Annotated in this window: 31 protein-coding genes; 15 read left to right on the forward strand and 16 right to left on the reverse strand. The window is 69.6% G+C overall.

Annotation, left to right across the window (positions count from 1 at the left end):
* Both HMPREF2883_RS05370 and HMPREF2883_RS05375 read left to right on the forward strand, forming a co-directional pair.
* Positions 1-1,155: cysteine desulfurase family protein (locus tag HMPREF2883_RS05370; protein ID WP_256277349.1), on the forward strand; the 1,155-nt coding region annotated here is incomplete at its 5' end.
* A 37-nt stretch (positions 1,156-1,192) separates the two neighbouring features.
* Positions 1,193-1,558: a DUF5655 domain-containing protein gene (locus HMPREF2883_RS05375; RefSeq protein WP_070659463.1), complete on the forward strand. Its 366-nt coding sequence runs from the start codon at positions 1,193-1,195 to the stop codon at positions 1,556-1,558.
* 195 nt (positions 1,559-1,753) lie between these two features.
* Here the strand turns inward: HMPREF2883_RS05375 and HMPREF2883_RS05380 are convergent, their stop codons facing one another.
* Positions 1,754-2,050, reverse strand: coding sequence for a hypothetical protein (locus tag HMPREF2883_RS05380; RefSeq protein ID WP_070659465.1), 297 nt, complete (start codon positions 2,048-2,050; stop codon positions 1,754-1,756).
* A 400-nt stretch (positions 2,051-2,450) separates the two neighbouring features.
* Here HMPREF2883_RS05380 and mnmA point away from each other — a divergent pair, with 400 nt between their 5' ends.
* Complete coding sequence (mnmA, locus tag HMPREF2883_RS05390) at positions 2,451-3,635, forward strand: tRNA 2-thiouridine(34) synthase MnmA (RefSeq protein WP_070659470.1); 1,185 nt, start codon at positions 2,451-2,453, stop codon at positions 3,633-3,635.
* Positions 3,636-3,735: 100 nt separating this feature from the next.
* On the opposite strand, the gene HMPREF2883_RS05395 is transcribed toward mnmA, so the two are convergent.
* The 6 genes from HMPREF2883_RS05395 to HMPREF2883_RS05420 form a co-directional block, all read right to left on the reverse strand.
* A complete protein-coding gene (locus HMPREF2883_RS05395) occupies positions 3,736-4,551 on the reverse strand; it encodes a hypothetical protein (RefSeq protein WP_070659472.1) in 816 nt (271 codons plus the stop codon).
* Positions 4,551-5,297 (reverse strand): ABC transporter ATP-binding protein, encoded by a 747-nt coding sequence (locus tag HMPREF2883_RS05400; protein WP_070659474.1) that lies wholly within the window; start codon positions 5,295-5,297, stop codon positions 4,551-4,553. The genes HMPREF2883_RS05395 and HMPREF2883_RS05400 overlap by 1 nt, the downstream gene beginning before the upstream one ends.
* Positions 5,294-5,689, reverse strand: a complete 396-nt coding sequence (locus HMPREF2883_RS05405; protein ID WP_070659477.1) for a GntR family transcriptional regulator — start codon at positions 5,687-5,689, stop codon at positions 5,294-5,296. Before HMPREF2883_RS05405 ends, HMPREF2883_RS05400 begins: the two co-directional genes overlap by 4 nt.
* Before the next feature lie 71 nt (positions 5,690-5,760).
* Positions 5,761-6,477 carry a DUF4132 domain-containing protein gene (locus HMPREF2883_RS05410; protein WP_070659479.1) on the reverse strand — a complete coding sequence of 239 codons (717 nt, stop codon included), beginning with the start codon at positions 6,475-6,477 and terminating at the stop codon, positions 5,761-5,763.
* A 104-nt stretch (positions 6,478-6,581) separates the two neighbouring features.
* A complete protein-coding gene (locus HMPREF2883_RS05415; protein WP_070659481.1) occupies positions 6,582-7,562 on the reverse strand; it encodes an electron transfer flavoprotein subunit alpha/FixB family protein in 981 nt (326 codons plus the stop codon).
* A gap of 97 nt (positions 7,563-7,659) precedes the next feature.
* On the reverse strand, positions 7,660-8,418 hold the full coding sequence (locus HMPREF2883_RS05420; protein ID WP_070659483.1) for an electron transfer flavoprotein subunit beta/FixA family protein: 759 nt from the start codon (positions 8,416-8,418) through the stop codon (positions 7,660-7,662).
* Between the two features lie 203 nt (positions 8,419-8,621).
* On the opposite strand from HMPREF2883_RS05420, the gene glgX reads away from it, so the two are divergent.
* From glgX to HMPREF2883_RS05460, 8 genes are all read left to right on the forward strand, one after another.
* Entirely contained in the window at positions 8,622-11,039 is a 2,418-nt protein-coding gene (gene glgX, locus HMPREF2883_RS05425) for a glycogen debranching protein GlgX (RefSeq protein WP_070659485.1), read from the forward strand.
* A 43-nt stretch (positions 11,040-11,082) separates the two neighbouring features.
* Positions 11,083-12,810 carry an alpha/beta hydrolase gene (locus HMPREF2883_RS05430; protein WP_070659487.1) on the forward strand — a complete coding sequence of 576 codons (1,728 nt, stop codon included), beginning with the start codon at positions 11,083-11,085 and terminating at the stop codon, positions 12,808-12,810.
* 63 nt (positions 12,811-12,873) lie between these two features.
* The gene (gene trpS, locus HMPREF2883_RS05435) at positions 12,874-13,986 is read left to right on the forward strand and encodes a tryptophan--tRNA ligase (protein ID WP_070659489.1); all 1,113 of its coding nucleotides are present in this window, start codon (positions 12,874-12,876) and stop codon (positions 13,984-13,986) included.
* Positions 13,987-14,117: 131 nt separating this feature from the next.
* Entirely contained in the window at positions 14,118-16,277 is a 2,160-nt protein-coding gene (locus HMPREF2883_RS05440) for an alpha-1,4-glucan--maltose-1-phosphate maltosyltransferase (protein WP_275531656.1), read from the forward strand.
* A gap of 26 nt (positions 16,278-16,303) precedes the next feature.
* On the forward strand, positions 16,304-18,226 hold the full coding sequence (treS, locus tag HMPREF2883_RS05445; RefSeq protein ID WP_070659577.1) for a maltose alpha-D-glucosyltransferase: 1,923 nt from the start codon (positions 16,304-16,306) through the stop codon (positions 18,224-18,226).
* On the forward strand, positions 18,226-19,833 hold the full coding sequence (locus HMPREF2883_RS05450) for a phosphotransferase (RefSeq protein ID WP_070659491.1): 1,608 nt from the start codon (positions 18,226-18,228) through the stop codon (positions 19,831-19,833). The genes treS and HMPREF2883_RS05450 overlap by 1 nt, the downstream gene beginning before the upstream one ends.
* 88 nt (positions 19,834-19,921) lie before the next feature.
* Positions 19,922-22,156, forward strand: coding sequence for a 1,4-alpha-glucan branching protein GlgB (gene glgB / locus HMPREF2883_RS05455; protein WP_070659493.1), 2,235 nt, complete (start codon positions 19,922-19,924; stop codon positions 22,154-22,156).
* 274 nt (positions 22,157-22,430) lie between these two features.
* On the forward strand, positions 22,431-24,797 hold the full coding sequence (locus HMPREF2883_RS05460; protein WP_070659495.1) for a glycogen/starch/alpha-glucan phosphorylase: 2,367 nt from the start codon (positions 22,431-22,433) through the stop codon (positions 24,795-24,797).
* Between the two features lie 103 nt (positions 24,798-24,900).
* On the opposite strand, the gene HMPREF2883_RS05465 is transcribed toward HMPREF2883_RS05460, so the two are convergent.
* The 4 genes from HMPREF2883_RS05465 to HMPREF2883_RS15070 all read right to left on the reverse strand — a co-directional run bounded on the left by HMPREF2883_RS05465 (position 24,901) and on the right by HMPREF2883_RS15070 (position 29,142).
* Positions 24,901-25,842 carry a tetratricopeptide repeat protein gene (locus HMPREF2883_RS05465; RefSeq protein WP_070659497.1) on the reverse strand — a complete coding sequence of 314 codons (942 nt, stop codon included), beginning with the start codon at positions 25,840-25,842 and terminating at the stop codon, positions 24,901-24,903.
* 167 nt (positions 25,843-26,009) lie between these two features.
* Positions 26,010-27,059 (reverse strand): DUF8094 domain-containing protein, encoded by a 1,050-nt coding sequence (locus HMPREF2883_RS05470; RefSeq protein WP_070659499.1) that lies wholly within the window; start codon positions 27,057-27,059, stop codon positions 26,010-26,012.
* Complete coding sequence (locus HMPREF2883_RS05475; protein WP_070659501.1) at positions 27,056-28,831, reverse strand: hypothetical protein; 1,776 nt, start codon at positions 28,829-28,831, stop codon at positions 27,056-27,058. The genes HMPREF2883_RS05470 and HMPREF2883_RS05475 overlap by 4 nt, the downstream gene beginning before the upstream one ends.
* 140 nt (positions 28,832-28,971) lie before the next feature.
* Positions 28,972-29,142 carry a hypothetical protein gene (locus HMPREF2883_RS15070; protein WP_176747151.1) on the reverse strand — a complete coding sequence of 57 codons (171 nt, stop codon included), beginning with the start codon at positions 29,140-29,142 and terminating at the stop codon, positions 28,972-28,974.
* A 151-nt stretch (positions 29,143-29,293) separates the two neighbouring features.
* Here HMPREF2883_RS15070 and HMPREF2883_RS05485 point away from each other — a divergent pair, with 151 nt between their 5' ends.
* Positions 29,294-30,922 (forward strand): DivIVA domain-containing protein, encoded by a 1,629-nt coding sequence (locus tag HMPREF2883_RS05485; protein WP_070659505.1) that lies wholly within the window; start codon positions 29,294-29,296, stop codon positions 30,920-30,922.
* A 9-nt stretch (positions 30,923-30,931) separates the two neighbouring features.
* On the forward strand, positions 30,932-31,423 hold the full coding sequence (locus tag HMPREF2883_RS05490; protein WP_070659507.1) for a hypothetical protein: 492 nt from the start codon (positions 30,932-30,934) through the stop codon (positions 31,421-31,423).
* Positions 31,424-31,466: 43 nt separating this feature from the next.
* On the opposite strand, the gene HMPREF2883_RS05495 is transcribed toward HMPREF2883_RS05490, so the two are convergent.
* The 5 genes from HMPREF2883_RS05495 to HMPREF2883_RS05515 all read right to left on the reverse strand — a co-directional run bounded on the left by HMPREF2883_RS05495 (position 31,467) and on the right by HMPREF2883_RS05515 (position 36,490).
* Positions 31,467-31,757, reverse strand: a complete 291-nt coding sequence (locus HMPREF2883_RS05495) for a hypothetical protein (protein ID WP_070659509.1) — start codon at positions 31,755-31,757, stop codon at positions 31,467-31,469.
* 104 nt (positions 31,758-31,861) lie between these two features.
* Positions 31,862-32,716, reverse strand: coding sequence for a carbohydrate ABC transporter permease (locus tag HMPREF2883_RS05500; RefSeq protein WP_070659511.1), 855 nt, complete (start codon positions 32,714-32,716; stop codon positions 31,862-31,864).
* A gap of 6 nt (positions 32,717-32,722) precedes the next feature.
* On the reverse strand, positions 32,723-33,652 hold the full coding sequence (locus HMPREF2883_RS05505) for a carbohydrate ABC transporter permease (RefSeq protein WP_070659513.1): 930 nt from the start codon (positions 33,650-33,652) through the stop codon (positions 32,723-32,725).
* 144 nt (positions 33,653-33,796) lie between these two features.
* Complete coding sequence (locus tag HMPREF2883_RS05510; protein WP_070659515.1) at positions 33,797-35,116, reverse strand: ABC transporter substrate-binding protein; 1,320 nt, start codon at positions 35,114-35,116, stop codon at positions 33,797-33,799.
* Between the two features lie 387 nt (positions 35,117-35,503).
* Positions 35,504-36,490 carry a malate dehydrogenase gene (locus tag HMPREF2883_RS05515; RefSeq protein WP_070659517.1) on the reverse strand — a complete coding sequence of 329 codons (987 nt, stop codon included), beginning with the start codon at positions 36,488-36,490 and terminating at the stop codon, positions 35,504-35,506.
* Between the two features lie 254 nt (positions 36,491-36,744).
* On the opposite strand from HMPREF2883_RS05515, the gene HMPREF2883_RS05520 reads away from it, so the two are divergent.
* Together HMPREF2883_RS05520 and HMPREF2883_RS05525 are read left to right on the forward strand one after the other, a co-directional pair.
* Positions 36,745-38,556: an ABC transporter ATP-binding protein/permease gene (locus tag HMPREF2883_RS05520; protein ID WP_070659519.1), complete on the forward strand. Its 1,812-nt coding sequence runs from the start codon at positions 36,745-36,747 to the stop codon at positions 38,554-38,556.
* Positions 38,553-40,406: an amino acid ABC transporter ATP-binding/permease protein gene (locus tag HMPREF2883_RS05525; RefSeq protein WP_070659522.1), complete on the forward strand. Its 1,854-nt coding sequence runs from the start codon at positions 38,553-38,555 to the stop codon at positions 40,404-40,406. The genes HMPREF2883_RS05520 and HMPREF2883_RS05525 overlap by 4 nt, the downstream gene beginning before the upstream one ends.
* Positions 40,407-40,481: the final 75 nt, after the last annotated feature.

A 40,481-nucleotide genomic window follows, 5' to 3' on the forward strand; every position in this document is an offset into this window, starting at 1 on the left:
AGTGGGCTCGGTGGCTGGGCGAATCCAAGCGCGCAGCACACCGCGGGCAGGCGAGTAGGGGCCCTGCTGGCGGAGGCGCGTGCCCGCCTGGCGGGCGCTCTGGGCGTGGATGCGCACGAGGTGCTGCTGACCTCCGGCGGTACGGAGGCCGATGCCCTGGTGGTCTCGGGCCGGGCACGAGCGCTGCCGGGCGGGCGTCTGGTGGTCTCGCCGATCGAGCACCCGGCGGTGCTGGACTCGGCGCGCACCGCTGCGGCCGAGCTGGGCGTGGGGCTGAGCCTGCTGGAGGTCGACGGCGCGGGGAGAGTCGAGCTCGACTCTCTGGCCCGGGCGGTGGCGCCGGCAGCCGATGCAGGCCACTCCCCCGCTTCCCTGGTCTCGGTCATGGCGGCGAACAATGAGACCGGAGTCGTCCAGGACATGGCGGTGCTGGTGGCGCGCGTGCGGGAGGCAAGCGGCGCCGGGCACCCCGAGGAAGCCGGCTACGTACCCGTCCACTCCGACGCCGTCGCGGCCCTGGGGAAGGTTCCCGTGGACTTCCACGGCTGGGGGCTGGACGCGATGAGCCTGACAGGGCACAAACTGGGGGCGCCGGTGGGAGTGGGAGCGCTGGTGCTTCGCCGCGACCTGGCGTTGACGCCGGCCACGGGCGGGGGCCGTCAGGAACGGGGGATCCGCTCGGGCACGCAGGACGTGGTGGCAGCCCGAGCGCTGGCTCTGGCGGTAGAGCTGGCGATCGCCGAACAGCAGGAGCAGGAGGCCCGACTGGCGGTGCTGCGGCGCCGGATTCTGGAGGGTGCCGGGGCGCTTCCGGGCGTTCACGCCACGTTGCCCGAGGACGCCGATCATGTGGCCTCCACGGCGCACCTGTGGTTCGAGGAGGCCGACGTCGAGGCACTGCTCATGGCCCTGGACCTGGCCGGGATCGATGCGTCCGCGGGGTCGGCCTGCCACGCCGGGGTCGCCCAGCCGAGTCACGTGCTCCTGGCGATGGGCTTCAAGGAAGGACCGGCCCGCTCCACGCTGCGCTGCTCCCTGGGCCGGGAGACGAGCCCCGACGACGTCGAGCGCCTGCTCACCGCCCTGCCCGCCGCCCTGGAGGGTGCCAGACGCACCTGGAAGGTGACGCACAAGGCGGCCGGGACACACTCGTAGCAGCATCCAGTCCAACACAGCAACCGAGGAGCACCGCATGCCAACCACCTCCAACAAGATGATCGGCGACTTCGGCGGCAAGCCGGCATCGGCCGCCATGTACGCGGCGATCGAGTCCTACACCCTCTCGCTCGGCTCTGTCACGAAGCACCTGACGGCCCAGGTGAGCTTCTCCGTCAACCGGAAGTTCCTGTGGGTCTGGGCCTATGAGAGGACGGGCGACGGCACCCTGTTCCTCAACGTGAGGCTCGACCGTCCCGTGGAGGAGCCGCGCGTCCATCGCGTCGACCAGGTCAGTGCCAACAGGTGGAACCACCACGTCGTCGTCAAGACGATGGAGACGGTGCAGAGCGACTGGCTCAAGGACCTCATTCGCGCCGGTTACGAGTTCGCCGCCCGGTGAGCACCCCTCAACGGCCACTCAACAGCATCGGACAGCCGGCCATCCGCTCTGGAGCTCGAGTTCCTGGTCATCGGGAACGTACTTGTTGATCGAGGACTGCGTTATCCCCCAAACGACTGGTGTCCGGCAGCAGTCGTGTGGGGGAAAAGTACGTCCTGGGCGGAGAACGCAGTTCCCGATCCAGCGCAGCCCCTCTCACACGCGGTCGACGAACTGGGCGGCGATCTCCCGAGGAACAGGGTCCCATTCTTGTACGTACCTGATGGCTCGCGCACTCCCGTCGCTTCTCCCGGAGTCGCGCAGGCGCCGCACCTCGTCACGATCCAGCGGGCTCTCGGAGAGCATACGATCGATCGACAGGCTGTAGGTCTGCCGGAAGAACATGCGTTCCTGCTCGCTCTTCGTCATCGGACGCTCTCGACTGTCTGCTATCCGCCAGATCACCAGCAGCATGGCGAAAATAACCAAGAAGGCCAACCACGCATCGGACATCTCAGCTCCTTTCGTGAACGATGAGGCATGAGCACACTGACACGGACTGCCACACCTTCGTCGAGTCGAGCCCGACGAACCGCATGACGCCGCTGGTCAGGCGCTGCTGGAACATGCCTAGGACTACCGTCACATGCTCACCCGCCACGCTGAGAATGCGCTTGCACTCCCCCGACGGAAAAGGAAGAACCCTGAGCATCAGCGCTCATCGCGAAGGGTCCGGGCGAAGCTGCCAGTGCCAGTGCCGCACTCGTCAGGTATGACCTCTCCTCCCTCAGCGCCGTCCATGCCGGGCGCCACGATGTCCCCTGGGCTCTCCCGGTTGCCTGGCCGCCACCGACCTGCGGTAGCCTGCCACGACCGTAGCAACGGCTACCCGTCTACCCGAAGGAGACCCCCCGTGCGCGTCCTGGCCGCCCTGTCCGGTGGAGTCGACTCCGCCGTGGCCGCGGCGCGCGCCGTCGACGCCGGCCATGAGGTTGTGGGCGTCCACATGGCCCTGACCCGCAACCGGGCCCAGACCCGTACGGGCTCGCGCGGCTGCTGCTCCATCGAGGACTCCGCCGACGCCCGCTGGGCCGCCCAGATCCTGGGCATCCCCTTCTACGTGTGGGATCTGTCGGAGGAGTTCGAGGAGCGCGTCGTGGCCGACTTCCTCGACGAGTACCGCGCCGGGCGCACCCCCAACCCCTGTGTGCGCTGCAACGAGCGCGTCAAGTTCGACGCCCTCCTCGAGCGGGCCCTGGCCCTGGGGTTCGACGCCGTCGCCACCGGCCACTACGCGCGCCTGAGCGGCGGCGCCTCCTCCGGCCGCCCCGGCGACACCGAGGGCCTCACGCTGCGCCGCGCCGTCGACGCCGCCAAGGACCAGTCCTATGTTCTGGCCGTCTCCGGGCGCGAGGGCCTAGCCCGGGCTCTCTTCCCGCTGGGCGACGCCCCTTCCAAGGCGCAGGTGCGCGCCGAGGCCGAGGCCCGCGGCCTGCCGGTGGCCTCCAAGCCGGACTCCTACGACATCTGCTTCGTGGCCGACGGCGATACGCGTGGTTTCCTGACCCGCTCGCTCGGCGCCAGCCAGGGCGCCATGGTCTCCCCCGACGGCGAGGTCCTGGGCACCCATCAGGGCTACTTCGGCTTCACCGTCGGCCAGCGCAAGGGCCTGGGCCTGTCCCGCCCGGCCGAGGACGGCCGCCCCCGCTACGTCATCGAGACGCGCCCAGCCACCAACGAGGTCGTCGTCGGACCTGAGGAGCTGCTCAGCCGCACCGCGGTCGACGGCGACGGGCTCGTTCTGCTCGCCGATCCCGAACCGCTCGCCACCTGCCCAGCAGCCGGCGGCACCGATCCTGACGGCTCCCCCGCCGTCGGCTGGCCGGAGGCCGGCGTTCAGGTGCGCGCCCACGGCCGCCCGGTCCCGGCGAAGGTCCGCGTCGATGCGGCGCGCGGGCTCCTGCACGCCGAGCTGGCCACGCCCCTGCGTGGCGTGGCCGCAGGTCAGAGCCTGGTCGTCTACGGCGACGACGGCGACCAGGTCCTGGCCCAGGCGACCGTCGCCTCCACACAGTCCTCCAGCCACGCCGTCATCTGACGCCCCCTTCCGGCCTCGGCGCCGTCGACGCGGCAACGCCCGGGCCACGGCAGGCTCGCCGCGCCCCGGGCGTCCTGGCGCCGGGCTCAGTCAGGGGCGTTCAGCGCAGGCAGGTGTGCCGTTCAATGGCTCGCACCGCCCACCAGACCAGGATCGCAGCCAGGATGGGCGCCATGACGACGGTGCCGATTCCCACCAGTTGCGGCTCCTGGTCCGCGCGGACGGCCTCGATGAACTGCGGGAGCATCATGCGTGTGACGATCCGCCCGCTGGTCACATCGAGCGACAGCGGCAGCAGCATCGTGAAGACCAGGGCCATGAACTGGTTGACCATGTACAGGATGACCAGGCCGACCGCGGGCGCCCCGAAACCGAACCGGTTCCAGCGCCCCTGCGCCCCGATGCTCATCACCGCGGCGACCTCGATGATCGTCGTGACGACACCCTCCACCATGGTCAGCCCGTAGAAGAAGAGCATGCCGGTCCCCACCATGCTGATCATCTGACGCACCGGTTCGAAAAAATCTCCCAGCGTCATACCGAGCAGGTGCGCGTAGGCAGCGAACCAGCCGATCATCAGGAGCGTCGCCACCACGGCCGACGCCAGCACCGCAATGACGGCGTACAGCGTCTTGGCGGCGAATATGACGCGTCCCCTCACCGGCAGGCTCATGGTGAGGTAGCCGCGAGCACCGTACATGGAGGCCCAGTACTCGATACCGACCTGGACACTCACGACGGCGGGCATGGCCACGAGCGCCACGAAGGAGCACACCAACAGTATTGAGGAGAGCACGGGAAGCCTGAGCAGGCTCATGAGTATGGCGCCGACCGCGACCGCACCGATGATCACCACGACTCCGGCATTGCGCCGAGCCTGGGTGCGAGCCTCCTCCATGAGTAGCACGGTGAACATCAGCGGTACTCCTTCCTGAACAGGGCGTCCAGGCTCATACCGCAGTCCTGGCGCAGGTCGTCGGCGTCGCCCGCCAGCAGCAGGTGGCCGTCCTTGAGGAAGACGACGGAGTCGACGATGGGCTCGACGTCGGCAATGAGGTGGGTGGAGATGAGCATGAGCGCCTCGGGATCGAAGTCGCGCAGGACGCCGCTGAGGATGACGTCGCGGGCGGCTGGGTCGACACCGGAGATCGGCTCGTCAAGGAGGTAGACGCGGGCCCGGCGCGACATGGCCAGGCTGACGCGCAGCTTCTCCCCCATGCCCTTGCTCATCTCCTTCAGGGTGCGGTCGGCGGGCAGGCTGAAGAAGCGCACCAGCTCGGCGGCCTTGTCGGCGTCGAAGTCGGCGAACAGACGCCGGTGCTGGGAGATGGCCGCCGGGACGGTCAGCCCGGGGGCCAGGAAGCTCGCGTCGGGCAGGAAGGAGACGAGTGCCTTGGACTCGGGTCCCGGATCGTGCCCGGCGATCCGGACTCTGCCGTCGTAGTCGGCCAGGACCCCGGCGAGGATCTTGAGCAGGGTGGTCTTGCCCGAGCCGTTGGAGCCCATGAGGCCGATGATCCGCCCGGGCGGCAGCTCGAGGCTCAGCCCGTCCAGCGCATGCTGGTCCCGGTAGGTCTTGGTGAGGTTCTCGACGACGACCAGCGGGTCGGCGCCGTCGAGGGCGGGAATGGTTGTGGGTCTGTTGGGGGTGTGTGCGCTCATGACGCATCTCCTGTGGTCTGGTGGCCCTGGCGATCAGGAGCCCACCAGCGCTCGGTCAGGAGCGCCGCGGTCTGGTCCAGGTCCATGCCGATGGCGGTGAGGGTGTCGATGTAGGAGTCCGTGGCCCCGGAGGCCAGGCTTCGGCGCACGGAGTCGATTGCGCTCGCCCTTGTGGTGACGAAGCGTCCGGCGGTGCGTTCGGCCGCGGTCAGTCCCTCGCTGTCCAGTGCGCCCAGTGCCCGCTGGACGGTGTTGGGGTTGACGCCGGAGCTCGCGGCGAGCTCGCGCACGCTGGGGACTTTGGAGCCCGGGGGCCACTGGCCGGAGACGATCCGGTGGCGGAAGTCGTTGGCCAGCTGGACCCAGATCGGACGGGAGTCATCGAGATCCATGGCTCTCCTGATGTTCGGGGACGGGTGGTGCTCATGAGCGCAGCACAGGCGACTTCATTAGACCGTCTGTATTACTGCACTAATACAGTGACACAGGCGGGAGGTGTCGTCAAGCCGAACGGCCTGGAGCCCCACACGTGGGCTCCAGGCCGCAGCTCCTCATCGGCAGGACCACCCGCGTGCCAATCGGCCACTTCCACCTCCGACAGCAGCGTCCCGTGAGCCAGTGTGACCACGGCATCCGGGGACAGCTCCAGTACGGCGTCGTCGGCTCCCAGAAGCTGGCCGTCCTCAGTGGGGCGGAAGGTCCAGGTCCGGGGCTCATGGCCGCCAGCTTCCGGCTCACGGGTTCCCACGCCCTCGTCCTGGCCACGAGCCATCCAGACCAGACGAGCCGCCAGGTGCCGGGCCAGGGGGTGGTCGGCGAACAGCTCCCGCCACAAGGGAGCCGGCCAGGACCGCCCTATGCACATGGCCTCATACAGACGCCGCCGCTGGACCTTGAGCACAGCGGCGACCTCCTTGCGCGCAAAGGTCAGGCGGCGCCTGGTCTGCGCCACGAGCTCGCCGTCCTCGCTCTTGCGGGCGGCGGGCAGGCTCTTGCGCGCGCGTCCGTCGGAGTCCGTCAGGGCGATGGTTAGCTCCGGGGTCAGTCGGCCCAGGAACTCGCGCTCGCCATAGGACAGGTGCAGCAGCCCATCAGACCCGAAACCGGCCGTGGGGATACTGCGATCGCCGAGCTCAGCCTCACTCCAACCTCGCTCGGCGGCCACAGCCCGCGTGAGCATGCTGGCGAAGCCGCACCGCCCAGCTCGAGTACGGGGCCTGGCTCACCCTCACCCCCAGTGGGGACGGCTTCACGGTCACCGGACTGGGGCACCGGAGAAGCTGCTCAGCCGCGCAGCCTGGCGAGCTCCTCGACGAGCTGGGGCACGACCTCGGTGACGTCGCCGACGACGCCGAAGTCGGCCATCTCGAAGATCGGAGCCTCGGAGTCGTCGCAGATGGCGACGACCGTGCCGGCCCCCTGGATGCCGCTGGTGTGGTGGACGGCGCCGGAGACGCCCAGGCCGATGTACAGGCGCGGGGAGATGGTCTCGCCGGTCTGACCGATCTGGGCACTGCGCTCGATCCAGCCCTCGTCACAGGCCACGCGGGTGGCTCCGACGGCGGCGTCGAGCGGCTGGGCCAGGGAGCGGACCAGGTCGAAGTCGCCGTCCACACCGCGGCCGCCCACGACGACGGTGCGCGCCTCGCTCAGGGCCGGGCCGGAGGCGACGGAGGTGGCCTCGCGTGAGACGAGGCGCACGGCGGCGGCCTCGGCGCTCACGGGGACCTCGAGGGGCTCGGCCGTCAGGGGCGCGCCCTCGGCCGTGGTGACCTCGGCGATCCCGGGGCGCACGGCGATGATCGGCGCGCTGCCGCCCGAGGCGACGCCAGCGGTGGTGGACCAGGAGCCGGACAGGACCAGCTTGGAGGCGCGTAGCTCGGCGCCGGAGGCCTCCAGGGCGGTGACGTCGCAGACGCAGGCCGAGCCGAGTACGACGGCGGCCCGCCCGGCCAGCTCCTTGCCGCGGTAGTCGGAGACGACCAGGACCGCGGCGGGCTGGACGGTGCCGACAGCCGCCACGACGGCGTCGGCCGCGGTGGCGGGCAGGTGGGCGGCCTCGCCCAGGTCGGCAGAAAGCAGACGGGTGGCGCCGGCGCCGGCCAGGGCCGCGCGGGCGGCCTCACCCAGGGGCTGGAGGGTCAGGGCGACGACGTCGCCGCCGGTCAGCTCCCGGGCGACGGTGAGCAGCTCCAGGCTGGGGCCGGTGGGGGCGGCCTCGGTGGTTTCGAGGTCGACGAGGACGAGCAGGGGGGCATCGAGCATGGGAATCAGCTTCTTTCGCGAGTGGTATGAGGCGGACGGGCGGCGCGACGGCGTCCAGCGCCCCGGCTGGGGGACGTGAGGGCGCTGCGGCCGGCCGTCAGACGAGCTTGTTCTCCACGAGCCAGGCGGCGAGCTCGCGGCCCGCCTCCCCGGCGTCGGTGCGGATGATGCCGGCCTCACGGGCGGGTTGGGCCTCGTCGTCGACGACGGCGACGGCCGGCTCGGCGATCTGGAGGCCGAGCTCGGAGGCGTCCCAGAAGTCAATGGGCTTCTTCTTCGCGGCGCGCATGGCGGCGAAGTTGGGGTAGCGGGGCTCGTTGGCCTGGTCGGTGACGCTGACGAGCGCGGGCAGCGCAGCGCTGAGGACCTCGCGGACGGTGCCCACGGTGCGGGTGACGGTCACGACGCCGCCGTCGACCTCGAGATGGTTGGCCAGCGTCAGGGCCGGACGGTGCAGGGCGGCGGCCAGGGCGCCGGGCAGCATGGAGGTCATGGAGTCCAGGGAGGCCATACCGGTGACAACCAGGTCGACCTCGCCGATGCGCTCGATGGCGGCGGCCAGGACCCGGGCGGTGGTGACGACATCGGCTCCGGCCAGGTCGTCGTCGGCCACGACGACCCCGGAGTCGGCCCCCATCTGCAGGGCGCGGCGCACCCCGTCCTCAGCGTTCTCAGGCCCCATGGTCAGGGCGATGACCTCGCCGTCGGCCTCCTCGGCCAGGGTGACGGCGGCCTCGACGGCGTTCTCGTCGAGCTCGTTGAGGACATCCTCCTCTCCGCGCACGAGTCGACCGTCCTCGATGCGACGCTCGGACTGCACGTCGGGAACGTGCTTGATGCAGACCACGATTCTCATGGGATCAAGGTTGCCATAACAGCGGCATCTCACCACTGAGCGCTCAGTCACCCTGACACGGCGTCAGGACGAGGATCGGAACGACGAAATGATGACGACGCCGTCACGCCCGGTGACCTAAACGCGACGCGGCGCACTCCTACGAGGGAGACCTCACTACCCCTCAAGTGGTAGCAACCGGCAGCCGCCAGGACAATGGGCCCATGTCTTCGACGCCAGAGCCCGCCCCAGCACCGCGCGCCGAGCTGCCAGCAGCTCCCGACCACAGCCTGGGCGTCGCTCTGAACGGAGACGGCGCGGACTTCGCGGTCCACGCCCCGCATGCCACGGCCGTGGACCTGTGCCTGCTGACCATGGGTGCCGACGGCGCCGTGGTGGAGGAGACCCGGATCGGGATGCACGGGCCCTCGCGGGGCCTGTGGAGCGCCCACGTCCCCGGCGTCGGAGCCGGTCAGCGCTACGGCTACCGCGCCTACGGGCCCTGGAACCCGCACGAGGGCCTGCTCTACAACCCCCACAAGCTGCTGTTGGACCCCTATGCCCGCGCCCTGGACGGCCGAGTGGATCTGGGGCCGGCTGTCTACGCCCACGAGGTCACTGACGACCTGGTTCCGGCGGCCGAGCCCTGGAGGCCCTCGCACCTGGACTCGGCCGGCGCCACCGCCGTCGGCGTGGTCACCGGCGACACCTTCCCGGTGGTTCCGGGGCCGCGCGTGCCTCGCGAGCGCACCGTCATCTACGAGGCCCACGTCAAGGGCCTGACCTACCTGCTGCCGGGCGTGCCCGAGGATCTTCGTGGCACCTACGCGGGGCTGGCCCACTCGGTGACGGTCGAGCACCTCAAGGGCCTGGGGATCACCACGATCGAGCTGCTGCCGATCCACGCCTCGGTGAGCGAGCCCTTCCTGATCAAGCGAGGCCTGACCAACTACTGGGGCTACTCCACTCTCAGCTACTTCGCGCCCGAGCCCTCCTACGCCACGGCCGCGGCGCGTGCAGCCGGCCCACAGGCGGTCCTGGACGAGGTGCGCGGCATGGTCTCCATGCTCCACGAGGTCGGCCTGGAGGTCGTGCTCGACGTCGTCTACAACCACACCTGTGAGGGCGGTGTCGACGGCCCCTCCTTGAGCCTGCGCGGCCTGGACAACCTGGACTACTACCTGCACGCCCCCTACCTGCCGGCGCAGTACATGGACGTCACCGGCACCGGCAACACGGTGGACTTCCGGGCCACCGGGGCGATCCGGTTGGCCCTGGACTCGCTGCGCTACTGGGTCACCGAGGTCGGCGTCGACGGCTTCCGCTTCGACCTGGCCACCACCCTGGGCCGCCATGCCGCGGAGTTCTCGCCGCGCCACCCGCTGCTCACGGCGATCGCCACGGACCCGGTGCTCAGCACCGTCAAGCTCATCAGCGAACCCTGGGACGTGGGGCCCGGCGGCTGGCGCACCGGCCAGTTCCCCGAGCCCTTCCAGGACTGGAACGACCACTTCCGCGACACCACGCGCTCCTTCTGGTTGCACGACGCCTCAGAGATCTCCAAGGGCCGTCTGGGCTCGGACCTGCGTGACCTGGCGACGCGCCTGTCGGGCAGCGCGGACCTGTTCAGCCACGGGGAGTTCCCCGGCGGTCGCGGCCCGCTGGGCTCGGTCAACTTCGTGGCGGCGCACGACGGCTTCACCCTGCGTGACCTGGTGGTCTATGACCACAAGCACAATCTGGCCAACAAGGAGGACAACCGCGACGGCAACTCCAACAACCGCTCCTGGAACCACGGTTTTGAGGGAGACGTCGTCGAGGGCATCAACGGTGGCCCGATCGAGGTGCTGCGCCGCCGGTCGATGCGCAACCTGCTGGCCACCGTGCTGCTGAGCGCCGGGACCCCCATGCTGGTGGCCGGCGACGAGATGGGGCGCACCCAGCAGGGCAACAACAACTGCTACTGCCAGGACTCCGTGCTCTCCTGGGTGGACTGGAACCTGGAGGTCTGGCAGCGCGACCTGGTCGCCACGACGCGCTTCCTCATCCACCTGCGCCACACCCACCCGGTGGCGCGTCCCTCGCGCTTCGCGACCGGGCAGGTCCTTGAAGGTGACACGATCGCGGATCTGGCCTGGTACCGGGCGGACGCCGCACCGATGGACGGGGACTCCTGGCACGACCCGCTCACTCGCGTGGTCCAGATGCTGCGCTCGGGCCGCCCCTGGGACGACGACGACATGCTCGTGGTCATCAACGGCGCCCTGGACCAGGTCGACGTCGTCCTGCCCGAGGGGCGCGGAACCGACTGGCACCTGGCCTGGGACTCGACCTGGGCGGTCCCCCAGCCTCATACCGCCCCCTTCTCCCAGGCGCGGCGCGTGAGCCGAAGCCCCCAAGACACTCAGACCGACGTCATCATCGAGACGGACGACGCCGGCGAGGTCAAGGACGTCAAGACCGTGGCGGGCAGCCCTGAGGGTCACACCGTTGAGAGTCTCACGGACTGCCATCACGACCGCCCGGGCGACACGACGATGCTGGAGGCGCTGTCCCTTCGGGTCTACTTCTCCGGTGAGCCGCTCGAGACCCTCAAGGCGGGTCCCCAGACCGAACAGACCGAGGCGGTCGGTGCCAGCTAGGGCTGCCGCACCAGACAGTTGATTCGGCATAGGCTGGTGCCCGATGCTGACGTTTCCTCCCCCTGTTGAACGCGCCTGGGACCGTCTGCGGCCGGACCCGGTAGGACTGGTCCTGGGCTCAGTGTTCTTCGTCCTGGCACTGACACCGTCGCTCATCCCCCGCGACATCCTCTTCCAGGGGGTGGCCTGCGGGCTGTGCGCGGCAACCGGTTACCTCGTAGGCGTCTGGTTGTCATGGAACTGGCGTACCTGGGTGAGCAAGGTGGTGCAGATCCTGTGGGAGGCCAGTGGCAGGAGTCTGCCATCCTGGGTGCCTCGCTGGAGGCGACGGGTGGAGATCACGCTGAGCGTTATCGTGGTTTTAGGACTCAACGCGATCCTGCTGCAGGCGGTCCATTGGCAGCAGCAGGTGGCCTCCCTGACTGACTACCGCGCCTACACGCCCGCGCAGTACCTGTTGGTCTTCCCCGTGGGCTTCAGCATCTGGATGGCCCTGGTCATGGTGGGGCGCGGCTTCCTGCACCTGGAGGCCTGGCTGAAGCGGCACCTGCCTCAGCGACTGCCACTGCCGGTGCGCTCGGTATCTTCCTGGATCATCGTGCTCGTACTGGTATTCACGCTGGTGAACCAGGCGATCCCGGGCATCATCATCCGGGGCGCGGAGTCGGCCTTCTCCGTGCGCAACAGTGCGGATCCGCCTTCGACGCCGCGGCCGACGGCGGCCGAGCGCTCGGGCTCGCCGGAGTCACTCGTGGCGTGGGAGTCCCTGGGGGCCTATGGCAAGCGTTTTGTGGGCCGGGGCCTGAACGCGCAGGGCCTTGAGAAGGTGACCTCCCGGCCGGCCAGTGAGCCGATCCGCGTCTACGCCGGGTTGGAGAGCGCGGGAAGCGACCAGGCACGGGCCGCACTCGTCGTCGAAGAGCTGAAGCGCACCGGGGCGGCCTCCCGCTCGGCGATCATGATCGCCCCGACGACGGGGACCGGTTGGGTGGACCCAGTGGCGGCTCTGTCACTGGAGGTGCTCTACGACGGCGATACGGCGATCGCGGCCGCCCAGTACTCCTACCTGCCCTCAGGGGTGCAGTTCATCGCCGACACCGACAAGGCCCGGGCCTCTGGCAAGGCGCTGGTGACGGCTGTCGTGGCCTGGTGGAAGACGCTTCCAGAAGGCGACCGGCCCCGCCTCCTGCTGTATGGGGAGTCGATGGGAGTGCTGGCCGGTGAGGCAGCCTTCGACAGCTTGGCCGACGTCCTGGACTCGGTCGACGGCGTCCTGTGGGCGGGCCCGCCCAACTCCTCGAGACTGTGGCAAGACCTGGTGACGCGGCGCGATCCGGGCACGGGGGAGGTAGACCCCACCTACTCGGCCGGCCTGACGGTGCGCTTCGCCCAGGACCAGGAGGATATGGAGGCCTTCGCCGGCGACACCACCTGGGGAGACCAGAGGATCCTCTACATCCAGCATGCGAGCGACCCGGTGGTGTGGTGGTCGCCGAGGCTGATCCGTCAGACACCGGACTGGTTACGGGAGCAGCCTGGGAAGGATCGCTCCCCCACCATGCGCTGGATGCCCTACATCACCTTCTTCCAAGTGAGCGCGGACCTGCCGCGGGCGATGAACGTGCCTGCTGGGCACGGGCACCGCTACGGTGCCGAGATCCTCGATGGGTTGGCCCTGATCAGTCATGACAGCTCTTTCACTCCCGAGCGCGTCGCCCAGGCCCGCCAGGAGCTGGAGCGCGCCTTGGCCACTCAGCCTTCCGATGACTGAGCCGGGGGCCGGGCAACGCCTGCCCCAGTCCGTCACAGCACCACCACCCCCTAGGATGAGGCCATGACTCAGACTCCCACCGCGGCCGAGGAGGCCCTGGCCAACGCCACCAATGACGCTTCCCTGGCCCGATCCATCGCCCGCTCCGCCGAGATCGAGGCCGATATCGCCGTCAACCCCGGCCGCTACCGGATGTTCACCGGGGTCCGCCCCACCGGGAACATGCACCTGGGCCACTACTTCGGCACCATGCACTCCTGGAAGACGATCCAGGACGCGGGCGTGGAGACCTGGATCCTCGTGGCCGATTACCAGGTCATCACCGACCGCGACGGCGTCGGCCCCATTCGCGAGCGGGTCCTGTCCCTGGTCACCGACGCCCTGGCGGTGGGCGTGGACCCGCAGCGCTCGACGATCTTCGCCCACTCGGCGGTCCCGGCCCAGAACCAGCTGATGCTGCCCTTCCTGTCCCTGGTCACCGAGTCCGAGCTGCACCGCAACCCCACGGTGAAGTCCGAGTTGGAGGCCACCGACGGGCGGGCCATGAGCGGCCTGCTGCTCACCTACCCGGTCCACCAGGCCACCGACATCCTCTTCTGCCAGGCCAACCTCGTGCCCGTCGGGAAGGATCAGCTCCCCCACCTGGAGCAGGCCCGGCTCATCGCCCAGCGCTTCGACAAGCGCTACGGGCGGGCCGTCAAGGACCACCCGGTCTTCCGCCGCCCCGAGGCGCTGCTCAGCCAGGCCCCGATGCTGCTGGGCCTGGACGGGGAGAAGATGAGCAAGTCGCGGCGCAACACGATCGAGCTGCGCATGAGCGCCGACGAGACCGCCAAGGCCCTCAAGAAGGCCAAGACAGACTCCGAGCGCGTCATCACCTACGACCCGGTCAACCGGCCCGAGGTCTCCAACCTGTTGATGCTGGCCTCCCTGTGCGGGGCGGGCGCTCCCGAGGAGATCGCCGAGCGCATCGGCGACGGCGGGGCGGGCACGCTCAAGAAGGTCACCACGGAGGCCGTCAACGAGTTCTTCGCCCCCATCCGGGCCCGTCGCACCGAGCTGGCGGCCAACGAGGACTACCTCCTGGAGGTCCTGCGGCAGGGCAATGCCCGGGCCAACGAGGTCGCTACCAGGACGCTCGACGACGTCCGCACCGCCATGCAGATGAACTACTGACGGCTTGTCGGCCGCTGAACCGACCTGCCCAGCCACCCGATCGGCCCGGTTCGCGACGCGCGTACCGGGCCGATCCGCGCCCTGCGAGCCGGCATGTGACTCAGCTCGTTTCTCACCGTAGTCTTGTTCCTGTGACTCCGAACACGACGCCGATGGCCGGCAAGAAGCAGTCCACCCGTCCCTCCAAGTCCTCTGCCGCTCCCACCGATGCACCCGCCCAGGGCACCGGGACGCAGACCACGTCATCGGTGCCGTCCGCGAGCTCCGCGGCGCCACAGCCGGCCCCGTTCTCGCTGATCGGCCGGATCCCGGTCACGGAGGTCTTTCCCGTCGTCGAGGACGGGCGCTGGCCGGCCAAGGCCGTCGTCGGTGAGGTCATCCCGATCCGCGCCACCGTCTTCCGCGAGGGGCACGACTGCTACGGCGCCACCGCGGTGCTGGTGCGTCCCGACGGCAGTGACGGCCCGAGCGCCCGCATGCACGACATCGCCCCGGGACTGGACCGCTATGAGGCCTCCGTGGCGCCCGACGCCCCCGGGGACTGGCGCTTGCGCGTCGAGGGGTGGTCGGACCCGTACGCCACCTGGAGTCACGACGCCGGCATCAAGGTGCCCGCCGGGATCGACGTCGAGCTCATGCTGGAGGAGGGCGCCCGGGTCCTGGACCGGGCGGTGGCCATCGAGGGACGTGACGAGGAGGGCGTCAAGGCCCTCAACGACGCCGTATGGATCATGCGCGACCCCTCCAACCCCGTGGCCGACCGCCTGGCTGCGGGCATGTCGGACTCGGTCAAGGCCGCCCTGGAGCGCCTGCCGCTGCGCGACCACGTCTCCCCCTCCGCCGAGTACCCCCTCCAGGTGGACCGCGAGCGCGCCCTGATCGGCTCCTGGTATGAAATCTTCCCACGCTCGCTGGGCTCGGGGGTCAACGAGGACGGCACCTGGCACTCGGGGACGCTGCGCAGCGCGACCGAGCGGCTGGACCGCATCGCGGCCATGGGCTTCAACGTCCTCTACCTCACGCCCATCTCCCCCATCGGCCTGACCAACCGCAAGGGTCGCAACAACACCTTGACGGCCCATCCCGGTGACCCCGGTTCCCCCTACGGCATCGGCTCCCCCGACGGCGGCCACGACGCCATCCACCCCGACCTGGGCACCTTCGAGGACTTCGACGCCCTGGTGGCCCGCTCGCGTGAGCTGGGTATGGAGGTGGCCCTGGACCTGGCGCTCCAGTGCTCCCCGGACCACCCGTGGGTGACCGAGCACCCGGAGTGGTTCACGGTTCTGGCCGACGGCTCGATCGCCTACGCCGAGAACCCGCCCAAGAAGTACCAGGACATCTACCCGCTCAACTTCGACAACGACCCCGAGGGCATCTATCAGGCGATCCTGGGAGTCGTGCACACCTGGATCGCGCACGGCGTGACGATCTTCCGGGTGGACAACCCCCACACTAAGCCCCTGGCCTTCTGGCAGCGGCTCATCGCCGAGATCCACGCTGAGTCCCCCGACGTGCTGTTCCTGGCCGAGGCCTTCACCCGTCCTGCCATGATGCGCACCCTGGGCATGATCGGCTTCCACCAGTCCTACACCTACTTCGCCTGGCGTAACACCAAGCAAGAGCTCATCGAGTACATGATGGAGCTCAGCAAGGGCACCGCCCACCTGCTGCGTCCAGCCTTCTGGCCCACCACGCACGACATCCTCACGCCCTTCATGACCAACGGGAAGGTGCCGGCCTTCAAGCTGCGCGCCGTCCTGGCGGCCACGCTCTCGCCGACCTGGGGCATCTACTCGGGCTACGAGCTGGCCGAGTCCACGCCGCGCCCGGGCTACGAGGAGCAGATCGACAACGAGAAGTACGAGTACAAGCCGCGCGACTTCGCCACCGCCCGTCGCAACGGGATCGAGGAGCTGCTCACCCGTCTCAATGCCGCCCGATCCTCCCACCCGGCCCTGCGCCAGCTGCGGGACATCTACTTCCACCCCACCAGCGATGACCAGCTCCTCGCCTACTCCAAGCGGGTGGATGCCTTCCACAGCCCCACGGGCAGGGAGGACGTCGTCCTGACGGTGGTCAACCTCGACCCGCACGGGGCGCGCGCCGGCGAGGTCTACCTCAACCTGGAGGCCCTGGGCCTGCCGGGCTGGGTGGATGCCTCACGCCCGGTGGTCAGAGTGACCGACGAGCTCACTGGAGACACCTACGACTGGTCGGGGCAGAACTACGTGCGCCTTGATCCCTTCGCCGGGCAGGTCGCCCACGTCTTCTCCGTGGAGCCGTTGTGAGCACGGACCCGATGAGCATCGGACCGATGCCTGCTGGCAACGAGCCGCAGGCCGCAGTGCCGGTCGGCCCTTTCGGCCAGCCCGTGCCGGGGAGTGTCCCCGTAGCGGCTCCCGTGGCCGCTGCCGGAACCGCGGCCATGGCGGCGCTGCCCACCCCCAGCGGCGGGATCCCCATGCCGATGACGGTGGCACCGCCGATCCCCGGCGTACCGGTCCTGCCCGCTCAGGCCCGGCCCGGCCTGAGCCCGGACCCCGAGTGGTTCCGCACGGCGGTCTTCTACGAGGCGCTGCTGCGCTCCTTCGCCGACTCCGACGGCGACGGCGTCGGGGACCTGCGCGGGTTCATCTCCCGGCTGGACTATTTGGCGTGGCTGGGCGTGGACTGCGTGTGGATCCCGCCCTTTTACCCCTCCCCCGGGCGCGACGGAGGCTACGATATCTCCGACTACACGGCCATCGACCCGCGCTACGGGACGATGGAGGACTTCCGCGAGCTGGTCCACCAGGCCCACCAGCGTGGGATCCGCATCATCATCGACATGGTCGTCAACCACACCTCGGACGCCCACCCCTGGTTCCAGGCCTCCCGCTCGGACCCCGAGGGTCCTTACGGAGACTTCTACGTGTGGGCCGACGACGACTCCGGCTACGACGACGCCCGCATCATCTTCGTGGACACCGAGGAGTCCAACTGGGCCTACGACGTCGAGCGCGGCCAGTTCTACTGGCACCGCTTCTTCTCCCACCAGCCCGACCTCAACTACCGCAACCCGGCGGTCATCGAGGCCATCCACGACGTCATCCGTTTCTGGGCGCGCACCGGGGTGGACGGCTTCCGCCTCGACGCCGTCCCCTACCTGATCGAGTCGGAGGGCACCAACTGCGAGAACCTGGCCGGTACCCACGAGATCATCGCTGGGATCCGCGAGATGCTCGACCGGGAGTTCCCCGGGACCATCACGCTGGCCGAGGCCAACCAGTGGCCCGAGGACGTCGTGGAGTACTTCGGCACCGAGGAGGTGCCCGAGTGCACCATGTGCTTCCACTTCCCGGTCATGCCGCGCATCTTCTTCGCGCTGCGGCAGGGCTCGGCCGAGGCCATTCGCTGGGTGCTGGAGAAGACCCCCGACATCCCCGCTCACGGGCAGTGGGGGACCTTCCTGCGCAACCACGACGAGCTGACCCTGGAGATGGTCACCGACGCCGAGCGCGACCAGATGTACGCCTGGTACGCCCCCGAGGAGCGCATGCGCGCCAACATCGGGATCCGGCGCCGCCTGGCCCCGCTCCTGGACGCCTCGCGCGCCGAGGTGGAGCTGGCCTACGCCCTGCTCCTGTCGCTGCCGGGCAGCCCCTGCCTCTACTACGGCGACGAGATCGGCATGGGTGAGAACATCTGGCTGGAGGACCGCGACGCCGTGCGCACCCCCATGCAGTGGGACGACTCCCCCAACATGGGTTTCTCCTCCGTGGTTGACCCCGGCGCCCTGACGCTTCCGCTCATCCAGGCCCCTGGGTACGCGCACCTGAGGGTGGCCACTGAGATGGCCCGGCCCGACTCGCTGCTGCACTTCACCCGACGGATCCTGCACCTGCGCCGCGCCCACCCCGTGCTGGGTCGCGGGAGCTTCCTCCTGCGCTCCACCAGCGACGACGCCGTCCTGGCGCACACGCGCTGCGACGAGGAGCCAGGGCAGGGGGGCGAGACCCTCCTGTGCGTCGCCAACCTCTCGGCCACCCCCCGATCGGTGACGATCGAGGTTCCCGAGCTGGCGGGCAGGGGCACCACGGACCTGTTCGGGGGCTGCGCCTTCCCGCCCGTCGACGAGCGCGGCCGCCTCACCCTGACGCTGGGCGCGCGCGGATACTACTGGCTGTCCGTTGACCCGACCGAGCCCGACGACGCCCCCCAGAGCGACCACGAGTACTACCCGACCGAGGAAGTCTGATGCCAAACGAACCGATCTCCGCCGCACCGCAGCCCGCCACCGTGCCGGCACACTCCCTGCGCAGCGCCCAGGCCCCGTCGACCTGGCCCACCAATGCCGAGATCCTCGCTGCGCTGGGACCGTGGATGCTCCAACGGCGCTGGTTCCCGCTCAAGGGGGACGCCGCACCGCCCCTGGGCTCCCTGCGCGTGATCGCAACCTGGGAGCCGGAGGAGGGGGTGCGAGACCTCGTCATCGCCGCCCTACGGGGCAACCAGGCCGAGACCGGTCACCGCGACGGGATGGTGCTGCTGCACGTACCGGTGGTCCTGGAGGCCGCCGAGGCGCTCGACTCCTTCGCCACCCCCGGTGAGGCACCCGGCAACCACGGCCTGCTGGTGACCACCGGCTCTCAGGGGTCACCCACGCAGGTGGCGCTCGTCGACGGCGCCCACCACCCGGCCTTCTGGCGGGCCTGGGCCCTGAGCACGCTGAAGGCGGGCACCGTCCTGAGCGAGGCCGGAGCCCTGGCCATCGCCCAGCGGGCGCCGAGGCTGCGGGTGACCACCGGGGAGCAGTCCAACACCTCCGTCATCCTGCCGGCCCCTTCCGACCCCGCCGAGGCTCTTGGGGAGCAGGACGCCGCCACCGGTGACCTCATCGTCAAGCTCCTGCGGGTCCTGGAGCACGGGCGCAATCCCGACGTGGAGCTGTCGGTGGCCCTGGCCCGCAGCGGCTGGGACCGGGTGCCCACGCCGGTGGCCTGGTCCACCATGACCTGGACGCGCATGGGCGGCTGCGGCCAGCCCGCCCTGGAGGAGTCCACCGACTCGGCCGTGGCCTGCAGCTTCGTGCCCCGCGCCGACGACGGCTTCGAGCTGTTCTGCTCACTGGCCTCCACCGACGACGTCGACGGACCGGTGCGGGCCCGCGCCGTGGAGCTGGCCCGGGATCTGGGACGCACGACCGCGCAGATGCACCACCACCTGGCCGCCTCCCTGGGCACGAGCCGGCCGCCAACGCCGACCGAGCTCGCCGCCTCCCTGCGCAAGCGCGCCCGGTGGGCGCTGGAGGAGGTGCCCGAGCTCTCCGGGCACATCCGGGCCCTGGAGCTCAAGGTGGAGCAGACCATGGAGCGGCTCGAGGCGCTCGAGGCCCTGGAGCCGGCCACCCGCATCCACGGCGACTACCACCTGGGGCAGGTGCTTCACGAGATCGGCGGCCAGCAGCGCTGGTACGTCCTGGACTTCGAGGGCGAGCCCCTGCGCCCCCTGGCCCAGCGCTCCGACCCCGACCTGCCGGCTCGGGACGTGGCCGGCATGCTGCGCTCCTTCGACTACGCCGCCGCCGTCGGCAAGGCCCCCCACCCCGACTGGCTCCCCGCCGTGCGCACCGCCTTCGAGGAGGGCTACCGCCAGGGGCGCCACGAGACCGGCTCGCCGGAGCCCTCGCCGACCGTGTCCAGCACCGAGGAGCAGGCAGAGGCCTCGTATCAGACGGTCCTGACCTGCCTGGAGCTCGACAAGGCCCTCTACGAGGCCGTCTACGAGGCCCGCAACCGTCCCGACTGGCTGGGCATCCCCATGGCGGGGATCGAGTCGGTCCTGTCCAAGCACACGGAGGGCTGAGCACGCGACGATCCTCCATCCCCGTCATCCCCATCGGTTCGACGTCCAAAAGCACCCGTTAATCACCAACGCATGGAAGAGTTGCTGTATGAGCGCCAACACACCTGAGAAGGACCTCGGCTCCGAGGCCCCAGTCGACCTCACCCCCGTCCCCGTGGACCCCTGGATCCTGGCTGACGTCGCCTACGCGCGCTACCACGACCCGCACGAGGTCCTGGGCGCCCACATCGGCGAGAACGGAGTCACCATCCGCACCGTCCGCCACCTGGCCGACGACGTCGTCGTCGTCACCAAGGACGGCGCCTACCCCGCCACCCATGAGCAGGACGGCGTCTGGGTGGCGGTCCTGCCCGGCCAGGAGGTCCCCGACTACCGCATCAAAGTCACCTACGGCGACGAGACCACCACCGTCGACGACCCCTACCGCTACATGCCCACTCTGGGTGAGATGGACATCTATCTCATCTCCGAGGGCCGACACGAGGAGCTGTGGGAGGTCCTGGGCGCCCACATCAAGCACTACGACGGCCCCATGGGCGAGATCGAGGGAACCGCTTTCGCCGTGTGGGCCCCCAACGCCCGCGCCGTGCGCGTCGTCGGCGACTTCAACTACTGGGACGGCACCGCCACCGCCATGCGCTCCCTGGGATCCTCCGGGGTGTGGGAGCTGTTCGTGCCCGGCGTCGGGGTCGGTGCGCGCTACAAGTTCGAGATCTGCTTCGCCGACGGCTCCTGGCACCAGAAGGCCGACCCGATGGCCCGCGCCACCGAGGTCCCCCCGGCCACCGCCTCGGTAGTCACCGACCAGTTCCACCAGTGGGAGGACCAGGAGTGGATGGCCAAGCGCGCCGCCACCGACCCCCACAGCGGACCGATGAGCATCTACGAGGTCCACATCGGCTCATGGCGCCAGGGGCTGGGCTTCCGCGGCCTGGCCGAGGAGCTGGTCCCCTACGTCAAGGAGGCCGGCTTCACCCACGTGGAGTTCCTGCCGGTGGCCGAGCACCCCTTCGGCGGCTCCTGGGGCTACCAGGTCACCAGCTACTACGCCCCCACCTCGCGCTTCGGAACCCCGGATGACTTCCGCTACCTGGTGGACCAGCTCCACCAGGCCGGCATCGGCGTCATCCTGGACTGGGTTCCCGCCCACTTCCCCAAGGACGAGTGGGCCCTGGCCCGTTTCGACGGCACCCCGCTGTACGAGGACCCCGACCCGCAGCGAGGCGAGCACCCCGACTGGGGCACCTACGTGTTCAACTTCGGACGCAACGAGGTGCGCAACTTCCTGGTCGCCAACGCCCTGTACTGGCTCCAGGAGTTCCACGCCGACGGTCTGCGCGTCGACGCCGTGGCCTCCATGCTCTACCTGGACTACTCGCGCCAGGACGGCCAGTGGCACCCCAACCAGTTCGGCGGCCGCGAGCACCTGGAGGCCATCAGCTTCCTGCAGGAGGCCACCGCCACCGCCTACCGCAAGAACCCCGGCATCGTCATGGCCGCTGAGGAGTCCACGGCGTGGCCGGGCGTCACCGCCCCCACCGAGTACGGCGGCCTGGGCTTCGGGCTGAAGTGGAACATGGGCTGGATGAACGACACCCTGCGCTACCTCGCAGAGGACCCGGTCAACCGCCGCTACCACCACGGCGAGCTGACCTTCTCCCTCGTGTACGCCTTCTCCGAGCAGTTCATCCTGCCGCTGAGCCACGATGAGGTCGTCCATGGCAAGGGCTCTCTGCTGTCCAAGATGCCCGGCGACCACTGGCAGGAGCTGGCGGGCCTGCGCGCCCTGTACGCCTACCAGTGGTCCCACCCCGGCAAGCAGCTGCTGTTCATGGGGCAGGAGTTCGGCCAGGGAACCGAGTGGAACGCGGATACGTCCCTGGACTGGTGGATCCTGGATGACCCCGGCCACCAGGGGCTGCTCGCTCTGGTCAGCGACCTCAACCACCTCTACCTCAGCTCGCCGGCCCTGTGGTCGGAGGACTTCTCCCACCGAGGATTCGAGTGGATCGAGGCCGGCGACGGCGACCACAACGTCCTGTCCTACCTGCGCAAGGGGACCGACGCCGACGGGCGGGCCGATCTGATGGTCTGCATCATCAACTTCGCCGGCACCCCGCACGAGGGCTACCGGGTGGGCCTGCCCTTCGCCGGGGACTGGGAGGAGGTCCTCAACACCGACTCCGAGGACTACGGCGGCTCCGGCGTGGGCAACCTGGGCCGTGTCGAGGCCGAGGACCTGCCCTGGAACGGGCGCCCGGCCTCCGTGAGCCTGCGGGTCCCCCCGATGGGAGCGGTCTTCCTGCGTCCGGCTCAGGACTGATCCGAGCCGAAACCACGCACCGCGGTGGGGTGAGGGGCCCGCGCCTCCCACCCCACCGCGGCCTGTTGCTCGTCGCGTCTTCAGAACTTCGAACTTGACCCGCCGCCATCACCTGTGAGCCGGTAGTCTGGGCCCTGTCTCGCACAGGCGCGCGGCCTCCGGTGCCCTGTCACTCTGCGTGCTCCGGTCGGTCCGGCCCCGTCGATGTACGATGTTTCAGTCCGCTGCAAAATTCTTGCAGTCGGCGACCACGATGCCTGACAAGGGAAGAAGAATGACACAGAAACTGGTCACGAGCGCCCCCGCGCAGGTGCGCGCCGTATCCGGTCGCCCCGAGACCGCAGCCACCCTCATGGAGGTCTGGCAGGGCCTGTCCGCCGCCGTCGTCGACACTATTGCGGACGACTGGTACGCCACCGAGCAGAAGTACAGCGCCGGGCGCCAGGAGCACTACTTCTCCGCCGAGTTCCTCATGGGCCGCGCCCTGCTCAACAACCTCTCCAACCTGGGGATGGTCGACGAGGCGCGCGAGGTCGTCGGTTCCTTCGGCGTCAACCTCTCCGACGTCCTGGAGCAGGAGCCCGACGCAGCCCTGGGCAACGGCGGGCTGGGACGCCTGGCCGCCTGCTTCCTCGACTCCTGCGCCACCCTCGACCTGCCGGTCAACGGCTTCGGCATCCTCTACCGCTACGGGCTGTTCAAGCAGCTCTTCGAGGATGGCTTCCAGACCGAGCACCCCGACCCCTGGATGGAGGAGGGCTACCCCTTCGTCATCCGTCACGAGGAGGCCCAGCGCCTGGTGCACTACCGGGACATGACCGTGCGCGCCATCCCCTACGACATGCCCATCACCGGCTACGGCACCAAGAACGTGGGAACCCTGCGCCTGTGGAAGGCCGAGCCGCTCGAGGAGTTCGACTACGACGCCTTCAACTCCCAGCGCTTCACCGAGGCCATCGTCGATCGCGAGCGCACCTCGGACATCTCCCGCGTCCTCTACCCCAACGACACCACCTACGAGGGCAAGGTCCTGCGGGTTCGCCAGCAGTACTTCTTCTGCTCGGCCTCCCTGCAGCAAATCGTCGAGAACTACGTCAGCCATCACGGTGAGGACCTGACCGGCTTCGCCGACTTCAACGCCATCCAGCTCAACGACACCCACCCGGTGCTCGCCATCCCTGAGCTGATGCGCATCCTCCTGGACGAGCACCACCTGGGTTGGGAGGAGGCCTGGGAGGTGGTCACCAAGACCTTCGCCTACACCAACCACACGGTGCTGGCAGAGGCCCTGGAGACCTGGGAGATCTCCATCTTCGACCGTCTCTTCCCGCGCATCACCGAGATCGTTCGCGAGATCGACCGCCGCTTCCGCATGGAGATGGCCGAGCGTGGCCTGGAGCAGGACACCATCGACTACATGGCCCCCATCTGCGGGGACAAGGTGCGCATGGCCTGGATCGCCTGCTACGCCTCGTACTCCATCAACGGCGTCGCCGCGCTGCACACCGAGATCATCAAGCGCGAGACCCTGGGCGAGTGGCACGCCATCTGGCCCGAGCGCTTCAACAACAAGACCAACGGCGTCACCCCCCGCCGCTGGCTGCGCCAGTGCAACCCGCGCCTGTCGGCGCTCCTGGACGAGGTCACCGGCTCGGACGCCTGGGTCAAGGATCTCTCCGTCCTGGCCGAGCACACCGATTCCGTGGACGAGTCCGTCTACGACCGCCTGGCGGAGATCAAGCACGCCAACAAGGTGGACTTCGCCGCGTGGATCGCCCAGCGCGAGGGGATCGAGATCGACCCGGAGGCGATCTTCGACGTCCAGATCAAGCGCCTCCACGAGTACAAGCGCCAGCTGCTCAACGCCATCTACATCCTGGACCTCTACTTCCGCATGAAGCAGGACCCGAGCCTGCAGGTCCCCAAGCGGGTCTTCATCTTCGGGGCGAAGGCGGCCCCCGGGTACATCCGGGCCAAGGGCGTCATCAAGCTCATCAACGCCATCGCCGACCTGGTCAACAACGACCCCGTGGTCTCCCAGACCATCAAGGTCGTCTTCGTCCACAACTACAACGTCTCCCCGGCCGAGCACATCATCCCGGCCGCCGACGTCTCCGAGCAGATCTCGATGGCCGGCAAGGAGGCCTCGGGCACCTCCAACATGAAGTTCATGATGAACGGCGCCCTGACCCTGGGCACGCTCGACGGCGCCAACGTGGAGATCCTGGAGGCCGTCGGGGATGACAACGCCTACATCTTCGGCGCCACCGAGGACGAGCTGCCCGCCCTGCGTGAGAGCTACGACCCCGTGTGGCACTACGAGAACGTCCCCGGTCTCAAGCGCGTCCTGGACGCCTTCACCGACGGCACCCTGGACGACAACGGCTCGGGCTGGTTCGCCGACCTGCGCCGCAGCCTGCTGGAGGCCTCCCACGAGCCGGCCGACGTCTACTACGTCCTGGGCGACTTCGCCTCCTACCGCGAGACCAAGGACGCCATGGCGGCCGACTACGCCGACACCCGTGCCTGGCAGCGCAAGGCCTGGGTGAACATCACCCGCTCGGGCCGATTCTCCTCCGACCGCACCATCAGCGACTACGCCCGCGAGGTCTGGAAGATCGACCCCGAGCCCATTGCCTGATCGTCACGGCATGAGCGAGTGCCCCTCACCACGACCGGTGAGGGGCACTCCTTTTTCCGTATGCGCTGGGCGCTGCCAGGTCCTCAGCAGGGTCCGCCGAGGATCAGTAGAGCATGGTGGCCAGGCGGCGGCGGGCCTGGGCGACCTCCGGGGAGGTGGAGCCGATGATCTCGAAGAGCTCGAGCAGTCGCAGCCGGGCCGTCTCCCGCTCCTCCCCCACGTGGGTGCGCACGGCCTCCAGGGCCCGGCCGAGGGCGGCGTTGACATCCCCCAGGGCCAGGGCGGCGTCGGCACCGGCCAGGGCCGCGGTCAGATCCGTGGGCGCAGCGTCGGCGGCTGCGAGGAGCTCGTGGGGGTCCTGGCCGTCCAAGCGGGCCATGAGGCGCACCTGGTTGCGGGCCACCTTGAGGTCGTCGTCGCCGGGGTTCTGGGCGATGGCGTGGGTGTAGACCTCCTCGGCGGTGGCGAAGTCCCCAGCCTCGATGGCCTCGCGGGCTGCCCGCTCGACCTCGGTCTCCTCGGGCTCGGCCTGGGGGTCACCGCCAGCCGCGCCATCAACGGCGATGGTGCCGTTGACACCGTTGGCGGCAGCAACCTCCAGCAGCTGGTCAATGACCGAACGCAGCTGCTCCTGGGGCACCGTCCCCTGGAACATCGGCACCGGCTGGCCCGCGATGAGGGCCACGACGGTGGGGACGGCCTGAGCCTGAAGGGCCTGAGCGACTTCGGGGGCGGCATCCACGTTCACGCGCGCCAGCTGGAAGCGGCCGGCGTACTGATCGGCGAGCTGCTCCAACGCGGCGGCGAGGTCGGTACTGGCCTGGCTGCGCGGAGTGTGCAGGATGATGACGACGGGAACCCGGGTCGAGACCTCGGCGGCCTCGCGCAGGCTGGAGGCATCGACGTCGACCACGAGCGGCACCGGCAACCCGGAGGCTCCTGAGGGGCGATCCCCGGCGGTGGGGCTCGGGGTGGCGCCGGTAGAGCCGGCCGGCTTGGTGGCGGGGGCGAAACTGGACAGGTCGACGGCGCCGAACATGCTCATGGCAGCTCTACCTTCCTCGGGCCGCAGCCCGGTTGCTTCATTGGTCTGGGTCTTTCAGTGTCCGTGGGCGCCGGCGCGGTTGGCAGGCCTCACACTGCTCACCGGTCTGGGCGCGCCTGCGGCCCGACTCCGAACAGTCACGGAGCCGGGCCGGGGACCGGAGGCGGTCAGGACGGCTTGGCCGACGCCGAAGCCGTGGGGGCCGGCGTCTTGGAGTCGTCCCGCTCCACCTTCATGAGCGCCGTCTCGGCGCCCAGAACGGTCACCTTCTCGCTGCTTCCCTTCTTGGGGATGGAGAAGGCCACCATGGAGTCGTAGGTGGCGGTCACGGTGCCGAGGATCTTCTGGTTGCCACCCATGTGAGCGGCGACGTCACCCTGCAAGGTGAGGTCGGAGCCGTCAACGGTGCGCTTGTAGACTACCGTGAAGGTCAGGGTGGTGAAGACCAGCGCCCCACCGTCCCCCTCCTCCAGCTGCAGGCCCTGGAACCCGTCCTGACCGGGAACCGCCGTCACGGTGACCTCGCCCAGGGACTTGAGATCGGTGCTTCGGGCGGCCTGGACCTTCTGACGCAGGTTGTCGTCGGGGAAGGCCTTGCCGTTCTCACCGTCGGGGTGGTTGAGCGCATCGACGTAGGAGTCGAGAACCGCCTTGGGGGTGGCGACCAGCCCGGTGGACTCGGCCGTCACCTGCTTGGCGTGCTGGGCCGACTGCTTAGTCAGCACGGGAATGCTCGCCTGCACGGCGAAACCCTGCACCCAGGCCCACACCTTGAACTGGTCCCGGGCCGAGCCCTGCTCCAGGGAGATGATCGAGACGCTCTTGTCGCCCTCCGAGGCGACCGCGGCGTTACGGGGGAAACCGACGGTCTGCCCCACTCCCCCTCCCTGGATCTTCGTGGTCATGGCGTGGATGAAGGAGTCGTTCCCGCTGGCGGAGGCGGTGGCGTACTCGGCGGCACGGATCCGCGCCGCCGGACCGGACATGACCTCCTTGAGCTTGTCCGCGTTCTTCTCCTTGTCCGCCGCCGCCAGGCCGGTCTGGACGCGCTGGAGGATCTCGGCGAGCTGCTTGTCGTTGAGGACGGGCTCGGCGATCGGCGTACCGGAGGCCACGGTCTGGGCGGTCTTGGGCTGAGACCGCGAGCAGGCGGCCAGGCTCAGGGCGATGGCGGAGGCACCGCCTGCGCTCAGAAAGGCTCGACGGGTGGACATCATGCGCGCTCCTGGTTGTCGGGGTCCGCGGTGGGGTCTGGCTCACTGAGGGGCTCGGCGTCAACGGCCTGGATGACGGAGGGGTCGGCCTGCGGAGGCAGCTCGACGCCGTCGGAGTAGGAGGGCCACGACACGGTGGTCGACGTCGCAGAGGAGTCCCCGAAGAAGCCGCTCGGGGAGAAGGCGGGGCCGCGCGCCGGCTCGACCTCCTGCTCACTCCAGCTCAGCGACGCGTCACTCACCTCCGGCTGGGCGAATCCGGTCGGCGCCTGGAGGCCGGGATCCTGCGACGGGGCCGAGGAGGCCGCGTCCTGGAACTCGGCGGTGTCGGTCTCGAAGGACTGTGCATCGTCACCGCCCGCCACGTGGCTGGTGTGGTGCTCCGGCGGTGCGAAGCGGGAGTGGTCCGGGGCGTCGGCGCCCTGGCCGGCCACCTGGTCCGCGCCCACGGCCATGTGACCGGCACCGACACCGGTGCCGACGCCGTCTCTGAGAGCCGGGGGGTTGGAGTGAGCCGACGAGTCGGAGGTGTTGGCAGCATCCGAGGTGATGGCCAGCGCCTCGCCGTCCTGGAGGCCCTCCGGCTCCCGGGCGGCCCGGTACTGCCGGGTGGCTGTCTCATCAAGACCTGGGACGACGGACGCGCCTCGGGCAAGGCCGGCAACCGCGTGGTCGCCCTGCTCGCCGTGGCTCTCACCGTAGGAGGCCGCGGCTCCGTCACCGAACCCGCTGCCGGAGCCGGCACTGAGCCCGGTTGAGGGGCCGTCGTCGTAGCCATCGGTGGGGAGGGCCTCAGCTGCCGAGGGGGCGGAGAACGTCTCGACGCCGTCGAGGTAGACGCGCCCGGTGCGCGGGTCGGTCCAGGGCTCGCCCGAGGCCTCGGCGCGCTCCTTGTTCCGCAGCTCTCGGCGGGTCAGCCGTCGGTCGGGATCGTCCACCTGGGGGATGCCCTGGGTGGAGACCGAGTCGGCGTTGGCGATGCGGGCCGCCCGCTCGGCCGAACGGGTGCGCCGATCGACATTGGTGCGGCGCAGCTGGAGGTCGATGAAGAACAGGAAGGCCCCCACGAGCACGAAGAGGCTGCCCAGGACCAGTCCCCCGTAGAAGTACCAGGGCGTCTCCACCTGGCGCTTCCAGCTGATGGTCAGGCCGGGAGCCGGGGCCTTGCCGTCGGTCATGGCCATGACGACGACCTGCTCGTCAACGCTCTTGCGCGGCAGCATGGCGCGGTCGGCGTCCTTGCCAGTGTTGAAGGTGACTGACGAGCCGCCGGTCTTCTCCCCCAGCCAGATGTCGGAGCCCGAGGCGGTCACGCCCTTGGCCTTGCGCGCCGAGCACTGCGAGCCGCCGGCCTGCGCGGAGGCTGAGGGCTGAGAGGAGGCCGCCACGGAAGGAGCGGGAGTGGCATTGGCCGGCGGGCAGTACTGGGTCTCGTCCCTGGAGGACAGGGTTCCGGCATCGGCGTCGATACTGGTGACCACCGTGTAGGGCAGCGCGTTGTCGGCGTCGGGACTCATCCAGGCGTCGAGGTCGGCCGCCCTGGCCACGAAGAGGTGGACGTCCTTGCCGTCGGAGGAGCTCGCCGTCACGGTGACGTCAGAGTCCGCACCACTGAGAACCCCGGGGGCTGTGATGACGTAGGGCTGAGAAGGGCCGGAGGCGAACTTCGCCTCGACCTTGGAGCCGGGTTTCCAGATGGTGGCCGAGCAAACGGCCAGGGCGACGAGGACCAGCCCGAGGACGGTCACTACCACGCTCAAGATACGTCGACTCACGACGCGGATCTCCTATGCTCGCGGACGGTTGGACGACGGCCGGCTGCGGAGCCGGGTATCGCTGCGAGCGCTCACCGTGCGCCCGCCTAGGACCAGAATCGCATGACGGACCCCGCGACCGCACCGACCTCGGCGCAAGATCACAGCCAGACACGCGCTGAGCGAAGCGATATCTCCCGGAATTCCGCCAGCAGAAAGGGCCTCGCCGCACCGTCGAGCGGCGCTGCGGTCTCGAAGCGGAAACGGGGTAACGCGCGAAGAAACGCGCGCACGAGATCGGACACGCCCGAGCAGTCCACCAGTGCATCCATCCGCGACTCCTCCTGCTCGGTCGGGAACCGAACCACCACCAGCTTTCTGTGAGTATGGTCACTCTTTTGTGATTACCGCCCTGATCACACCCAATCGTTAGGCTTGCCCTGGTGGTGAGCGTCCCCGGCTCGCCAGGAGGAGGAACCCGACGTGGCTGAGGAATACAGCGAGTTTGCCATCACGATGCGCGGTTACGACCGCGCTCAGGTCGACCGGAAGCTGGAGCAGCTCTCACGCCAGCTGGCCGACGCGCGTCGCGAGGTGGCCAGTCTTGACCAGCGCGCTATGACGCTGGCCGGCGAGCTGGCCGATGCTCAGCGCCGGCTGCGGGAGTCCGACAAGCCGACCTACGCCGGCCTGGGCTCACGGATCGAGCAGCTGCTGCGCAGCGCCGAGGAGCAGAGCGCCTCCGTCCTGTCCAAGGCCAACGCCGAGGCCGACGCCCTGTTGACCCGGACCCGGACCAACGCCAAGAACCTCTCCGAGCGCAGCGCCTCGGAGGCGGCGACCCTGCTCGCTGATGCCCGCCGAGAGGCCAGCGAGCTGCGCTCCCGCTCCCAAGGGGAGGCCTCGACCGCTCTGGCCAACGCCGAGGCCCGCGCCCAGGAGCTGGTCTCCTCTGCCTCGCGCAAGGCCGCCCAGATCTCCGCCGAATCCGAGGCGGCCGTCACCGAGATGCGAGCCAGCGCGGAGCGCGAGGCCGCACTGGTCCTGTCCCAGGCCCGCAAGCAGGCCGCCGAGATCGCCATCACCTCCGAGCGCGACGCCACCGCCAACCGCGAGGCGGCCGCGGCCGAGGCCGACGAGCTGCACAAGACCTCCACGGCGAAGGCCGAGGAAATCCTCTCCGCAGCCAAGCAGGAGGCCGAGCTGACCGTTGGCAAGGCCAAGCGCGAGGCCGAGGAGATCCTCACCTCGGCGCGCAACGAGTCGGAGACACTGCGTCGCTCGGCCACCGACGAGGCGGCCGCGGCCCGCGCGGAGGCCACCGAGCTGCGTCAGCAGGCCACCCTGGAGATCGCAGCGGCCCACGAGCAGGCCGCCCAGGAGGACTCCGACGCCCACGAGGCCACGCGCGAGCGCATCCGTGAGATGCAGGAGCAGGCCCAGATCCAGGCCCAGGAGGCCGAGGAGCGTCTGCAGGAGGCGTTGTCCCGGGCCGAGGAGGTCCGCGCGCGCACCGACGCCGAGGCCCGCAAGCGCCAGGAGGAGGCCGTCACCCAGGCCGAAGAGACTCTGGCACAGGCCCGCATCGAGGCCGAGCAGATCATCAGCGACGCCCGTGCGGACGCCGACGTCACCGCCCAGGTGGCCGCCCGCCAGCTCCAGGAGCTTGAGCGCCAGCGCGACTCGGTCGCCGCCTACCTCACCGAGATGCGCGGCGTCCTGGGAGGCGCACTGCCCCAGGCCCCCACCTTCTCCGACCACGTCGCAGCCCTGCCTCAGGAGTCGAGTCCGGCTCCGGCTCCAGAGCCGCCCTCCACGGAGTCGGCGGAGTCGGCAGAGCCGGCAGCGTCCGGCAGTGCCGGCAGCCCGCGCTCCGCCGCCTCGGGCAGCGCCTCCTCCGCGCCGTCGGCCACCTCGGCGGCCCCCGCGCCGGCCGCGAACAAGGCCGCTGCGGCCTCAGGCAGTGGCCAGCAGCCGGCCCCGAAGAACGCCCAGAAGGGCGGCCCCGCTCGCATCGAGCACGTCCCGGCCCCGGGGAAGAGCTCCAACGGCTCCGGTAACTCCGGCAACTCTGCCAACCGCCACCCCCGTCAGGGCAAAGGACGCCGCTGAGACGCTGACATGACAGCCGACGACGCCGCCCGGTCCGAGACCGAGTCCACCAGCTCTAGCGGTTCTGGTGACTGCGACTGGGCGGCGTCGCGTCGTCGTGCGGCCGCGCAGCGGGCCCGCATGCTCCAGGAGCGTCAGGATGCCGAGCACGCCCGGGCCGCCCGCATCGTGGGGCTCTTTCTCACCGTCGCCCGCAAGGAGGGCCTTGAGGACATTCCTCTGCGGGTGCGCGGCTACGGGGGCGGTAGCGCCCGAACCCCGTTGCGCGGCTGGTACCTGAGGGCCGACGAGACGGTCGGCATCGACACGCAGGGGAGCTACTACGTCCTGTCGATGCCGCTGAACCTGGGGCAGCGCCTGCGCGGGGTCAGGCCCGAGAGCCAACCGGTGCCGATGACCATCGGCGAGGGCGGACGCGACGGGGACATCGTGCCGCTGCGCTTCGCGCTGGACCGCCTGCTTCCGGGCTGGGAGGAGCGCTGCGAAGAACCGCTCGTGTGACTCTCAGCCCCGTTGCCCCGCTGTCTCCCGCCGGCGTCGGGCTCTACCAGAGGCGCCGCTCCCAGCATGAGGTGTGCCAGTGACGCCGCTCCTCCAGTCCGCGGTCGGCTCCGAAGAGGGACTCATTGCTCCAAGCCACCACGTGCGCGGTGCCGGCCGGGATGACGCGGTGGCAGCCGGGACAGGTGTAGGACTTGTCCCCGCCACGCAGGTGGCGCACGGTGAAGTCGGCGCCGCCGGGGCCGGTCTGGGTGCGCGGCACGGAGGCGAGACGGTCCATGCTCAAGGGGATGTGCCCCTGCCCGTAGGGGCGCTTGGATCTGCGACGTGCCATGCCCCGATCACATCACATCCGGCTGCCGTCCCCAAGCCGGGGCGGCAGCCGGATGCGAGAGCAGGCGGCAGCGTAGGACGCGGGGCGAGCGGTCCGGGCCGGCCTCAGCCCTTGACGGATCCGGCCATGAGGCCGCCGACGAAGTACTTGCCCAGCAGGATGTAGACCGCCAGGGTCGGCACCGAGGCGATGAGCGCCCCGGACATGGAGGCCCCGTAGTCGGCCAGGATCGAGCCGTGGGCCAGGTTGTTCAGCGCCAGCGTCACCGGCCCGGACTGCGCCCCACCACCGAAGAACAGGGCGAACAGGAAGTCGTTCCAGGCGGAGGTGAACTGCCAGATGAGGACGACGACGAAGCTGGGCACCGAGATCGGCAGGACCACCGAGACGTAGGTGCGCAGCATGCCGGCCCCGTCGACCCGGGCGGCCTCAATGAGCTCGTGGGGAATGGTCTCGTAGTAGTTGCGGAAGATGAGCGTCGTGATCGGGATGCCGTAGACGACATGCATGAGGATCAGCGTGTGGATCCCGAAGCCCAGGTCGGCGCTGGTCACCAGGCGCATGAGCGGGATCATGACCGCCTGGTAGGGGATGAACATGCCGAACAGGATGAGGGTGAAGACCACGTTGGCCCCGGGGAAGCGCCACTTGGACAGGACGAAGCCGTTGGCGCTGCCCAGCATCGCGGAGATGATCGAGGAGGGGATGACCAGCGCCAGGGAGCGCAGCAGCCCGCCACTGAGCTGGTTCCAGGCATTGGACCAGTTCTTGGTGACCCAGACCTCGGGCAGGTACCAGGTGCGCGAGGGATCGGCGTCGGCGGATCCCTTGAAGGAGGTCACCAGCAGGACGTAGACCGGGATGAGGACGAGGACCACCGAGGCCAGCAGCAGGATGAAGCGGACGGTCTGGCCCCAGCCGGGGCGGTGCGCACTGCGCGTCGTGAGTGCCTGTGTCATGGTCGCTCACCTCCTGCCCCTGGCGTCGTGGATGAGGTAGGGGATGACGGCGACGGCGACCAGGACCAGCAGGATCGTGCCGACGGCGGCGGCGTTGGAGTAGTCGTTGTCGGTCATGAAGTTGAACATGTCGATGGCCGGGACCTTGGTGGAGTAGGTGCGCTGGTCCGTGATCGACATGATGAGGTCGAAGGACTTCAGGGACATGTGTCCGATGATGATGACGGCGCTCAGGGCGATCGGGGTCAGCTGGGGGAAGATGATCGACTTGTAGAGCTGCCACTCGCTGGCGCCGTCGACCCGGGCGGCCTCACGCAGGTCGTCGGGAATGCCACGGAAGCCGGCCAGGAAGAGCGCCATGACGTATCCGGCCAGCTGCCACACGGCCGGCAGCGCGATGGCCAGGATCCCCCAGGTGGTGTTCTGGGTCCATGAGTTCTCCAGGAACCGCAGGCCGGTCATCTCGAACAGGCGGTTGAGCCCGGAGGCGCTCTCCCCCTGCGCGGAGTTCAGCAGCCACCGCCACACCACGCCCGAGGCCACGAAGGACACGGCCATGGGGAACAGGAAGATGGAGCGGAAGATCCCCTCCCCCTTGATGGGGCGGTCCAGGAGCCAGGCCCACAGGAAGCCGACCACGAGGGTGCCGGCCAGGAAGGTGACGGTGAACAGGATGAGGTTGATGAAGGAGTGGCGGAAGTCCGGGTTGCCGAACAGGGTCGTGAAGTTGCTCAGCCCGACGACGGTGGTCCCCCTGCGTCCGGAGACCTGGCCGGCGGTGTGCATGTCCAGCAGGGAGGTGTTGATGTTGATGCCGATCATCCCGTAGACGAAGACGCCGACGAGGATGATCGAGGGCGAGATGAGCAGGAGGCCCGGGCCCCACTGCCTCCAGCTCGCCCGACGGCGCCGCACGGGGGCGCTCTTGGTGCTCACAAGGTTCTCCTGATGCGTAAGTGACGGAAGGGTTCCGCCTGTCGTGGTGATGAGCGCCGGCTGGGTGATCGGCGGGAGGGTGGCCCCGGGGACGGGGGCGGACCGGAGCGGGCGCACGGCCCGCCCCCGTCCCCGGGGAACCGGTCAGGAGGCGGCGGCCGCCTTGAGGTCGGCCTGCAGGGCGGTGACGTCCGAGGCGCCCTGGGCGAACTTGGTCAGGGCGTCGTTCATCGCGTTGGTGGCCTTCGACGGCAGGGCCGCGCCGTGAGCGATGGAGGAGACGATCTTGTCCTTGGCGAAGGACTCCATGGCCGAGCGCTGGTAGTCCGAGAACTTGGCCTTCTCCTCGTCGGTGAGGTCGGTACGGGCCGGGATGGAGCCCTTGACCGTGTTGAAGGCGATCTGGCCGTCCTTGGAGGAGATGGCGTTGAGCCAGTTCTTGGCACCGCCTGGGTGCTTGGCGCCGTCGGGCAGGGTGAAGGAGTCGGCCAGGAAGTCGAAGACGCCGTCGGTGCCCGGGACCGGGAAGTAGACGTAGTCCTGGCCGGCCTTCTTGCCGGCGGCGTCGAAGCCGGCCACGGCCCAGTCTCCCATGACGTTGAAGGCGGCCTTGCCGTCCATGATGGGCTTCATGGCGGGCTCCCAGTCCTCGGTGTAGAGGGAGGAGTCGGTGAAGCCCACGATGGTCTTGTAGTGCCCCAGCGCCTTGGTAACCTCGGCACCGCCCCAGTCGGTCTTGCCTGCGAAGAGCCCGTTGTAGGCGTCCACGCCCAGGTCGGCGATGAGGATGGTCTCGAGCAGCTCGAGCTGGGTCCAGGCCATGCCCATGGTGATGGGCGTCAGGCCGGCGGCCTTGACCTTCTCCATGTCGGCGATCCAGGCGTCGATGGTGGTGGCGGGCTTGGTCGGGTCGAGCCCGGCGGCCTTGAGCGCGGGCACCGAGGCCCACACGACGTTGGCCCGGTGGATGTTGGAGGGCACGGAGTAGATCTTGCCGTCGGAGTCCTTGAGGCGGTCCATGAGGGTGGCCGGGAAGGCCTCGTTGAGCTTGAACTCCTCGTAGAGGCTGGAGACGTCCAGCAGGTAGCCGGCCTCGATGTGGTCCTTGATCTCGGCGCCGGCGTGGGCCTGGTAGGTGTCCGGCGGGTTCTTGGCGGCCAGGTCCGCGGCGAGCTTCTGCTTGGCCTGGCTGCCGGCGCCGCCGGAGACGGCCTTGTTCTCGAACTTCGTCTTGGGGAACTGCTGGTTGAAGACCTTGATCAGGGCGTCCAGGCCGAGCTTCTCCGAGCCGGCCGACCACCAGGTGACGACGTCGACCTGGCTGGCGTCCCCTTCACCGGCGGCTCCACCGGACTTCGAGCCGGAGCTGCCGGAGGTCGCGCAGGCGGCCAGGGTGGCGGCGACTGCAGTGGTTCCCAGCCCTGCCAGCACGGCGCGGCGGGAGAGGTAGTGGGTGGGACGCATGGGACTGCTCCTTAGAAACGACGGTGTCTCATGACCACGGCACCGTTGCCGCGGGCTGGGAGCTCAGATGTTGTCTAGTCATCTGAACTCCCCAGGAGAGTAGACCTAAACTGAGCGAAACTCAAACACATAGTGCGTAAACAATCATTGTACTGGTCGTGAGCTACAGGTCTATACCAGCAATGACGGAGATTCATTCCCCACCCCATCCGCTACAGACGTGAAAAAAGTCCTCGCCGCTCAGGTGAGCGGCGAGGACCATAGGGCAGAAGCGGAACAAGGACTCACGGTCCCCCCGCGCCCCAGGGTGGTCCGTACCAGGAACGGGTCGGGATCGAGCGGGCCGTCAGGGCGAGCCCGGGCGCCGATCCGGAGGGCTGGAGGGACTCAGATGAGCCCCATGGAGGCCACCGTGCTCTTCTCCTCGACGAGCTCGGCCGCCGAGGCGTCGATCTTGGCGCGGGAGAAGTCGTCGATCTCGAGACCCTGGACGATCTTCCACTCACCGTTCTCCGAGGTGCAGGGGAAGGAGGAGATGATGCCCTCGGGAACGCCGTAGGAGCCGTCGGACATGACCGAGGAGGAGGTCCAGGACCCGGAGGTGCCCAGCACCCAGTCGTGCACGTGGTCGATGGCGGCCGAGGCGGCCGAGGCGGCCGAGGAGGCACCGCGCGCGTCGATGATGGCGGCGCCGCGCTTGGCGACGGTCGGGATGAAGTCGTTCTCGACCCAGGCCCGGTCGGCCAGGATGTCGGTGATGGGGGCGCCTTTGACGGTGGCCTGGGTCAGGTCGGGGTACTGGGTGGAGGAGTGGTTGCCCCAGACGGTGACCTTGTCGATGTCAGTGACGTGGCAACCAGCCCTGGTGGCCAGCTGAGCCAGGGCGCGGTTGTGGTCCAGGCGGGTCATGGCCGTGAAGCGCGAGGGGGGGATGTCGGGGGCGTGCGAGGCCGCGATGAGAGCGTTGGTGTTGGCGGGGTTGCCCACGACGAGCACCTTGATGTCCTCGGCGGCACCAGCGTTGAGGGCCTCGCCCTGAGGGCCGAAGATGCCGCCGTTGGCGGAGAGCAGGTCGGCGCGCTCCATACCGGCCTTGCGGGGCATGGAGCCGACGAGGAAGGCGATGTTGGCGCCCTCGAAGGCGGCCTTGGGGTCATCGAAGATGTCGACGCTGCCCAGGGTCGGGAAGGCGGAGTCGAACAGCTCCATCGCGGTTCCCTCAGCGGCCTTGACGGCCGGCGGGATCTCCAGCAGGCGGAGGTTGACGCGCTGGTCCGGGCCGAGCAGGGCACCGGAGGCGATGCGGAACAGCAGGGCATAGCCGATGTTGCCAGCGGCACCGGTGATGGTGATGTTGACGGGAGCGTTTGCCATCGAGGACTCCTTCGAGACGTGTGTCGTCGCGGGCCGCAGGCGGCAGCCCGGCAGGACAACGCTATGACGTTCGCGCAGGTGAACACACCGATCCACCGTATTTCGTGACTCTCACCACTGCCTGGGGTCATGGAGGTGGGATTCCTCCTGGTAGCCCATCATCCCGAGGAGATACTCACCACCCCTGACAACATCCCGTCCTGGTCGATACGCTGGAGGCCTCCCCCAGCCCATTTCTCGTTTCCAGGACCGTGATGAGCTCACGCCGATCCCCCGCGCCCATCCTCGCGCCACTGCGCCGCGGCTCCGCGCCCCGCCCGACGGTCTCCTCACCGGCCGGGCGTCGCGCAGGCGCCCTCTCCTTCGGCCTGACGCTCCTGGGCGCCCTGGGAGCCGGGTGGTGCCTCATCTCCACCGGACGCGCCCTGGGCGCCCTGCTGAGCTCCTTGCCTGCGGCGGGCCTGCTCGCTCAGGCCCTGGCCGCGGCCGCCGTGAGCGCCACCTGCCAGCTGCTGGCCCAGCGGGTCGCCCGTTTCAGTGCGCTCACCGAGGAGGCGCACCTGCGCCGACTCACCCTGGCTCATCTGCTGGGGCTGGGGCCGGCGCGCGCCGCCGACGTCCGCAGCGGCGCGACCGCCTCCCTGCTGACCGACGGCGCCGAGCGCGTGGCCCTCTACCGCCAGACCTTCCTGGCCCCCACGCTGGCTGCCGCAGCGGCGCCCCTGCTGGTGCTCGTCGAGCTGGCCGTCGTCGTCGACGTCGTTCCCGCTCTGGTCCTGGCAGCGGCCGTCATCGTGGTGCCGGTCTTCATCGCCTGGTGCCACTCGCGGCTGCGGGCCTCGTCGTCGGAGTCCCGACAGGCGCGGATGAGTCTGGCCGCCGAGTACCTCGACGCGATCCAGGGTCTGCGGACCCTCACCCTGGCCCGGGCCGCGGAGCGCACCAGTGCACGCCTGCGCCTGGAGGGGGAGTCGAACCGCCGCGCAGTCATGGGGCTGCTGGCGGGCAACCAGCTCGTCATCCTGCTCACCGACGGCCTGTTCTCGCTCTTCCTCATCACCGTGGCCGCTGGTCTGGCCCTGCTGCGACTGTCCACCGGCGTGATCGATGTCGGTGACGCCTTGGCGATCGTCCTGACCTCCTACGTGCTCCTTGAGCCGCTGGACCACGTGGGCGCCTTCTTCTACGTGGGCATGGGCGGGATGGCCAACCAGCGCGCCATCGGCAGGATCCTGTCGCGCCCCCTGCCTCGCTCGACCGCTCGTCCCGGGGCCACGGTCTCCACCCCGACGGCCGCTCAGTCCTCCATCGTGCTCGACGACGTCGAGGCCGCCTGGGACGCCGACCCGGTGCTGGAGGGCGTCAATCTGAGCGTGCGCCGCGGCGAGAGCCTGGCGGTGGTCGGCCCCTCGGGGGCGGGCAAGTCGACGCTCATGGCGGTGCTCGCCGGCGATCTGCTGCCCAGTGGCGGGTCCGTGTGCGTCGAGGGCACCGAGCTGAGTGCCGCCACGCAGGACGAGGTGCGCTCGGCCTCCGCGCTGGTGGCGCAGACGACGTGGCTGTTCACTGGGACGATCGCCGACAACCTGCGTCTGGCCCAGCCCTACGCGACGCCGTCGCAGTTGTGGCAGGCCCTGGAGGTGGCCCGCCTGGACAAGGAGGTGGCGCTCATGCCCGACGGGCTGGAGACGCAGGTTGGCGAGGCCGGTCTGGGGCTGTCGGGCGGTCAGGCCCAGCGCCTGTCCCTGGCCCGCGCCTTCCTGGCCGACCGCCCCGTGCTGCTCCTGGACGAGCCCACCAGCCAGGTGGACCTGGCCAGCGAGGCGGCCATCGTGGAGTCCCTTGAGCAGCTGGCCCAGGGCCGCACCGTCGTCACCATCTCCCACCGCGTCGGGGCGCTGACCGCAGCGGACCGGACGGTGAGGGTCGAGGGCGGGATGGTCCGAGAGGTGGATGGAGCCGGGACGCCCAGATCCGCCGGCGCGGCGCCCGCTCAGGAAGCCACCGGGGCCGACGGGTCCTCCCCCGAGGCCACCGACGGCGATCACCAGGAGGAGCGGGCATGATCCGATCGATCCAGTCGAGACGGTCCTCGGCGCCCCACTCAAAGGCAGCCGGCGACTCGGGGCAGCGCAGCGGGACCGGCCGGGCCGATGCCTCCACGCAGGTGCCTGTCTCCCGGGCGATGCTGGTGCGCTGGCTGCTCCAGGTCACCCGCCCGGTCCTCTCACCACTGCTGGGCTCCACCCTGTGCCGTATCACTGACATGCTGTGCGGCGTGGCCCTGTTCTCCTTGGGCGCCTACGCCGTGGCCCGTACGGGTCTGGCGATGGCGACTGACGCACCGGTGCCGGCCATCTGGCCGGTCCTGGCCGTCATGGCGGGGCTGTCCCTGCTCAAGGCGGCCCTGCGCTACGCCGAGCAGTTCCTGGGGCACCTGGTGGCCTTCAAGGCCCTCGAGCTGCTGCGCGGCCAGATCTTCCGCTCGCTCATCCCCCGCTCCCCCAGGGTCAGCGCGACGTCGCGCTCGGGCGACCTGCTGTCGCGGGCCACCAAGGACGTGGACCGGATCGAGGTCTTCTTCGCCCACACCTTCGCTCCGGCGGTCTGCGCCGTCGTCGCGCCGATCACGGTACTCACGGTTATCGGTCTCAAGGTGTCCTGGCTAGTGGCCCTGGCAGCGCTCCCCTTCGTGGTGCTCCAGCTGCTCATCGTGCCCCGCCTGGGGTTCGCCACCTCGGTGGATGCCTCCCGCTCGGTCTCGGCGGCACGAGCGGATCTCACCCAGCACGTGACCGACACCGTTCAGGGCATGAGCGAGGTCGTCGGGTACGGGCGCAGCCAGGAGCGTCTTGATGAGATGGCCAGGATCGACGCCGAGATCGCCGGTGCCGCACGGCCAACCGGGCAGTGGGCCTCCGTACGCCGAGGCCTCAACCAGCTGGCGAGTCTGAGCGCGCCGATCGCCGTCGTCGCCGTGGGTGCGACGCAGCCCACGACCGGCGCGGGCGCAGGCGTCCCCCTCCTGGCTGCGGCGGCCGCTGCGGTGCTGCGGCTGTCCGAGACAGTGCGCGGCGTCGAGGAGCTCTCGGGCGCCCTCAATGCCTCCTTCGCCTCGGCTGAGAGAGTGTGGGAGGTCGTCAACGCACCCGTGGAGGTGCGCGACGGCGATGAGGAGCTGACCGCCGGCATCTCCCACGAGGTCCTGTGGCAGGACGTCACCTACTCCTACCCCAACACCGCCACTCAGGCCGTCCGCGGCGCCAGTGTCAGGGCCAGGGCCGGACGGTGGACCTGCATCGTGGGGGCCTCCGGAGCGGGGAAGTCCACACTGGCCCAGCTGGCGGTGCGCTTCGATGAGCCGGACTCGGGCCGCATCCTCATCGACGGCCAGGACGTGAGCGACCTGCGTGCCGTCAGCCTCTACCAGGAGATCGGTCTGGTGGATCAGCGGATCCACCTCATGCGGGCCACCATTGCGGACAATGTGCGCCTGGCGGCACCGTCGGCCACAGACGCCCAGGTGCGCCGGGCGTGCCGAGCGGCCTGCATCGATGAGGACATCGAGGCCCTCGAGGACGGTTACGACACCCTTGTGGGCGAGCGCGGCCAGTCCCTGTCCGGGGGCCAGCGCCAGCGCCTGGCACTGGCCCGCGCGCTCCTGGCCCGTCCCGGGGTGCTCATTCTCGATGAGTTCACCTCGCACCTGGATCCTGACCTGGATGAGCGGGTGCGCATCGGGGTGCGCACCTATCTTCCGCAGGCGACGATCATTGAGATCACTCACCGCCTGCAGTGGTCCGAGCAGGCCGACCACGTCGTCGTCATGGACGCGGGGGCGATCGTGCAGACGGGGCCGCCGGCCAAGCTCCTGACCGAGCCCGGAGCGCTGCGCACACTGATCGGCCGTCGTTGAGACAGCGGCGGGCGCAGGCGGATTCAGGCTGAGACACTGGTCGGGCGCCGGGAGTCGATTGACTCCCGGCGCCCG

Source organism: Actinomyces sp. HMSC075C01, from assembly GCF_001812965.1.
Classification (GTDB): domain Bacteria; phylum Actinomycetota; class Actinomycetes; order Actinomycetales; family Actinomycetaceae; genus Actinomyces; species Actinomyces acetigenes.

Bases quoted from the DNA above. Each gene is read 5' to 3' on its own strand.
- HMPREF2883_RS15070 (WP_176747151.1), bottom strand. From the start codon at position 29,142: ATGGATGCACTGGTGGACTGCTCGGGCGTGTCCGATCTCGTGCGCGCG.
- HMPREF2883_RS05375 (WP_070659463.1), top strand. From the start codon at position 1,193: ATGCCAACCACCTCCAACAAGATGATCGGCGACTTCGGCGGCAAGCCG.
- HMPREF2883_RS05395 (WP_070659472.1), bottom strand. From the start codon at position 4,551: ATGTTCACCGTGCTACTCATGGAGGAGGCTCGCACCCAGGCTCGGCGC.
- HMPREF2883_RS05520 (WP_070659519.1), top strand. From the start codon at position 36,745: ATGAGCTCACGCCGATCCCCCGCGCCCATCCTCGCGCCACTGCGCCGC.
- glgB (WP_070659493.1), top strand. From the start codon at position 19,922: ATGAGCGCCAACACACCTGAGAAGGACCTCGGCTCCGAGGCCCCAGTC.
- HMPREF2883_RS05380 (WP_070659465.1), bottom strand. From the start codon at position 2,050: ATGTCCGATGCGTGGTTGGCCTTCTTGGTTATTTTCGCCATGCTGCTG.
- HMPREF2883_RS05460 (WP_070659495.1), top strand. From the start codon at position 22,431: ATGACACAGAAACTGGTCACGAGCGCCCCCGCGCAGGTGCGCGCCGTA.
- glgX (WP_070659485.1), top strand. From the start codon at position 8,622: ATGTCTTCGACGCCAGAGCCCGCCCCAGCACCGCGCGCCGAGCTGCCA.
- HMPREF2883_RS05430 (WP_070659487.1), top strand. From the start codon at position 11,083: ATGCTGACGTTTCCTCCCCCTGTTGAACGCGCCTGGGACCGTCTGCGG.
- HMPREF2883_RS05510 (WP_070659515.1), bottom strand. From the start codon at position 35,116: ATGCGTCCCACCCACTACCTCTCCCGCCGCGCCGTGCTGGCAGGGCTG.
- treS (WP_070659577.1), top strand. From the start codon at position 16,304: ATGCCTGCTGGCAACGAGCCGCAGGCCGCAGTGCCGGTCGGCCCTTTC.
- HMPREF2883_RS05415 (WP_070659481.1), bottom strand. From the start codon at position 7,562: ATGCTCGATGCCCCCCTGCTCGTCCTCGTCGACCTCGAAACCACCGAG.
- HMPREF2883_RS05525 (WP_070659522.1), top strand. From the start codon at position 38,553: ATGATCCGATCGATCCAGTCGAGACGGTCCTCGGCGCCCCACTCAAAG.
- HMPREF2883_RS05420 (WP_070659483.1), bottom strand. From the start codon at position 8,418: ATGAGAATCGTGGTCTGCATCAAGCACGTTCCCGACGTGCAGTCCGAG.
- HMPREF2883_RS05410 (WP_070659479.1), bottom strand. From the start codon at position 6,477: ATGCTCACGCGGGCTGTGGCCGCCGAGCGAGGTTGGAGTGAGGCTGAG.
- HMPREF2883_RS05405 (WP_070659477.1), bottom strand. From the start codon at position 5,689: ATGGATCTCGATGACTCCCGTCCGATCTGGGTCCAGCTGGCCAACGAC.
- HMPREF2883_RS05500 (WP_070659511.1), bottom strand. From the start codon at position 32,716: ATGACACAGGCACTCACGACGCGCAGTGCGCACCGCCCCGGCTGGGGC.
- HMPREF2883_RS05450 (WP_070659491.1), top strand. From the start codon at position 18,226: ATGCCAAACGAACCGATCTCCGCCGCACCGCAGCCCGCCACCGTGCCG.
- HMPREF2883_RS05465 (WP_070659497.1), bottom strand. From the start codon at position 25,842: ATGAGCATGTTCGGCGCCGTCGACCTGTCCAGTTTCGCCCCCGCCACC.
- trpS (WP_070659489.1), top strand. From the start codon at position 12,874: ATGACTCAGACTCCCACCGCGGCCGAGGAGGCCCTGGCCAACGCCACC.
- HMPREF2883_RS05495 (WP_070659509.1), bottom strand. From the start codon at position 31,757: ATGGCACGTCGCAGATCCAAGCGCCCCTACGGGCAGGGGCACATCCCC.
- HMPREF2883_RS05470 (WP_070659499.1), bottom strand. From the start codon at position 27,059: ATGATGTCCACCCGTCGAGCCTTTCTGAGCGCAGGCGGTGCCTCCGCC.
- HMPREF2883_RS05490 (WP_070659507.1), top strand. From the start codon at position 30,932: ATGACAGCCGACGACGCCGCCCGGTCCGAGACCGAGTCCACCAGCTCT.
- HMPREF2883_RS05515 (WP_070659517.1), bottom strand. From the start codon at position 36,490: ATGGCAAACGCTCCCGTCAACATCACCATCACCGGTGCCGCTGGCAAC.
- HMPREF2883_RS05400 (WP_070659474.1), bottom strand. From the start codon at position 5,297: ATGAGCGCACACACCCCCAACAGACCCACAACCATTCCCGCCCTCGAC.